The following is a 57,671-nucleotide window of genomic DNA, read 5'->3' as shown; positions in this document are numbered from 1 at the left end:
AAGGATTGGGATTTCTTTGGGGGTAGCTTCGTTTATGGTCATATTTAAAGATAACCGAATGGAGTTGATGATGTTATCTTTGCAATGATAAAAGGAGAAAAAACCGGAAAAATGTACGATGTGGTCATCATAGGCGCAGGTCCGATCGGACTGGCGTGTGGTATTGAAGCGAGTAAATCAGGTTTGAATTATACGATCATAGACAAGGGATGTCTTGTAAATTCCATATACCGGTATCCGTTGAACATGACGTTTTTCAGTACGTCTGACCGACTGGAGATTGGTGGTGTTCCGTTCATTTCCCATGGGAATAAACCGAATCGTTTTGAGGCACTGGAGTATTACCGGCGCGTAGCGAGTTCGTGGAACTTGAATTTGAAATTGTATGAAGAAGTTGAGGGTATTGCCAATTCCGGAGATGGTTTTGACATTAAAACAATAAAGGGGGAATATGCTGCGAAGGCCATCATTCTTGCGACAGGTTTCTATGATTATCCGTACCTGATGAATATTCCAGGGGAAGAGCTTCCGAAAGTACGGCACTATTATGATGAGCCCCACCCCTATTTCCGCCAGGATGTCATCGTTGTAGGGGCTGCGAACTCAGCCGTGGATGTAGCGCTGGAGACCTATCGAAAGGGAGCTAATGTAACTATGGTCGTACGTGAAGAAGGTCTGCTGGATAGCGTGAAATACTGGGTGAAGCCTGATATTGAAAACCGGATCAAAGAAGGTTCGATCCAGGCATACTTCAAAAGTGAGGTTCAGGAGATCCGGGAGTTTGAGGTTGACATCGTTACTCCCAACGGACCCCTTACCCTCAGGAATGATTTTGTACTTGCAATGACCGGGTACAAACCAAACTTCAAATTCCTGGAAATGGTTGGGGTAGAAATTGGCGAAGACGCGATGCGTACACCCCGCTATGATCCTGATACCAACCAGACTAATGTTGAAAATGTCTACCTGGCAGGAGTGGTCTGCGGCGGATTACAGACGAATAAATGGTTCATTGAAAATTCACGCATTCATGCAGAGAATATAATCGCAGACCTCCGCAAGAAAGTGGCTTTATAGAATTTCTCTCGGTGGCCGCTTTGGCTCCTCTTTTGGGGGTATTTCTTCCTCTTCTTCTTCCTGGGAAGGTTCATCCTCAATTAATTCCTCCGGAACTTTATGCTTTTCTTTTTCAGGGATCGATTCGATCTGCTTGTCCACCTCCATCCAGTAGTCATGCATTGAATCCACCGGCTCAAGATGTTTTCCTTTGGCGATGAGTGCCAGTGCCATGATTACGCTGGTAATCAGGATCGTGTAAAGCAGAATGCCCGAATTAAAACTATCGGTCTGAATTGCCGTGGGAATAGCAAAGAAGAGGAGAATAGTGATGAGGCCTCGTGGTGAGATCCAGATTTCCGGTGTGAGATTTCGTCTTTTGAAGATCCATATGAAAATTCCCCGCACCAAAAAGAGCACAATCACAATGGCCACACTAAGAATGAGTACCTCCATATCAAGTAGTGAGGAGAGGTCGATTGTAATACCGAAAATCACAAAGAAGAATGTCCTTACCACAAAGGCAGACTCGATGGTCACCAGGTGGAAATTATGCAAAATACTCTTGATAGACGGAAGATGGATCAGCTTGGCCAATTTGCCGCGGAAAAATACCGAGTGATTGTTAAGCACCAGTCCGAAGATTAGGATAATCAGGAGCGAACTGAGGTGGAATAGTTTACCAATGGAATACAGAAGTAAAAGCACCGCGATCAGAAGGAAGAGCTTCACCTGCGTACGTACTTTCTGAAAAATAAGCACCAGGGCGTAGCTCACTACCACCGACAGGATCACAGTGATAAAAATGTTTGAGAAAACATCCCAAACGACAGAATTCACGTCATTGTTGTTCAGGTTTCCTATCAGGAAATAGAAGTACATAATCCCCAGGATATCGGAGAAAGTACTTTCATAGACCATGAATTCTTTTTTATCGTCAGACAGTTCTCCCACACTTGGGATAACGATTGCGCTGCTCATCACCGATAAAGGCACAGCATATACCAGGGCGACCAGGAAATCGTCGATCATAGTTAGCTGTATGAACCAGGCAATTACAAGGGAACAGCCTATTAATGATAGCAGGGCCACGCTGAATGACTTCCAAATCAGCGGCCATTTTTCCCAGGTGAGCTCCAGGTCTAGGGAGGCTTCGAGGACGATCATGATCAGTCCGACAATACCCAAAATTTCGAGTACTCCGAATATCGTATCACCCGTAGGTATTTTGAAATAATCAAGGCCCAGTTTGATGAGAATGCCTGAAAGAATGAGCAGCAAAACGCTTGGAATATTCGTTTTTTCCGAGATTATATTGAAAAAATAGGACATGATAATGATCACGGAGATCGTTATCACGACAGTATATGAATTGACTACTTCCATTCAGTTTTATATTTCCCCCAGCGGATAAATCATCACATTGGAGCCCATTTATTTTAACTTGTAAAAAGCGAATATACTATTTATTCATCTTATTTAGGGGCTGCTGATTTTGTTTTTAGCCCGAAAGAAGTGGAAAACCCTGAAGATGAGTATACATACAATCAGCCAAATCAGCCCTGCTACAAGGCCTGCGGCGACATCAGACGGATAGTGAACGCCCAGATAAATCCGGCTTGCGCCAATGGCAAGGATCAGGAGTGCGGTGAGAGGGATGAGCAGAAACCGGATAACAGGATTCTCCACATATTTATAGGTGAGGTAGATAAGGAATCCATAGAATGCCATGGCACTCATCGCATGTCCGCTTGGGAAACTCAGGGAATTTACCTCCACCAGGTGAAGTTCGTTGAGGGGGCGTGGTCTGCCGATCCAGTTTTTGAGGCCGGTATTCAGCAGGGATGATGATATCAGGATCAGTGATGCATCGATCGCAATCATCCATCGTTTACCTCTCAGAAAAAGAATGAGTGCTGAGAACGGGATCAGAATAAAATAGGCCGGGGCTGATCCCAGGTGTGTAATGATGGTGACCAGCGGGGTAAGTTTTTCAGAACGGTATGAGAAAAACACGCGGGAAATGGCATCGTCGGCCTGAACGAGCTCCGGTGTACCCAGTTTTTCAGTGATCTCAAAAAATATATTTAACAGAAAGCTGGTAACAATGGCGGCTACGATCAGCGTGGCAACAAAGAGTATATACTCCCGCCTGTTTTCATAAAAGGTTCGAATTACCTCTGAAAGAGAAGACTCAGGTGAATCCGGTCTGGTCATGGTGCTAATGTACTAATATTTGCAGAATGAAATGGACCTGGACGAAGTGCAGATGTCCCTCATTTTAATTAACTTAGGTACAAACCTCTACTACTATGATTCAAATAAAAAATATAATGTTCTTTACTGCATTCGTGCTTTTTTCAGCCGGAATGCAGGCGCAGGATATGTCTGAAATTAACCTGGATGACTACCGGATTCCGCATCAGACATTTACACTGGATAACGGACTCACCCTGATCGTACATGAGGACCATAAAGCGCCAATCGCCGCGGTGAATGTGTGGTATCATGTTGGTTCCAAGAATGAAAAGGAAGGAAAGACGGGATTTGCTCATTTGTTTGAACACCTGATGTTCAATGGGAGTGAGAATTTTAATGATGATTACTTCAAGACGATGGAACGAATCGGGGCTACAGACCTGAATGGTACCACCAATTTCGACCGTACCAATTATTTTCAGAATGTTCCAACATCAGCATTGGATATTGCTTTGTGGATGGAGTCTGACCGTATGGGACATTTTGCCGGGGCTATCAGCCAGGAAAGGCTGGATGAGCAACGTGGAGTTGTGCAGAATGAAAAACGTCAGGGAGAGAACCAGCCGTATGGTAAGTTTTTTAGCAGGATGCTTGAAAACGCCTTTCCGGAGGGGCATCCCTATCATCATTCGGTGATTGGTTCAATGGAAGATCTGAATGCTGCATCGCTGGAAGATGTAAAGGAATGGTTCGCCAATTACTACGGACCTTCCAATGCGGTATTGGTTATTGCGGGTGACGTTAACGCAGAAGACATCCTGGAAAGGGTTAAAAAATACTTCGGGGACATACCTCCGGGCCCTCCGGTTACCAGTATGAAAAGTAATATTGCCAGGCGGACCGGAACGATTCGCGATGTACAGCAGGATCGTGTTCCCCAGTCACGCCTCTATATGGTTTGGAATGTGCCACAATATGGCACTGCCGAATCTGCGTATCTTGATATGGCAGCAGGAGTTCTTGCTTCCGGGAAGTCGTCAAGGTTATACAAGCGGCTGGTATATGAAGATCAGATTGCCACTTCGGTCAATGCCTCGAATTTCTCATCAGAAATTGCCGGACTGTTTTTTTTACAGGCCGATGTGAAGCCGGGTGTGAGCAATGATGTGGTGGAAAAGGCAATGAATGAAGAATTGGAGAAATTCCTGCGTGAAGGTCCTACTGCCGATGAGATGAAACGCATCAAAACCCGTCGATTCGCGAATTTCACGAGGGGAATCGAGCGCATAGGAGGATTTGGTGGAAAGTCGGATATTCTGGCCCAGAACGCCGTTTATGCCGGTGATCCTGAACACTACCTTACAGAATTAAAGTGGATTCGGGATGTTCAGGCATCGACTGTTACGGAAACAGCCCGGGAGTGGCTTTCTGACGGGAAGTACTTTCTGGAGATTAACCCGTTCCCGTCCTATCAGGCTAACCAGGAGGGTGTGGATCGTTCCAAGGGGCTGCCATCAATGGGTGAAGCCGTCGCGGTTTCATTTCCGGAAATTCAACGGGCAACTTTAAGTAATGGCATGAAGGTAGTCCTTGCAGAACGTCATTCAGCACCACTTGTTAATATGAGTCTCCGGCTGGATGCCGGTTACGCGGCAGATCAGTTTGCATCACCGGGTACGGCAAAGTTGGCGATGAATATGCTGGATGAAGGCACCAAGACGCGAAACTCACTGGAGATAAGCGATGAGCTGGCTATGCTGGGCGCGTCACTTGGGAGCGGTTCCAATCTGGATGAATCGTTCGTTTCGCTGTCTGCACTAAAGGTAAATATTGATCAGAGTTTAGACCTGATGGCGGATGTGATTTTGAATCCTGCATTTCCCGAAGAGGATTTTGAGCGGCTAAAGAAACAACAGCTGGTTGAAATTCAGCAGGAGAAGGTACAGCCCATCGCCATGGCACTCCGGGTGTTTCCAAAGTATATGTATGGGGAGGATCATGCATACGGAATGCCTATGACAGGATCGGGATACGAATCAGATGTAAGTGCACTCAAACGCGATGATCTGATTAAATTTTATACTACATGGTTTAAACCGAATAATGCCACTTTAACGGTTGTGGGTGATATCACCATGAATGAGCTGAAGCCATTGCTTGAAAAATATTTCAAAGGCTGGAAGCAGGGGGATGTGCCTGAGAAAAACCTGGCGGAGGTTGATTTCCGAAATGCAAAGAAAATCTTTGTGATGGATCGGCCCGATGCGATACAAAGTGTAATTCTTGCGGGTCATGTCGCTCCTCCTTCAGGGTCACGTGATGATATCAATATTGATATGATGAATACGATCATCGGTGGCGAGTTCACCTCACGTGTAAACATGAATTTGCGGGAGGAAAAGGGCTGGGCCTATGGTGCCGGTACCATTCTGATGGAAGCAGAAGGACAGCGTCCATTTATTACTTATGCGCCGGTTCAAAGTGATAAGACATCCAATTCGATGGCAGAGATTAATAAGGAACTCACCGAATATATCAATGATAACCCTGCTACGGAGGAGGAACTTGAAAAGTCGCGTACAAATAAGGTTCTGGCACTGCCAGGTCAGTGGGAAACTTCCAATTCTGTATTAAGTGCGTTGGGCGAAGTAGTACGTTTCAATTTGCCGGATGACTACTGGGCTACGTATGCCGATCGTGTGAGTGGAATAACGTTAAAAGATGTACAAAAAGCGGCGAAGGAAGTTATTCATCCTGAATCATTAAGCTGGATCGTAGTAGGCGACCGCGCTAAGATCGTGGAAGAGATCAAGGCATTGAACCTGGGTGAGGTGATCTTCATTGACGCCGACGGTAATCCGATAAACCCGGATGGTCAGCCTGTAAAAATGGAAGACGGAGGTAATTAAAAGAATGAGATCTGGTCACAGGTATGCCGAAAGCATACCTGCGACCGATCAAAGTGTCAGGTCACGTAATTTTGCAATCACATACTTTGTTGGCTGGGAAGCCCGGAACTATTCAACCTCCGTAAGAGCTGCCACCACTTCTACGGGATCCTTAGACCCGGGAAAGAAGGATTTTATCCGGTTGATAACATCATCAAGAATAGTATCAGGACATGATGCCCCACTGGTAAGAATGATTCTCACCGGTCCGTTCTTTGGAAGCCAGTTCCGGGTTTGTAACTTTTCTTTTTTCTTGTAATTGAAGTGTTGTATTTCATCGGCTGATTTTATTTCCGATGCGGCATTAATGAAATACGTGGGGAATTTCGATTCGCAAAGCTCCACGATGTGAGATGTATTGGAGCTGTTGTAACCACCTACTACCACTGCCAGATCCGCCTCACTTTCGAGCAATGCGTAGGTGGCATCCTGGTTGTCATTAGTTGCATAACAGAGTGTGTCCCTGGTATCTGCAAAATGATCTTTATAATCATCATTGTAGAGACCGATCATGATATTTTTGAAGTAATCGGCTATCGCCTGGGTTTCGGTAGCCAGCATAGTGGTTTGGTTGACAACGCCGATCCTGTCAAAATCTTTTGCGGTATCAAAACCGGGAGTAAAACGGCCTGCAAACTTCTCGTAAAAAACTGATGGATCTGTTTCACCGGTGATGACCTTACCAAGGATTATGGCCTCAGACATATCACGTATGATCACTGATGGTGCCGATTTTGAGCTATGAGAAAAAGTTGCCCGGGTTTCCTCATGTCTGAATTTACCATGAATGATCACGGTATGTCCTTCTTCTCCCAATTTCAGGGAACGCTTCCATACTTTTTCGACGAACGGACATGTTGTGTTGTATTGCTGAATTTCTATTCCGATGTCGCGTAATATCTTTTCGGTTTCAAGTGTTGTGCCGAAAGCAGGTACAATAACAATATCGTCTTTTGTGAGGCTTTCCCATGGAATGAACTGTGTTCCGTCTGTGTCCATGATAAATCGTATGCCCCTGTCTTCCAGATCCCTGTTAACCTCCTGGTTGTGTATCATCTGGCTGAGCAGATAGACATTTTTGTCGGGATTTTCTTCCAGCGCGTTATAGCTGATCTCAATCGCATTTTCAACGCCGTAGCAAAATCCGAAATGACGGGCGATCAGGAAAGTTACAGGCCCAAGATTTATTTCAGAGGGTTGAAGGTCCTTCTTCCGGGGATCCAGGGATTTTCTGAAATCCTTGATCTTGCCGGTTATGGAAGATTTATAATAGGCGGGTATGTTGAACTGCTTGATAGTGCTCTTATTTAGTTGTATGAACACAAAAATACAGGTAAAGTTTGCATTAATCCACACGGAAGGCGGAAATAGGGAATATGCACAAAATGGAATGGCTATAAAAAGCGAATGGGAACCCTCCTTATCGGACGATTCCCATTCCATGGCCGTTATTCACAACCATGACAAGCCTGAATTTTAGCGTCAACCAGCGAATTCCCGAAGGAACATTCCGATATCAACGTTCATTTCCATTCTCAGACTACATCATGCCTGGACACGATGCCTGCACTGTATGTTTTTGTGGGTAACCATTTCAAACGTCCTAAGACGATCTTTCACATGACAGCAACAAAATTTACTTTGTTTCAGAAGCCGAAACCTCTTCTACATTTCAATCAGTCCTATCAGTAAATACATCGTTGTAATCCGAAGATTATTTCAGCCGGAAGGCCTTTAATGCATTTATCTGCCGAACTTTCACTACTTGCCGACACTCTTTTGTGTCTGCCAGTCATCCCTGACTTGATGATTCTAAGTACCTACTTTTCTTTCCGATTTGCAATGATTTATATCATATTTTATCAACAACTTTTGCACATTTTTTAAGACCTATAAGCAGGTACTTATGCACACAATTTTGAGTTAAATCACAGAGTTATCAACCAAGATAGGAGCATTGATATTTTTTCGTGGCAATTCTCTCAGGCAACCTTTATGTGCGCTACTTAATTTTTTTATACTTTGCAGTAAACAAACGCCAATGAAGAATTTATTGATTCTGATTTCAGCGGGTATTCTTCTTTTTTCCTGTGAACCCAAGAAGCAGCAAGTCATTACTCTTACCGTTCCTGTATACGAGGTGAAGAGTTCTGATATTTCTGTATACAGGGAATTTATTGGTCAGACATATGGCCAAAATGATATTGATATACGCGCTCGTGTTCAGGGGTTTCTCGAAGGGATACATTTTCAGGAGGGATCCCGGGTTAAGAAGGGTCAGTTATTATATAGTATCGATCCACAACCCTTTCTGGAAAAGGTGGCTCAGCAAATGAGTTATCTGGCTCAGGCGGAGACGGCACTTTCAAAGGCAGAAAGTGACCTGAATCGAATCCGCCCGCTGGCCGACAGAAATGCCGTAAGTAAAAGTGATCTGGATGCAGCCGTGGCGTCCTTTAAAGCTGCACAGTCGGAAGTGGAAGCGGCCGAAGCGGCTGTCCGCCTGTCAAAAATAGAACTGGGATATACAAAAATATATGCGCCCATCGATGGCGTCATTGGTATTTCACAGGCGGAAGTTTCTGACCTTGTCGGACAGCTTCCAAATTCTGTGATTTTAAATACTGTATCTGAAATCGATACGATTCGTGTGCGGTTTTCAATTTCAGAGGCCGAGTATCTCACGCTGATTCGTGAGAGGGATTCGGTAAAGTACAAGGATAAGGTTGGCCTGCAGCTGATCCTGGCAGATGGATCGGTACATCCCTATGAGGGCCAGGTTGATTTTGCCAACCGCCAGATCGACAGAAGTACGGGCACTTTATTATTGCAGGCATCCTTTCCCAACCCTGAGGGTTATATACGTCCGGGCCAGTCGGCCATTATCCGGGCAAAAGCCTATACGCTGAAAAATGGCATCATGGTTCCACAGCGCACTGTTACAGAAATCCAGGGCATGTACCAGGTGGCTTTGTTTAACAGCGACAATACCATTGAAAACAGGCGGGTTGAGGTTGGTCCGAAAAAAGGCAACATGTGGGTAATTGAGAAAGGCCTTTCTGCCGGGGAAAAAATTGTACTTGAGAATGTGGCAACACGGGGAATGGCCGTAAACCTTGAACCCGAAATTCAGGATTTTGATGTCATCGAATAAAGAATCGGATAATTTCTTCGTCAGCCGCCCCATCGTGGCAATGGTTATTGCCATAGTCATCGTTATTGTTGGGGTCGTATCATTATTGGGACTGGCGATTGAGCAGTACCCAGACCTCTCACCTCCCATGGTGCGGGTTACTGCCTATTATACGGGTGCAGATGCTGTTTCGGTAGAGAATTCTGTTGCAACTCCATTGGAACAGCAGATCAACGGGGTGGATAACATGATCTATATGAAATCCACCAATTCCAACGATGGTTCCATGTCGCTTAATATTTCCTTTGAGGTTGGCACAGATCCAGATATGAACACGGTCTTCACCCAAAATAAGGTTTCTTCGGCAACGGCGAAATTACCGGAAGAGGTGAAGCGACTTGGGGTTACCACTCAGAAAAGTTTTTCGCTGCCCATTATGCTGGTGAGTTTTACCTCACCAACAGGTGAGTTCGGCCAGGATTTTCTGGGTAATTTTTTATCAATAAGCATTAAGGATGTCCTGGCGCGAATTCCCGGGGTTGGAAGAGTCGATCTTTTTTCAAGTGATTATTCGATGCGCATATGGGTAAAGCCAGACCGTCTTGCACAACTTGGCATTACTGTTCCTGAAGTGGTCAATGCGGTAAAAGGACAGAATATAATTGCCCCGGGAGGAAAATTTGGTGGCGAACCGGCACCCCCGGGTACAGAGTTTACCTATGCGGCTAAATTTCCCGAACGTCTCCAGCAGGCTGAAGAATTTCAGAATATTGTGGTTCGTACTAATGAAGACGGTTCGCAGGTAAAGATTAAAGACATCGCTTCCGTTAACCTCGGAACGGAGAATTACAATTCCATTACACGGCTTAACGGGCAATCTTCAGGCATCCTTGCTATTTACCAGGCACCCGGAACGAATGCGGTGGAGATCGCTCAAAATATTCGCACAACACTTGAAGGTCTCAAGCCTACCTTTCCTGATGGAATAGACTACACCGTTTCGCTGGATACCACCGAAGTGATCACCGAAGGTATCAGTGAGATTGTCGTCACCCTTATCGTGGCACTGGTGCTGGTGATACTGGTTGTTTTTATATTCATCCAGGACTGGCGGGCCACACTTATTCCTACTATTGCCATACCGGTATCGCTCATTGGCGCATTCATCCTCTTTCCATTGCTTGGATTTACCATCAATGTGCTGTCGCTACTCGGACTTGTGCTTGCGATCGGTATTGTAGTGGACGATGCGATTGTAGTAGTAGAAGCCGTACAGTCCTATATTGCTAAAGGCTTTTCCGCCAAAGAGGCGACAGCCAAGGCAATGAAAGAAGTGACCGCGCCGGTCATTGCCACCACGATTGTCCTGATTGCCGTATTTGCTCCGGTGGCCTACATGGGTGGTATTACGGGCAGGTTATATCAACAATTTGCTATCACCATTGCCGTTTCAGTCGCGTTTTCTTCAGTAAATGCCCTGACACTAAGCCCAGCCTTGTGTGGGTTGTTATTACGTGAGTCCAGGCCCGTGAAAGGCATCCTGGGTAAATTCTTTAGCTGGTTCAACAGAAAGTTTGACGTGGCCACAGATAAGTACACTTCATTTACCGGGATAGTAACCGGTAAGATCCGGCGGGGCGTAATTTTCATCGTTATTATTGTGGTTGCCACAGGAGTTTTTGGATTTCTGGTTCCTGGCGGGTTCCTTCCGGAAGAAGATCAGGGCTTCCTCTTTGCCAATATTCAGTTACCCGATGCGTCTTCATTACAGCGAACAGACGAGATCGCGAAACAGGCGGAGCAAATCCTCATGCAATTACCTGAAGTCGAATATGCAACAACTGTTTCGGGATACAGTCTGATCTCCGGGAGCAATTCCAGCAATACTGCCTTCCTTTTCATTTCACTGAAGCCATGGTCTGAGCGGGAGCTGACAGCCGCCCAGGTAGCACAGAAGATAAATGCAGCCTTTTTTAAAAATATCAAAGGCGCACAAGCCTTTAGCTTTGGTCCGCCTGCCATTCCAGGGCTGGGAAATGGTTCCGGGTTTACCATGATGCTACAGGACAAGGGTGGAAACACACCCCAATACCTTCAGGAACAAGCCATGAAATTCATAGCCGCGGCTAATGCCCGTCCGGAAATACAGGGTGTATTTACAACCTACCGGGCATCTGTACCTCAGCGGGAACTGGAGGTCGACCGCGACCGTGCATTGCGGATGGGTGTTAATTTAGCCGATCTGTATCAAACCGTTGGTTCCTTTCTGGGCGGTGCTTACGTAAATGATTTTAACCGTTTCGGACGTTTGTACAAGGCCTATGTTCAGGCAGACCCCGCGGCACGGCAAAGTCCGGATCAGTTGGGCCTGTTTTACGTGCGAAATAAAGACGGGGAGCAAGTGCCGTTATCGACGCTGGTAACGATCAGGGAGGTATATGGCCCGGAATACACCAACCGGTATAACCTGTATCGGGCCGCAGAGATTTCGGGTTCACCGGCTCCCGGATATACTTCAACCCAGGCCCTGGATGCGCTGGAAGAAGTTGCGGCCGAAGTGCTGCCTGCAGGGATGGGATATGAATGGAGTAACATGTCTTACCAGGAGCGCGTGGCCGGAGGAGCCGGTGCTATTATTTTTGTTTTTTCACTTGTTTTCGTGTTCCTGATCCTCGCCGCACAGTATGAGAGCTGGTCGCTGCCATTCAGCATCCTGCTTGGAACACCTTTTGCAATTTGCGGAGCACTTCTTACTATATACCTGGCCCGATTCTTTAGTTTGTCCTATGAGAATAACATTTTTACCCAGATATCGCTGGTAATGCTCATTGCCATGGCAGCAAAAAATGCAATTCTGATTATTGAGTTTGCCAAACTAAAATTTGACGAAGGAATGTCTCTCACCGAATCGGCGATTGAAGCGGCCAGATTACGATTCAGACCGATTCTGATGACAGTTTTTTCATTCATACTTGGAATTTTACCCCTGATGATTGCATCAGGAGCAGGAGCGGAAGCCAGAAAGGTGATGGGTATGGCGCTCTTCGGAGGGATGATGCTTGCCACCTTATTAGGAGTATTCATGTATCCGATGCTGTTTGTATTCATTGGTAAAATAGCCGGCTATGAAAAGAAAAGAGCTTTAAAATCAGCAAAAGATGGTTAAAAGATTTATCTGCCATATTCTCCTTCTTGCCGGAGTTGTACTTCTGCTGCTACCTGGATGTAAAGTGGGGCCGAACTACAAACGGCCTGATCCCGTTTTTGATACTACGGCATATTACCGGTTTGATCCGCTTAAAGGCGATACCATTACAAATGTGAAATGGTGGGAACTCTTCCAGGATGAACAATTACACGACCTCATACGAATAGCCCTGGAAGAAAATCAGAATTTATTGATCGCTACCTCCCGGATTGAGGAGGCGCGGGCATTTCTGGGTTTTACAAAGGCGGATCTCTATCCGAATATAACGGTAAGCGGACAGGCTACCAGGAACAATTTTGTACAATCTATAAACCAGCAGGTTGACGTTCGCAATACTTTCTTTATTGCGCCGGCATTGTCGTGGGAAATTGATTTTTGGGGCAAATTGCGGCGTGCCAATGAAGCTGCCGTAGCAGAAATGCTGGCCACCGAATATACCAGGAGAGCCATTCAGGTCTCGCTTATCTCAGACGTGGCAGCGCTGTATTTTCAATTGCTGGACTACGACAAGCGGCTGGAAATTGCCCGACGAACATTTGAGTCACGGCAGCAGGCAAGCGCCATCATTGAAGACCGCTTTAGTGAGGGCTATACAGCCCAGATCGACCTTGACCAGGCGCGTATCCAGGAATATATTGCCGAAGGAGCCATTCCTGTTTATGAACGACTCGTGGCACAAACCGAAAATGCCCTGAGTATTTTGCTGGGAAGGGCACCTGGAAGTGTGGCGCGCGGACTGGATTTATACAATCAACCAATACCGCCTCCGATTCCAGCGGGAATGCCGGCAGATCTTCTTGCGCGGAGGCCGGACGTATTGGAAGCGGAACAGCTCATGATTGCACAAAACGCCAGGGTTGGAATTGCTACCGGAGCGATGCTTCCTTCGATTAATTTGTCTGCCTTTATTGGAACAGCCAGTAACGATTTCAGTCAGCTCTTCTCCAGTGGTACAGCAGTGTGGTCATTTGGCGGAGGTATAATCAGTCCGTTATTTAACTTCGGCAAGAACCGAAAGAGAGTGGAAATTGAGAAACAACGAACCATTCAGGCACAGTATGCCTATCAGGCCACAGTGATTCAAAGCATACGGGAAGTGGAAGATGCGCTCATTAGTATTAATACATACGACCGTCAGCTGAATGCCCGGATCAAGCAGCGAAATTCAGCTCAAAGTGCGAAAGAACTATCAAGGGAACGTTATAATGGCGGTGTTACCAGTTACCTGGAAGTTCTGGAAAATGACCGTGCCTTTTTCCAGGCTGAACTGGAGGCAGCTGAGACTCAACAGCTGTACCTGCGATCCTACATCAGTTTATACAAAGCTCTTGGAGGAGGGTGGATCACCGAAGAAGAAGCCCTGCAGGAGACACCCGTTCAGGAGGATTGATACCAACAAAAGGGCAAAATGACTGTTTAGTTCATCATGGCATTCCTTGAATTTTTCGGTGCAACAAAGCAGGTAACCGGCAGCCAGCATATACTGGAATCCACAGATGGATGCCGGATCATGATTGACTGCGGCCTCGACCTGCAGAAACCCGAAGACCATTTTCCTTTTGGTGCGAAACCGGGATCGATCGATATTGTGATTCTCACACATGCACATATTGATCACTCAGGTCTGATTCCATTGCTGGTTAAAGAAGGATTTGACGGACCTATTTATGCTACGTACGCCACGTATCAACTTACCAGGATTTTACTGTTTGATGCGGCACGTATTATGCAAAAAAAGTATAGAAAAGGCCGTAAACCCTCCTTTTTCTATAAGCCGTCGGATGTGGAAGAAGCACTTGAGCAGTTCATTACAGTTGATTTCGATGTGAAGATCGACCCGGCCCCGGACGTTTCGTTTACTTTTCTTCGTGCAGGTCATTTATTAGGTGCCGCAATGGTTTCTGTGTATCTGGCAGATCCCGGGATTCGGATACTTTTCAGTGGTGATCTTGGCAGGGCTGGTTACCCACTGCTTAACGCCCCTGATAAACCCCCGCAGGCCGACTACCTTATTTGCGAAAGTACATACGGTGGACGCTGGCATAGCGATACGGGTGATATCGAAAAACAGTTTGTTGAAATCATCCACAATGCCTGCGTTAAAATTCCGGGCCGGCTCATAGTACCTTCCTTTTCCATTGGCAGGACCCAGCTATTTCTGTATGTTCTGAACAAACTGCGTGTTAGTGGAAACCTGCCTGACATACGTATTTTTACAGATAGTCCGCTTGCTCATCGCAGTACACGCGTTCATGAAGATTTTTATTTTGAGTTTAATCAGGAGGCAATCGATTTTGTTGATGAGCATGGCTCACTATTTGATTTTGACCGGATCACATATTTGCCCCGCCTTAACAGTGCCGAGGAAATCAGTAATTATAATGAGCCCTGCATAATCCTTACATCTTCCGGAATGGTGCGCGGAGGTAAGTCGATGGATCATGTTCGGATGAATCTTGCCAACCCGTACTGTACGATTTTATTTATTGGATATTGTGCTGAGGGAACGCTGGGCAGGGAGTTACTCGATGGCAAAAAGGAGATCATGTCTTCCGATGGAGTACTGCCTGTAATGGCAACTATTATTGGAACGGATGCGCTTAGCGGTCACGCTGATCAGGATGAGCTGATGAATTTTGTGCTTCATCAGAACGAGAAACTTCTTAAGCGGGTTTTTCTTGTCCATGGAGAACCAGATTCAATGTCTGCATTTTCGACATATCTCGAAAAGGAAGGATATCAGATAACTATTCCTGTTCAGGGACAGCGGTTTGATCTGTTGGCTAAAAATTAATATCCACAATTCCCTCACTCGTGACGGGGACACTTCCATGTTCTCTGGCCGGATTCCAGTCGGGTCCTTCCTTTAACCATTTAATGGCTAGCTCGTCATAATACGGGTTTGCCGAATCCAGTACCCGTATGTCGTAGATCTCACCTTTCGCGTTACAGCTGAAAAGCAGTCTAACGGTTTGCCGGTCTTCACCCGGATCCACATTTTTTTTTCGGTTATTGATATAGGATCTGAAAGCATCCATTCCGTTGACTGGTGTTGGATACAAACTCGAAGCATCATATGTAATAGTGTTGTTGCCCTCATATGATTCTCCCAGAATTAAACGGCCATTTTCGTAACGTTCCTGAAACTGAATTTTCCCATCCGGATATAAACCGTAGGCTCTGCCTTCCCGCAACCCTTCCTTGTAGGGTGTATAGGATTTGATATTGCCATTTTTATAATAGGTGATCTCGGTTCCGTTTCCATCAGAAACCTGCACTTGTCCGTTTTTATCCCTTGATTCCCGAAGATAACCGCGGTCACCGTAAATATAAATCTTCGCCGGTTCCCCGTTTTCATGGAAGAATTCCCATTTTCCTGTGCGGTATTCTCTTTCATACCGGCCCACGGCATCATATGTGCTGTCGCTGAAATAATATCGGAAAATACCATCCCTCAGTCCTTCAGTATAGGTTCCTTTCATCTGAATGGCGCCTTGTTTATAATAATCTTCTACCCGGCCATTCCAGCGGTCTAGCGAATCTCTGTAACCGATCCGGTAGTAAACGGCCTGTTCACGCCGGAATATTTCCCGCCAGGCACTATCATAAAAAACTCTGACGAGATCCTGTTTCACATTATCTTCCGTTGCAGAAGATTCAGGATTGTATTCCATTGAAAGGGGATAATTGAGTTCGGAGAGTCGGTAGCTTCTCACTAATTCAAGACTGTCGAGGTAGCGGTACGTTTCCCTGTAAATCAGGTTTGCCATATAATTTGCCTCAACGGATTTTATTTTCGTGTATTCCGACAGGTTTTTTCTATCCTCAGCAAGTTTTGGATTCATATTTGGCAATGAATCGGTTAAAACCTTTCCGAGGCTGTCATACGTCAGGCTTATTTTTGAGTATGCGTCGGCAGCTTCCTCATCCGTTTGGTAATCCCGTTCCTGAGATTCCAGTCCCATCAGTAATTGAAACTGATCAAAATGAATTTTTTGGGTGTCAGGGATCGTGAAAAAAAAGATCCATACTACCGGAATGAGTATGATTAGTCCGGATGCAAGTCTGAAATAAGGAAATGACAAGAAGAGCAGAGCAGTAAACAACCCAAAACAGAACCCACCTAAATGGGCGGCATTGTCGAATGGCAGTATGTTCCCCAGAAAGATCGTGAGGAGGAGATACCCCAGGAGCAGCAGCAATGATTTTAAGAAAACCGTAATATCGTGGCGATTTTCCCATAATTCGATCAATGAATGAAAACCGAATAATCCAAATATCGCACCGCTGGCTCCTACCGAAACGGTAAAGAAATTATAATGCATGGAAATGATATTGGCGAATAGTCCAGACAGAATGAAAAGCACCAGGAGATAAAAATGACCCGTACGGCTTTCGGTCGTCGATCCGAGTATATACAGGGCGGTCATATTCAGAATAAGATGCAGGATACCCCCGTGAAGAAATATTGAGGTGAGCATTCTCCACGGTTCTGCTCCGGAGCTAAGAGGGGTAAAGTTGGCACCCTTATTAATTAAAATTACAGCTTCGGGTGTTTCAACAGGAAATCCCTGAACCGCAAAGCCCAGGATACAGGTAAAAATTAAAAATAGAGTTACTGCCGATTCCCGAATATTGATTGTTTGCATTTCCACATGTTATGAGGAGCGAGGATTGTTATGATACCTTTCGCAAACGGCGGTACGCATAGTAGGAAAACACAGCTTCCAATGCTCTTCGTATCGCGTCATTTACCGGCATCATCTCTCGTCCCAGTTCAGGATCAATAGCTGAAAGTCGGAAATAATAGTCTCTCATAAAAACAATATTACCCTTTTCAGCGTGCAGGATGCCTTTCTGGTAGGATTCAGGTTGTTCAGTTTTAATGGTTTGACAGGTTACAAGGCGGGCTTCACCATTTTTATCCCGCATGGCAGTGAAGCCGAAAAGTCGGCAAATGAGACCTCGGTACGCATATTTCTGACAGAACCCATGATCAGAGGTCTTTTTTAGCGGGATGAAAACACCACAATGTAGTTGAGCACCGGTGGTTTTCAAACGCTCATACCAGGCCGAAGCCTCGCCCGTCTTAAATAAATGATAAGCCAGGGGAAGAAATTCAAGCGGCGTAGCGGAAATATCGGGTTTTATACAACATCTGCCACATGAGGCAATGCAATGCATCCCTGTAGTTTTTTGAAAGGCGCTTATCTCCTTTTCGAGCTGTTGAAACACCTTTTCAACCGCGCGAACTTTAGTATAGATCGTCACGTAAAAATAAAGGGCAAAGGTAGCCTTCCCTTTTGCTTATTTGCAACAGGTTTGTCGCTGCGATTGTAAATTTATCGTAATATTTTCAGCTCGCCTTTAACAGCGTATCCTGACTTAGCCTTTTGGTTCTGATTTCCTTTTTTTCCAAATCAAACCAGGCACACTCTACGAGGTAATTGCGCTTGTCCTTGATATAATTCAAGACTTCCATCACTCTACCGTCCCTTCTGGATCGTACCCTTTCTCCTTTCTTGAAGCGTCTTTTCATAGGCATTAAAAATTTCAAAGATCTATAACTAATAATACGTTATTTTTTGATCAAAAAGCGCACATTGTAATAATTCTTGTGCGTATACAACGCATATATGAAAGAAGGGGCATGTTTTTCAATCATGCCCCCTGATTTTTAACCCAACCCGAGCCCGTAGTAGTAAACTTTCTGACTACCTTCATAGACTCCCTCGATCAATACTCCGCCATTTCGGTTTTTAAGGATTGATACGACCTCATCAGGATCATTTACATCTTTTCCATCGATACGGGTTATAATGAACCCTTCGCGAATATCTGTTTCTGACCTCAGTTTTCCGGCGTTGAGGCGAGTGATCTTAACACCGTTTTTAAGATTCAGCTTATTCAATGTCTTTGCATCAACCGAAGCCAATTCGGCTCCCAAAGCAGTCAGGATCTCAGGTCGTTCAACTTTCATCAATTCTGTGGTGCCGTTTCTGTTCTTGAGGACAGCATTGTACGTGAGCAGCTTACCGCCACGGTTAACACCCACTTCGATTTTGTCACCCGGCCTCTTCGATCCAACATAACCAATGAGCTCCGCAGTGGTAGCGATGTCATACCCATCAATGGATACGATTACATCCCCCTGTCGGATACCTGCTTCCGCAGCAGCCGTGTTTTGCTGTACTGCGGCAACATACGCTCCCTGCAGAACATCCAGATTATTCTCCCGCGCGAATGCGGCATTCACGTTATTGATCTGAACACCCAGCAGTCCGCGCTGAACACTTCCGTAAGCCATCAGGTCTTCTATTACCCTCTTTACGATATTGGCCGGTACGGCGAAGCCATATCCACTGTACGATCCGGTAGGACTGGCAATTGCCGTATTGATTCCCACCAGGTCACCGTTTAGGTTTACAAGCGCACCTCCGCTATTGCCTGGGTTTATGGCAGCATCAGTCTGAATAAATGATTCTATTGAATTATTCACACTGTCACCAGGTGAAACATTCTGTAAGATGTTGATACTTCGTCCTTTTGCACTTACAATTCCAGCTGTGACAGTTGAAGTAAGGTTGAAGGGATTTCCTACGGCCATTACCCATTCTCCCACACGCAGATTGTCTGAATTGTAGAGAGACAAATACGGCAGATCGCGGGCATCAACCTTAAGCAATGCCAGGTCGGTAGTGGGGTCGGTACCAATTACTACTGCCTTGAATGACCGGTTGTCATTCATCACAACCTCAATGTCTTCAGCTTTATCGATCACATGATTATTGGTAACAATATACCCTTCATCATTGATGATCACGCCGGAACCGGATCCGACGCGCGGACTGTTATTGCCTCTTGGGTCCATGAACGGACCGAAGAAATCTCTGAATTGTTCAGGGATTTCCCGAAGTGCCTGATTCTGATCCTGTGTTGACATTTGGGTACTTCTGATGTGTACCACAGCCGGCATAGTTTTCTCAGCTGCGGCACTAAAGTCGAACGGGGCCAATGTACCGTCTGCATTGTATGTTGCCGGTATCACCGGTGCCTTATCAACATGCTCAATTTTTAATGTTTGATCGTCTTCACGATCTTCAAATAATTTCATTGTGCCTACAGTAATTGAACTTCCCAATACTGCGGCAAGAATTAATGCACTAAATTTTCTCATAATTTTCCTCTGTTTTAAAAATGTCGTTGGTTGACAACAGGTTGGGAATCGAGTTTATATTTTTTACGGATGAACGTTAAAAAAGTTAAACGGGATGAACGAGTGGTCCATCCCGTTTTTAAAAGGTTTATAGGTTAGTTGATTTCAATATGACGGGCCATCTTATGCTTTGCTTCTTCCTTTTTTGGAATCAACAGCTTAAGAACGCCATCCTTGTACTCTCCCTTGATTTTATCCTGTTCGATAGATTTGGGAAGCATGAAGGAACGGCTGAAAGAAGAATAATTAAACTCGCGTCTTGCGTATTTTCCTTCTTTATCCTTTTCTTCTTTTTCATCCCTCTTTTCATAGGAGATAGTTAACACCTGTTCTTCGAGTTCGACATTGAAGTCTTTCTTCCTCATTCCAGGTGCAGCGAGCTCAACCATGTATTCGTCATCTTTCTCAACAATATTCACTGCTGGTTGAGTGAACGATTTCAGGTCATTTCCAAACCATTCTTTTCCGAAAAAATCATCGAAGAAGGCCGGGAAAACATCCGAAGTTCTCTTCATTAATGTCATGATATCCTCCTTGTTTTTTTGGTTGAACATTTACTTATAAAGCGACAAAATATGTACCAAATGACAAATGGAGGCATTTTTTGAAAGTTTGTCACGTGAAGGTGACAACATGACAGAAACTTATGACCAGGAACGGTCTGCAACAAATTTCTCCTGAGGTTTTCAGAATTTAGGAACTAAAAATTAATTCAATATCTTGTGAATCCAACAAATCAAATACGGATGAAATTACGAAGATTTACCACTCTAATTATCCTCAGCATCATGGTTGTAAGCGTTTCGGCTCTTGCCCAGCGCGGTGAAGTTGAAGTTATGATTAATGCCGATCAGGGAAAACATCAGATCAGTAAACATATCTATGGTCATTTTGCAGAGCATCTGGGGCGATGCATATATGGTGGGTTTTATGTTGGCGAGGATAACACAGAGATTCCTAATATCGATGGGGTGCGAAAGGACGTTATTGACGCCTTGCGTGAACTAAAAATTCCGAACCTGCGCTGGCCCGGAGGCTGTTTTGCTGACACATATCACTGGCAGGACGGGATTGGCCCGAAGAGTGAACGGCCCACACTTGTGAACACCTGGTGGGGCGGTGTTACCGAGGATAACAGTTTCGGAACACATGATTTTCTTAATATGTGCGAACAACTGGGAGCGGAGCCCTACCTGGCAGCCAACATTGGCAGCGGAACTGTAAGGGAGTTGTCGGATTGGGTGCAATATGTAAATCACGATGGCCAAAGTCCGATGGCCAATTTACGTGTTCAGAATGGCAGGGATGAAGCATGGAAAGTTAAATACTGGGGTGTTGGCAATGAGACCTGGGGTTGCGGCGGTAACATGACGGTAGAATATTATGCGAATCTGTATAAGCAGTATGCGACGTTTATGTCGGACTGGGGAAATACGCGCGGCATATACCGCATTGCAGCAGGTGCCACAAATGATGATTATCACTGGACTGAGGTAATGATGCGGGATGTTCCCCATTCATTGCTTGAGGGTGTGGGTCTTCATTATTATTCGGTATTGGAATGGACGGATAAAGGCCCGGCGGTTGGTTTCAGTGATGAACAATATTTTACAACAATGAAGAGGGCACTCCGTATGGAAGAGCTTGTAACGCGTCATTCAACCGTTATGGATAAATACGATCCGGAGAAGAAAATCGGATTGATTGTGGATGAATGGGGCGGCTGGTACAATGTGGAGGAAGGAACAAATCCGGGATTTCTTTATCAGCAAAACACGATGCGTGATGCAATGATCGCAGGTGTTACCCTCAACATTTTTAATAATCATGCGGAGCGGGTGAAAATGGCAAACCTTGCGCAAACAATCAATGTGCTTCAGGCGGTAATTCTTACCGATGAGAATAAAATGATCCTCACACCGACCTACCATGTGATGAAGATGTACAATGTGCATCAGGATGCCACCCTGCTGCCCATCATGTTTGATAATGTGGATTACGTGCATGGGGATGAAAAACTTCCGGCCTTATCCGTTTCTGCTTCCAGAAGTGAGGACGGAAAGATTCACATTTCAATGGTAAACATTGACCTGGAAAAAAGCCAAACGATCAAGTTAAATATAAGAGGCATGGATCTCAAGGATATTACAGGCAGCATCCTTTCCTCAGGCAGCGTTCAGGATCATAATACTTTTGATAATCCTGATCGTGTGGCACCCAAAGAATTTAAAGATTTTAAGATGTCAAAAGGTATCATCACCGTGGAAATTCCGCCATATTCGGTGATTGTACTCAATTCGAAATAGAGTAGCGAGCTTTTTTCACACGTCATCAATGCCTGCCGGAGGGCGCCGGAAGGCATTGATGACGGTGGTGAGGATGATAGTTTTCGGTACGAGCTGCGCTCTTCCTTCACACGTCATCCCGGTATAACCTCCCGGCCTTGAGCCGCAACCCCTTTTTCACACGTCATCCCGGTATAACCTCCCGGCCTTGAGTCGGGAGTCGGACCGGGATCTATCGTGTAGCACTGCATAGTATGGTGACCACCTTACCCATCATCTAGCTTCCCTTACGAGGCATAAATAAAGGATTAGCGACTTAAACAGATCCCGGCCCGACTCCCTGATTATCCCCGGCTATCGCCGCGGATCTCATGGAGTACCGCCGGGATGACGGAGGGTAGTGCGGAAGGCAGGGACCTGTTGTATTTCAATTCAGCTTAAAGTGGATAGGAACGATCATCCGTACGCGAACCATCCGGCCATTATGTCTGCCCGGGATCCATTTGGGTGCATTTTCCATGACTCTGAGCGCCTCCTCGTCACATCCTGAGCCGATGCCTTTCGCAATGGCGATGTTGGTCATATTACCATATTCATCGACCAGAAACGAAACATATACTTTTCCTTCCACCTGTCGCTGCTGAGCAATCCGCGGATATTTCATGTTTTTCGCGATGTATTCGTAGAAGGCATCATACCCGCCTACCGGTTCGGGTTTCTGACTTGCATAATCCACCTCCTCTATAATCTCGACAGGCGGCAAATCACTGATAATGACTTCAATTTCAGGTGTTTCCGGTGATTCGAGTTGATCAAGACTGAGTTCTTCAAGTTTAATTTCATCCGGCTCTGTTGCGGGTATAATATTTACTTTCTTCGGCTTCGGAGGTCGTTTAACTTCGGGTATTTTTGTGGGCAATATAAGATCGATGTCATCTCCCTTCCAATTGGAGAAATCAATTTCGGGATCTTCCTGAACACTGCGCCATTCAAAGGCGCTTACGACCAGGAGCAATGTGACCAGCAGACCAATCTGGAAGAACAGGCCGGAGTGACGGTAAATGTCAAGTTGTGGATGTTTACGTGTTTCCATCGTCATTTTTGTTAAGTGAAAAATCAATATCCGGCCTGGATATAATCTGAGCCGTGGCAGGCCTGGTGTTTTCAGATTCTTTAGGTTCTGATACCCTTTGCATGGCAAAATAGATCACAAAGATCAGTGCCAGCAGGGCGATCATATATAATAATATTTTAACGATCCGCACACGGCGATTTTGCCGGTGCTGCCGCAGGATGTCCTGGTAGTTCTTATGACGTTCCATGCGCCTGGAAGTCATGCGGTTTCGACGAAGTCTTATTTCATGTCTACCCATTATTCCTCCCAATTCAGGTTAAAATTCTTTCTCAATTTATCAATAGCTCTGTATAGCCGCATTTTTGCACCACTCTCGCCGATATTCAGAATATACGAAATCTCGCGAAAGTTTTTCCCTTCGAAAAACCGCATTTCCAGCACCTCCATGGTCTCTGTGGGTAGGTCGTTAAGCGTTTTGATCAGCAGGTCGATCTGTGATTGCGTGAACTCATGATCGGTCTGTTCAAAAATCTCAATGATTCGCTCTTCCTCCAGTGAAAATACACGTGTCCGCTTCTTCTTGTAATAGTGCTTATTCACCTCATTTGCCGCAATTCTGTAGAGCCATGCACTGAAGGGCAGCCCTTTAAATTCATACTTTCGAATATTCTGGAGTGCCTTGAGAAAAGTTTGAGAGGTGATGTCCCCCGCCAGATCTTCATCATCGGTTCGCCTGAAAACAAAATGAAAGATGCCTTCAAAATATTTATCATACAGCCGGCCAAAGGCTTCGGGATTCCGTTTGGCTTTTTCAACCAGTGAATTTTCCTCACGGATCTCCTCATCGGTCATATGTCGCGGATTTTGCAAGGGCGATAAGGTAAAGTTTCCGGTCATATAATCAGCGAATCCAAAATGGTCACATTCAAGATAGGATTTTTAGCAAGATGCTTTCGATCTTTTAATTTATCTTTAATTTTTCATCCGATTGAAACATCATTCTATGCGATTTACAGTTTTCTTACTCATTATCCTCTCGGCATGTTCTGCCTCCAAAACATCCAATTCACAAACCAGCAAGTCTACCGCGCCTTCAGGAATTGCCGGGAAGGTGGCAGGAATGACGGCATTTGACGGGTATTTTGATTTCTATCATGACCCAAAAACGGATAAGATTTTCCTGGTGATTGACAAGCTGAATCAGGAATTCCTGTATGTGTACTCACTAGCGGCCGGCCTTGGATCCAATGATATCGGACTGGACAGGAACCAGCTTGGCGGTGAGAAAGTAGTGAAATTTGAACGGCATGGTCCCAAAATATTGCTTACTGAAGTGAATTACTGGTTCCGTGCCGAGAGTGACAACGCAGCGGAGCGCAAGGCCGTGGAAGATGCATTTGCCCGCTCGGTTATTTGGGGTTTCACCCTGGTCACCGAAGAAGATGGAAAAATTCTGGTAGATGCGACTGACTTTTTCATGCAGGATGCACATGGGGTGAGTAACCGTCTCAAAAGGGGTGGTGAGGGCAGCTATAGTGTGGATAAAAGCCGTTCAGCCTTTTACATGGATCAAACCCGCGCGTTCCCAAAAAACATTGAGATAGAGACCATTCTGAGTTTCAAGGGTACGCCTACGGGCCGCTATTTGCGTTCTGTGGCTCCGGATGCGGAAAACATTACGGTTCGGGAACATCATTCCTTCATTGAGCTACCTGATGACGACTATGAGCCCCGTGAGTTCGACCCGCGGGCCGGTTATTTTGGTTATGAATATTCTGACTATGCAACACCAATCAGTGAACCGCTGGCGAAACGATTCCTTGCCCGTCACCGATTGAAGAAAAAAGATCCGACCGCCGACAGAAGTGAACCCGTCGAGCCGATCATTTATTACCTGGATCCCGGTACACCTGAGCCAATCCGTTCTGCACTGCTGGACGGAGCACGCTGGTGGAACCAGGCATTTGAGGCTGCCGGATATATCGATGCCTTCCAGGTGGAGATGCTTCCGGAAGGTGCCGATCCACTGGATGTTCGCTATAACATGATCAACTGGGTGCACCGAAGTACACGTGGCTGGTCGTATGGCTCAACCGTCGCTGACCCCAGAACGGGCGAGATAATTAAAGGCCATGTTTTACTTGGATCATTGAGAGTGCGTCAGGATTTTCTGATCGCAGAAGGACTTCTCGCTCCCTATGAGAATGGAGATGTCGTTCCTGCAGAAATGCAGGAGATGGCACTTGCCAGGCTACGCCAGCTGTCGGCGCACGAGGTAGGTCATACACTTGGACTTTCACACAGCTATACTTCTAGTACTGAAGGGCGTGCATCTGTTATGGATTATCCCCACCCGCTTGTAAAGATCACTAATGGCGAAATCGACCTCAGTGATGCTTATGACGATAAGATTGGTGCGTGGGATAAGGTGGCTATCACTTATGGCTATCAGGATTTTCCTGATGGCGTTGATGAGCGGAAAGCGCTGGATGAGATAATTGCAAAATCATTGCAGGACGGACTAACCTTTCTTACTGACCAGGATGCGCGGCCCATGGATAGCTCGCATCCCAGTGCACATTTGTGGGATAATGGCGCAAATGTGGTAGATGGCCTGAATGATATACTTGAAGTACGTAAACTGGCTCTCTCGAGATTCGGTGAAAATAATATTCGTAATCATCAGCCCTATGCCCAGCTGGAGGAGGTGCTTGTGCCTGTCTATTTTCTTCATCGATATCAGACGGAGGCAGTGGTAAAAATTATTGGAGGACTCGAATATCGTTACGCGCTTCGTGGCGACGGACAGTTTCCTACCAAAATGATCGATCCCGCCATGCAGAAGGCGGCTCTTTCTTCTTTGCTGAAAACCGTAAGTCCGGAAACCCTTGTCCTTTCAAAAGACGTGCTTGCGTTGATTCCCCCCAGGCCCAATGGATATGATGGTGGCAGAGAACTTGTTGATTCACGAACCGGACTAACATTTGACCCGGTTGCAGCCGCAGAGTCTGCAGCTCATATGACATTCTCAATGCTTTTCTATCCTGCGAGGGCACAGCGTCTCATTACCCATAATGCTATCGACAGCAATCAGCCGTCTCTCGAATCTGTGATCGATGCCGTAGTTGGTGCGACTATCAAGACAGCCGAGAAGGATGGTCAGCTTGCCCAGATTGGGCGGACGGTGGACAATACAATGGTGGCTTCACTGATCATGCTGGCGCGAAATACGGATTCGTCGGATGATGTAAGATCTATTGTTATGCTGAAGCTGGAGGAGTTGTCGGAATGGCTGGTTAAAAATCCCGGGGTTTCATATCTTCAGAAGGCGCATTTTGCACGTCTGGCAAAGGATATTTCATCTTTTCTGGATGATCCGGAGGAATATGAAATGCCGGACGTTCCCAGAATTCCTGACGGCTCACCCATTGGAATGGATTAAAATTGTATAGAATGATCAATCAGGAAGAAGAGGACGACGAATTATATGAGCATCACCGGATTGTGGTTGATTCGGGACAGACGGCTTTGCGGATTGACAAATTTCTGTTTGACAAGCTTCCCAATGTAACCCGCAATAAAATTCAACAGGGTATTAACGATGGGTTTGTGACAGTAAATGATGCGGGCGTTAAACCGAATTATAAGGTACGGCCGGGTGACATCATTTCTGTCTTGTTTCCAGAGCCACCCAGGGAAGATGAAGTTATTCCTGAAGACATCCCGTTGAATGTGGTTTTTGAGGATGAAGATATTTTGGTGGTTAATAAACCAGCCGGCATGGTGGTTCATCCCGCATATCAGAACTGGACTGGGACACTGGTAAATGCGCTTGTTTTTCATTTCCAGAAATTGCCGGAGATGGAAGGAAACGCGGGACGTCCCGGACTGGTTCACCGGATAGATAAGGATACTTCCGGATTGCTGGTTATTGCCAAGAGTGAACGCGCCATGAACAGCCTTGCCAAACAGTTCTATGATCATTCCATAGAGCGCACATACCTCGCACTTGTATGGGACATTCCGGAGCCTGAGTCAGGAACGATCGACGTAAACCTGGGAAGGAGTCCGAAAGACCGAAGGATTACGATGGCATTTGATGATGAAACCATCGGTAGAAGGGCGGTCACCCACTATGAGGTAGTTGAAAAATTGCGATATGTATCCCTGGTTCGGTGCAAGCTCGAAACCGGGCGGACACACCAGATCCGGGCGCATATGAAGTATATTGGCCATCCGCTTTTTAACGATCCAACATACGGGGGAGATAAAATTTTAAAGGGTACTGTATTTTCCAAGTACAGGAGTTTTGTAGATAACTGCTTTAAATGTCTTAAGGGACAGGCGCTGCATGCAGCTACACTTGGGTTTATTCACCCGCGAACAGGGGAAAAGGTTTTCTTTGAAGCCCCCCTGCCGGAAGACTTCGTCGAGGTTTTAGAGCGCTGGAGGAACTATGTTCAGTACACTTAAAACTGAGGTTCGGTACGCAGCGCCTGCCTGATTTCTCTCATTCCATGTGCCCTTCTGCACAGATGGCTGTAATCGTTCGACGGATTGTAGAGTAATCCGCGAATGAATGATAGCAACTGTTCTGTTTCAGAAGCCGACATGCTCTCAAGAGACTGGAGAATGGCCTGCTTTTTCGTAGTAGTTGTCATGTATTGAGTGGTTTATGTATATAACGTGAAGAGAGTCAGGAGGTTTCCGGGCAAACAATAATTTTTTGTTAAATCATCTTAACATTATTCTTTAATTTGGCTTTATGACAATCATTCAGCTTGAATATATTATCGCTGTAGACATATATCGTCACTTCGGAAGAGCTGCCGAAAGTTGTCATATTACACAGCCCACGCTGAGTATGCAGATCCAAAAACTGGAAGATCAGCTCGGGGTTTTGATCTTTGATCGTGCAAAGACTCCGGTAGAACCCACAGATGCCGGAACACGGATCATTGAACAGGCAAAAGTGGTAATCCATGAGATGCGTAAAATTCAGGAAATGGTCTCCGCGGAACGCGGTGAGATTAGCGGGGAGCTCACAATCGGTGTCATCCCTACCATTTCGCCCTATCTTTTACCGCTTTTCATTAACCAATTCCTGGACAAATATCCTGATGTTATCCTTCATATCGAGGAAATGATCACCTCGGATGTTCTGCGCCATTTGAAGTCGGAACGAATTGACATCGGCCTGATTGTTACGCCGTTGGAGGATTCCGACTATTCCGTAAAACCCCTTTATTACGAGGATTTTGTGGGATATGTATCAAACAAAAATGAATATTACGGCAAAAACGAGCTGGATGCGAAAAACCTTCATACCGAAGAATTGTTGCTGCTCAATGAAGGTCACTGTTTTCGTGATCAGGTATTAAAAATTTGCGGAGATTACAAAAGCACAAACCGGCGTTTCACATATGAAAGCGGATCATTGGAAGCATTGAAGAAGCTGGTGGATAAGCATGGCGGCATGACATTATTGCCGTCCCTGGCCACGGTTGATATGGATCCTGAATCTTCTGCAAAATTGCGTTATTTCAAGGCTCCTGTCCCCGTTCGGGAGGTAAGTCTTGTCACTCATAAAAATTTTGTAAAAACGGGTCTGGCCAGGGCGATTTATAATGAGATCCTGGAGAGTATTCCACCTTATCTTAATATTAAAAAACATGGAGAAGTCATCAGATGGAAATAGAAATTGGGGTACTTCCACAATTTGTATTCATACAGGTGCAGTAAGTGACCAGCAGCACAAGGGTGTTGTGTCGCCTCTGTATCCTGCCACAGCATATAATTACCTGGATGTGGACATTCATGCCTATCCCAGGTATTTCAATACCCCGAATATGATTGCGGTTTCTGCCAAGATCGCCGCCCTCGAAAAAGGTGAAAGGGCACTGGTATACGGTTCAGGGATGGCAGCGATATACGCCACATTATTTTCTTTGCTTTCCCCCGGGGATCATGCAATTTTTCAGAATGATCTGTACGGAGGCACGCATCACGCCGTGACCAGTGAGATGAAAAGGATGGGCATTCTTTACACTTTTATTGATTCTGTGGACGAGGAAAGCCTGGTCGCGGCACTTACGCCGCAAACAAAACTTGTCTATGTGGAAACGCCGTCAAACCCTTTATTGAAAATCATTGATCTGTCGCTGGTGTCGAAATTTGCCCGGGCCCATGACCTTATTTCTGTGATTGATAATACGTTTGCCTCCCCCATCAATCAGAATCCCATTCCATTGGGCATTGATGTGGTAATTCACAGCGGAACAAAATACCTGGGTGGGCACAGTGACATTCTGAGTGGTGCTATTGTGACTTCAGAGGCGCTGATTGGTCGCATTCGTGAGCATTCTGTCAACTTCGGGGGAAACCTAAACGCCCAGATGTGTCATCTGCTGGAGCGAAGTTTACTCACGCTTGCTCTGCGCGTTAGGCAGATAAATCAGAATGCCATGGAGATCAGTGAATTTCTGTATCAGCATCCAAAAGTAGATGCCGTTTATTATCCCGGTCTTTCGTCCCACCCTGGACATGATATTGCTAAAAGACAGATGGCGGGCTTTGGAGGCATGTTATCCTTTGAGGTATCTTCAGATCCCGATGAATTTGTTCGTAAACTCTCTGTTATTCGACCGGCCATGAGTCTTGGTGGTGTGGAGTCCACAATTACCTCACCAAGGCTAACTTCACATGCCAAGATTGGCGCCGAAGGCCGACAAAAAGTGGGAATTTCTGATAACCTGTTGCGCTTCTCGGTGGGGATTGAGGATGCAGCGGATTTGATCAGGGACCTGGATTCTGCATTGTGATATGCGGCCTGATTTGCTGCCCGGTGAACTGAAGGAATTTTGCGAGTCCCACCTAGGAACTCTTAAATCTTTTTCTCCGGCTTCAGGCGGGTGTATCAATAACGGTGGCAGAATTGTCGGGCAGAACGGGCAGGCATTTCTGAAATGGAATAGCGCGGCTGAATTTCCCGGGATGTTTATTGCGGAGGCGAAGGGACTGGCCGAATTAAAACAAGCCAATAGCTGCCGTATTCCGGATGTCCTGGCAGTCTATGAAGGTGATCCGAACGATGCCCTGTTACTGGAGTATATCGAACCGGGAAGACCTTCCAGGGGTGATTGGTTCCGATTTGGAAGTCAACTGGCACATCTCCATCAGACATCCACTGAAACATTTGGTCTTGATCATTCGAATTATATGGGCTCGCTCAGGCAGTCCAATCAGCAGCATGAATCCTTCCCCGAGTTTTTCAGAAATGAACGTCTGGAGCCACAGATTAAACTGGCGTTGAAGAAGGGGTTTTTAAATGGGAGCGATCTGGAGTATTTTGATAAAATCTATTCCTGGCTGGAGCGTGAAATGAATGACGAATTACCGGCGCTCGTTCACGGAGACCTGTGGAGCGGAAATGCCATGTTCTGTACAGAAGGTGAGGGAGTGCTGATAGATCCTGCGGTAAGTTATTCAAGCCGGCATGCCGATCTGGCGATGACTACATTATTCGGAGGTTTTCCGGATGAATTTTACCAGGGGTACCAGGAACAGTTTACGATGGAGTCAAATGTGAAGATAATTTGGGATGTACTGAATCTCTATCCGTTGTTAATTCACGTGAATCTGTTTGGTTCCGGTTATCTCTCCCAGACCCGTCAGATCCTGAGAATGTTCTGACTTATTTTGTTGTTATTAACATGAAAAAATATATCTGACGCGTGCCCGGACAGCCTGATAAATCGAAGAACCTGTATTTCATTGCCCTGATCCCGCCAGAAGATCTTGAAAGGGATTTATGGGAGATCAAGAAGGAGATGTCTGCCAGGTTTGATTCGCATGCCGCGCTCCGTTCGCCGCCGCATATTACGCTTCACATGCCCTTCCGGTACCGGTCAGACCGGCAGGAAAGTCTTATACATTCATTGTTGGACTTTGCCCGGAAGCAGAAACCCTTCGAGGTAGAGTTAAATGGTTTTGGTGCGTTTCCTCCCCGCGTGATCTACGTTGACGTGATACCAAATGGGCCGATGCAGGAATTGCAAAAGGGATTGCTGGACTTCATGAAGAAGGAACATAATATTTTCAATGCCAATTATCGTGACCGTCCCTTCAGGCCGCACCTGACAGTGGCGTTCAGGGACCTGAAGAAGAGCAGGTTTGATGAAGCTTGGCTATTTGTGCAGGACAGAACGCTGGAGATGAGCTGGTCGGCGCTCGGCATGTATCTGCTGATCCACAATGGAAAGAATTGGGAATGCCTTCAGGAATGTTTATTTGAAGGTTTTTGACTGATTTTCTTCACCCCTCACAAATTTCATAGTTTGAATGTCATCGTCGATGGTGATGTGTACCAGGTTCACCTGGTCGTCATAGATGCTCAAAAGGATGTCATTTTTTACCTGTAATGATTCAAGCTTTTTTACTTTGTCAATGAGCAGGTAGCAAATAACCGAGCCTGCGTCTACCTCGTGCCCCAGGTATTGGTATGCAGCATCCTTTCCATTCACATTGAACCGGATGTGTTTATTCAGATAGTCTTTGAAAAGTCCGTCGGAGGTTAATCCTTCACCCGGAATAAGGATGTCGACCTTTGGCTTGTTAATTTCCTGGCGGATTTCCCGTTCCAGGTCATCGGTAAAAATGCGTACAATGATCTGAAGTTCCTGTTTGTCGGGGACGAATTCCACATCGGCAACGCTCACATGAATGGGATGTGCTGCCGTAAGCATCATACCTGCTGCCACTAGTGTAAAATACAGGAACTTTTTCATTGCTTGATTCTTCAGAACAAAAGTAATAATTAAACTTTGCAATGAACTAATTTTGCACGCATGTCTGATTTTAAGATATTTCTGGAGCTTGGATGGGATCATATTCTTCAACGTGATGGATTGGATCATAAGCTGTTCATTATTGCGCTGGCCTCGATATACCTGATCTCCGATTGGAAGAAGGTCCTGATACTGGTCACCGCCTTTACGATTGGTCATTCGATAACGCTCGCACTGGCAACGCTTGGGTTAATTCCTTTTAATGATGAACTGATTGAATTCCTGATTCCGGTAACGATTTTTCTCACGGCGCTTTCAAACCTGTTCAGAAAGGAGTCGCGAATAGCAACGAGCAAAGTTCAGACCAACTATATTCTGGCGATCGGGTTCGGACTTATACACGGACTGGGGTTTTCCAATTACCTGCGGGCCATCATGGGCAGGAACAACGAAATTGCATCACAGTTATTGGCCTTTAATCTTGGCTTAGAGGTTGGTCAAATAATAATCGTTGCCATTTTCCTTCTATTTAGTTTTATATTCGTGGATCTTATTGGAATAGCGCGCAGAGACTGGCGCCTGGTGATCTCCTCGGCGGTGGGAGGAGTGGCATTATACTTGATAACAGAAACACCGTATTGGCAACATTTATCAGAATAATTATGAAGAGGATTTTTTTATTGATTTTGTCTGTCAGCATTTTCACTGGCGGATTTGCGCAGGAGGAAAGTGACTGGCAGCAAAAGTTTGAGCAGCTCGGTCCGATCCTGCCCACTCCCAATGAATATCGCACCGGAAGCGGAGCTCCGGGTGAATCGTACTGGCAGCAGCGGGCTGATTATGATATTTCTGTAACCCTGGATGAATCAAACCACCGGATCACCGGAGCAGAAACCATTACTTACCACAATAATTCGCCGGATGTTCTCACGTATCTGTGGGTACAACTGGATCAGAACGTGCGTGAACCGGAGACCAATACCCTGAAAGTTAGTTCTTCGGGGATTCGCGATAGTATACCTGCGAAATTTTTTGCGCAGGGAATGGGCGTTAGTGATTATGAAGGAGGGTTCAAAATCACTGACGTATCCGATGCCTCAGGCAAGAAGCTTGAGCATGTGATCAACAAGACAATGATGCGGGTAAATCTGCCGGCTCCATTGAAGTCGGGAGAAAAGTTCTCGTTTAAAATCGGATGGTATTACACCGTAAATGACCGCATGGAAGACGGCGGAAGAAGCGGTTATGAATATTTTCCCAAGGATGGTAATTACCTGTATACAATTGCGCAGTTCTATCCGAGGATGGCAGTCTATGATGATTATAATGGCTGGCAGAATAAGCAGTTCCTGGGACGTGGAGAGTTTGCGTTGGAGTTTGGTGACTTTAAGGTAGAGATCACCGTTCCGGAGGATCATATCGTAGCATCGACGGGATCACTTCAAAACGCTTCAAAAGTACTGTCAAGTGAACACCTTGCCCGATTTGAACAGGCTAAGAAATCGTTTGATAAGCCGGTGATCATAGTGACGGAAGAAGAAGCGATCGCGAATGAAAAGGATAAGGCGAAGGGAACCAAAACCTGGATCTATCATGCAGAGAATGTCAGGGATTTTGCATTCGCTACATCACGAAAATTTATCTGGGACGCACAGGCTGTAAAAGTAGGTGATAAAACACCTCTTGCGATGTCATACTATCCTAAGGAGGGGAATCCACTTTGGGAACAGGAATCGACAAAGGCGGTGAAAAATACGCTCGTTACTTACAGTAAGTATACAATCGATTATCCCTACCCTGTTGCGATTTCCGTACATGCCGCATCCATCGGAATGGAATATCCGATGATATGTTTCAACTTCGGAAGGCCCAATGAGGACGGAAGTTATTCAGACCGGGTGAAATACGGAATGATCGGTGTGGTAATCCATGAGGTAGGCCATAACTTCTTCCCGATGATCATCAATTCCGATGAGCGGCAGTGGACATGGATGGATGAGGGACTGAACTCCTTTGTACAATACAGGACCGAAGTAGAAAATTATGATAACTTTCCTTCACGTCGCGGACCGGCTCCGAACATCGTGAGTTACATGAAGGGAGACAAGAATTCCATGCGGCCGATTATGACCAATTCGGAGCAGATCCTCCAGTTTGGCAACAATGCCTATGGAAAACCGGCGACTGCACTGAGCATTCTTCGGGAAGCGGTGATGGGTCCTGAGTTATTTGATGCGGCTTTCAAGGAATATGCGCAACGCTGGGCATTCAAAAGACCTATGCCGGCAGATTTCTTCCGCTCCATGGAAGATGCATCCGCCTTTGACCTGGACTGGTTCTGGAGAGGATGGTTCTATACAGTTGATAATGTTGACATCAACCTGTCGGATGTGAAGTGGTTCAGAATGCGCCAGGAAAATGAAGATATTGAGAACAAAGGGAAAAATGTGAAAAAGGGAGATCTTACAGCTACGGCCGGGAACGGTGAAAATATGGATTTCTCGGCAGGACCACAGGAGTTTTCATTAACTGAAACAGATCCTCGTTTTTATGGTGAGTTTCAGAACCGGATCGATGACAAAGCCGTTATTGCGAAGCTTCGGGATAAGAACTATTATCAGCTTACTTTCAAAAATGAAGGAGGTTTGGTGATGCCGATCATCATTGAGTTTACCTTCAAGGACGGTACAAAGCAGACCGAAAAAATACCCGCTGAGATCTGGCGCTACAACGAATCGCAGGTTGTAAAGACCTTCATGCTGGATAAGGAAGTAGCATCCATTGCCATTGATCCTGATAAGCAAACAGCGGATGTAGACACATCCAACAACGTATTCCCGCGAACTTCCGAAATGAGTAAGTTCGATGAGATGAAAAAGAACAACGGAAAATAATTTAATAAATAAGCAGACTAATTGATCATTAGCCTGCTTATTTTTGGAAAAAACAATCAACAATATGAAGATTTCGAGAGTATTCCTGTTGCTGGCAATGCTTATTGCCGCAGGAAATAGCTGGGCCCAGGAAGACTGGGAAAAAAAGTTTGAGCAACTCGGACAGGAATTACCAACTCCTAATAGTTACAGAACAGGATCTGGTGCACCCGGAGAAGCATACTGGCAACAGCGGGCTGATTATAAAATCAATGTTTCCATTGATGACAAGACCCAGGTTCTAACCGGATCTGAGACAATCACCTACCATAATAATTCGCCCCATCCACTGCGATACCTGTGGGTTCAGCTGGATCAGAATGTCAGGGCCAAGGATAACCTGTCTGATCAGACAAAAAACTCCTCTATCCGTGACAGTACTGCTGCGAAATTCTTTGCATCCAATGTGAATGCGATCGACTATGACGGCGGATTTAAGATTAAAAGCGTGAAGGATGCTTCGGGTAAGGATTTACCGCATATGATCAACAGAACCATGATGCGCGTGGATCTTGCTACTCCACTTAAGACAGGTGAAAATTTCACTTTCTCAATTGACTGGTCGTATAATATTTATGACCGAATGCTCATCGGCGGACGGGGAGGATATGAATATTTTCCGTCGGATGATAACTACGCCTATACCTGCGCACAGTGGTACCCGAGGATGGCAGTGTATGACGATTACGAGGGATGGCAGAACAAGCAGTTTATCGGAAGAGGTGAATTTGCTTTGACATTCGGAAACTTTGAGGTGAATATCACAGTGCCTTCGGATCATATTGTTGCAGCGACGGGAACACTCGAAAACGCAAAGGAGGTTCTAACCAAGGATCAGTATGATCGCCTTCAAAAGGCTAAAAGCACCTATGATGCTCCGGTGTTCATTGTAACGGAAAAGGAAGCGCGTGAAAAGGAAAAATCAAAATCCAGCAAGACGGCAACATGGCAGTTTAAAGCTGATATGGTTCGGGATTTTGCTTTTGCGTCTTCACGAAAATATATCTGGGATGCCCAGGCGGTAAAACTCCCAACGGCTACGCCCCTGGCAATGTCCTTCTATCCAAAGGAAGGTAATCCACTTTGGGAGCGTGAATCTACCAAGGCGATAAAGAATACGCTTGAAGTCTATTCTGAAAGAACATTTGATTACCCCTATCCCGTTGCGATTTCCGTGAATGCGGCAAATCAGGGAATGGAATATCCGATGATCTGTTTCAACTATGGTCGTCCGGATGCAAAAGGAAATTATTCCGACCGGGTACGGGATGGAAATATTAGTGTGATCGTGCATGAGGTAGGACACAATTACTTCCCGATGATCGTGAACTCTGATGAGCGCCAGTGGACCTGGATGGATGAAGGACTCAATACCTTCCTGGAAAAGGAAACGAAACGTGAGCGTTATCCGGAACTTGACCTGGTATGGGGAACCCCGAAGGGAGTAGTGAGTTATATGAAGGGCGATAAGAAATACATCCGTCCCATCATGACCAATTCTGAGCAAATCATGCAATTCGGTCCGAATGCATACGGTAAGCCGGCTGCTGCGCTAACCGTTTTGCGTGAAGTAGTAATGGGTCCCGAGTTATTTGATGCATCTTTTAAGGAATATGCCAACCGCTGGAAATTCAAGCATCCAAAGCCTGCAGATTTCTTCCGTACGATGGAAGATGCATCTGCCGTGGATCTCGACTGGTTCTGGAGAGGCTGGTTCTATGGAATTGATAATGTTGACGTGTCGGTAGACGAAGTGAAATGGTATCGGATGCGCAATGAAGAAGGCGATATCGAGAACAAAGGCCGTACCGTAGCGGGAGGAAACATGACTGCAGGTGGATCTGATGCAACGGGTCTGGATAACCCTGAGCCGTTTTCACTTACTGAAACCAGCGATCGTTTTTACGGAGAGTTCATGAACCGCGTTGATGACAAGGCGATTATGGCAAAATTGGCCGACAAGAATTTCTACCAGATCAAATTCACAAATCAGGGAGGACTGGTTACTCCGCTGATCATTGAATTTACCTTTAAGGACGGCACGAAGCAGACAGAAAAAATACCTGCTGAGATATGGCGTATGAATGAGAAAGAAGTGACAAAGGTGTTCTATTTTGATAAAGAGGTGGCGAGTGTTGCGCTTGATCCTGAGGAGCTCACCGGTGATACAAACCTGAAGGACAATGTGTTCCCAAGGGATGATATGATGTCGAAATTTGATTCTTTCCGTGCAACCGCTGATGCCAATGCTAATGTAGAAATTGCCGGGACGTGGTCATTTGTAGCTGATACACCCCAGGGAGAAACAAAGGGCGAGCTTATTTTTGATGGCAAAAAAGGTAAGTACAAGGGTACACTTACCACCGATATGGGAAGCTATGATTTACGTGATATAACTCTGTCAGGAAATGTTTTGAAATTTACATTTGATGTTGACGGAGGCGGACAGACTATCGCTATCAATTCAGAAGCGATTGTTGATGGAGACCGGTATAAGGGTAAAATGAATATTCAATCCATGGGATCCTTTGAAATCGTTGGAATGAAGCAATAGAGAAATCCAAAGAATTATAAAAGAGGAGACTGCCCCAAAAAGGCAGTCTCTTTTTTTGATTAAAACGCCAACCTTTCTCACTTATTCGACCACCCGCTACGCAGGGGTCGTATTGTATTGCGAACACGGTCTGATGTATTCGACCACCCGCTATGCAGGGGTCGTATTGTATTGCGAACACATTCTGATGTATTCGACCACCCGCTATGCAGGGGTCGTATTGTATTGCGAACACGGTCTGATGTATTCGACCACCCGCTATGCAGGGGTCGTATTGTATTGCGAACACGGTCTGATGTATTCGACCACCCGCTACGCAGGGGTCGTATTGTATTGCGAACACGGTCTGATGTATTCGACCACCCGCTATGCAGGGGTCGTATTGTATTGCGAACACGGTCTGATGTATTCGACCACCCGCTACGCAGGGGTCGTATTGTATTGCGAACACGGTCTGATGTATTCGACCACCTGCTCCGCAGGGGTCATATTAATTTGCTATGAAGGTAAATATTCCCAATCCGCACAATTTTGTAGTGATTTATATCGTATTGATGACCCATGCGGTAGCGTGGGTCACATATGCGAGATATGGAACGATTAATTGAAACGACCCCTGCGGAGCGGGCGGTCGAATAAAGACATCACTCTTTCAATTGTCCGGGACATTTTTATGATTTGGAGATGAATTTAGGAAGTACATATTCAGCCCATTTTGTTCAGATCGTTTTTTCCGTACATAGAAGAGAGCCCCTTCTTTCACCGATTTGGGAAGCTGAATTATACAAATACATTGCAGGTATCATTAATAATCGCGGCAACAAATCAATAGCCATCAATGGTATGCCCGATCATATTCATATTTTAATTAAGCTTTCTCCTGGTGAACGGGTTTCCGACCTCGTGCGGGAAGTTAAAAAATCGTCATTGGTATTTATCAGAAAAAAATTATTCGGTAGAAAGCAATTCAATTGGCAGCGGGGATATGCTGTAATTTCGTACAATGAGAGAGATTTGGATAGGATTAAAAACTATATCGCAGGTCAAAAAGAGCATCATCGTTTTAAATCACCAAATCATAAAGTGGACCCTTTGCAGTGACTTCAACTTGTTATGGGTTCTTATTTTAACTGGAAAATGTGAGCCGCGTGCCGTCCAGTCCGAATTTGATGTCTACATTTCCCCCGCTTAGGATTATGCCGATTTTTTTACCGGCAAACAGATGTGGGTTGCGAAGCACTGCAGCCAGTGGCGTGGCGCAGGAAGGCTCGATAATGATTTTCATACGTTGCCATATCAATTCCATGGCGGCGACGATCTCCTGATCATCAGCCAGCAGGATGTCTGAAACCAGGTCTGAAATAACGGCAAAGGTTTTTTCTCCAAGGGACGTACGCAAGCCGTCGGCAACGGTTTGCGGATTTCGCTGAGGGATCAATACTCCAGCCCTGAAAGATTGAAAGGCGTCGTCGGCACCTTCGGGTTCACAACCATAAATTTCACGGATTTGGGAAAAGAATGACGCGGCAAGTGCTGTTCCACTGAGTAATCCGCCCCCTCCAACCGGTGCCAGAATTGAATCGAGCTGGAGGTGACTTAGATCTTCGATCAATTCCTTGGCTGCAGTGGCCTGACCGCAAATGATTCGTTCATCATTGTAAGGGTGAATGAACGTAGCATTCTTTTCCCTGATTACCTCCTGCACGGTGGTTTCCCTTGCTTCCAGCGTAGGTTTGCAAAAGATGACCTCGCCATCGTAGCCGCGCACGGCATCAACTTTCACCCGCGGAGCATTTTCGGGCATTACGATGTAGGCGTGGGTTCCCGCAATTTTTGCCGCCAGGGCAATTGCCTGGGCATGGTTGCCCGAACTATGGGTAGTTACTCCTTTTTCCAGCTCTTGAGGTGAGAGGCTCAGCACGGCATTTAATCCCCCTCTGGCCTTGAAAGCCCCCACTTTCTGGAAGTTTTCACATTTAAAGTATATTTCGCAGCCTGCTATATCGTCTATTTGCTGACAGGTAAGTATGGGAGTACGGTGAATATAATTTCGTATGCGGTCGTGTGCTTCAACTATGTGAGCGGGCGCGATGGAACTTTGCATAGTCTTAGTGTGCTTTTAGCCAATTTTCACCGGTGCCGGCTTCCACTTTCATTGGAACCGAAAGTTCGACGACATTTTCCATCATTTCGATCACGGTCTTTTGCACTTTTTCCAGTTCATCCTTATGGACATCGAATACAAGTTCATCATGAACCTGCATAATCATTTTGGTCTGAAGTTTCTCCTTCTTCAGCCAGTTATGTATTTCGATCATTGCCAGTTTTATGATATCCGCGGCACTTCCCTGGATAGGAGCATTGATAGCATTTCGCTCGGCAAATCCCCGCATCGTGGCGTTCCTGGAGTTAATATCCCTGAGATAGCGCCTTCTGCCCATAATCGTTTCCACATATTCTTTTTCCCGCGCCTTTTCGATACAGGCGTCCATATATTTCTTGATCCCGGGAAATTCCTTGAAATAGGCTTTAATGATATCACCTGCTTCCGTTCTTGAAATATTCAGGTTTTGTGAAAGTCCGAATGCAGAAATTCCGTAGATAATTCCGAAGTTGACCTCCTTCGCCTTTCGCCGCATATTGGGATCGACTTCTTCAAGCGGCACATCGAAAACACGGCTTGCAGTGGTGGTATGAATATCCCTTCCTTCACGAAACGCCCGAATCATTTCCTTATCTTCAGCAAATGCAGCAACGATTCTCAACTCAATTTGTGAGTAATCCGCAGAGAGTAGAATATGCTGGTCATCACGTGCAACAAATGCCTTTCTGATCTCCCTGCCCTTTTCGGTACGGATGGGAATATTTTGAAGATTCGGGTTATTTGAACTCAGCCGGCCGGTAGCAGCAACAGCCTGGTTGTAATCAGTATGGATGCGGCCGTCGGTCTTACTGATCATTTTTGGGAGGGCATCGACGTACGTGGATTTTAGTTTCTGATATTCCCTGAATTCAAGGATTTTTGCTGCGATGTCATGCTGATTGGCCAGTTTACTCAGAATTTCCTCACCTGTTGCGTATTGCCCCGATTTGGTCTTTTTTGGTTTGTCGACGAGTTTCATCCGGTCGAACAGGACTTCTCCCAGTTGTTTTGGCGAGGCGATATTAAATTCACAGCCTGCCAGTTCAAAGACCTCCTCCTGGGCTTTCAGGCTGGCTTCCTGGAGCTCCCCGGACATTGAAGCCAGGACATTCTCATCCACACGCACCCCTTCGAATTCCATATCTGCCAGTACGTTCACCAGGGGTAGTTCAACGGTACGAAGAAGTTTTCCCAAACCTGTGGACTCAATTTCTTTGTCAAGTACATCTTTTAACTGCAAGGTAACGTCGGCATCTTCAGCCGCATATTCAACGATCTCTTCAGGTTGTAAGTCGGCCATATTTTTTTGATTCTTACCCTTCGGGCCAAGCAGCTCGGTGATAGGCACAGGCTTATAATTCAGGTATTGTTCCGCCAGTGCATCCATACCGTGCCGGGTTTCCGGCTCGATCAGGTAATGCGCCAGCATTGTGTCATACACGGGTCCGTCAACCTGTATTCCATATTTTTTCAAGGCGAGGATATCGTATTTAATGTTATGCCCGATCTTTTCAATTTCAGGATTTTCCAACACCGCTTTGAAGTATTTCAGCGTATTGGCAGCTTTAGCAATGTCTGTGGAGACAGGAACGTAAAAGGCTTCACCCGGCACATAGGAGAAGGCAATTCCAACGAGAAGGGCTTCTACCGCATCGATACTATTGGTTTCAACATCGAAGCAGAAGGCACTTTGGCCGGCAAGAAATCCCGCCAGTTCCTTCATGGTTTTTTCATCACTAACCAGGTGATAATCGTGCTCAGCAGACTCGATGGTATCCTTTTCCGTATTCAGACTTTCCTCATCCATGTCAAGAATATCCTGGGTGGCGCTGCTGAACATATCAAGTTGTCCTGATCCATTGGTAGTCTGACTGATCTGCGCCGCAGTTTCGCCAAATACACGTTTGGCAATGGTGCGGAATTCCAGTTCCTCAAACAGTGGCTTCAGAATTTCTTCTTTCGGACCATCATAGACAAGCGCTTCTTCATTAAACTCAATTGGCACATCTGTTTTGATGGTAGCGAGGTGTTTCGAAAGGATTCCCTGTTCACCGAACTTCTCCACATTTTCCTTCTGTTTACCCTTGAGCTTGTCGGCATTGGCAACCAGCTCTTCCACGCTTCCGAATTCATGAAGAAGTTTTGATGCAGTTTTAGGCCCGATTCCCGGAATTCCGGGGATATTATCAACACTATCGCCCATGAGCCCGAGCATATCAGTCACCTGGTCAACCCGTGCGACATCCCATTTCTCCTTCACTTCTTTCACGCCAAGGATATCCACCGCATTGCCCATGAATGCAGGCTTGAAGAGATAGACGTGTTCATCTACGCACTGTCCGAAATCCTTATCGGGAGTCATCATGAATACTTCAAATCCTTCACTTGCGGCCTTTTTTGCAAGTGTTCCGATGACGTCATCTGCCTCGAAACCGTCCTTCTCAAGAATCGGAATATTGAATCCGCGAATAATATCTTTCACGATGGGAACAGCCACCCGAATATCCTCCGGGGTTTCTTCGCGATTGGCTTTATATGCTTCAAATTCAACATGCCGGAAAGTAGGTGCAGAAGTATCGAAAGCCACGGCAATATGCGTTGGCTTTTGTTTTTGAAGCACTTCCAGTAGGGTATTGGTAAATCCGAGCATCACTCCTGTGTTCAATCCCTTGGAATTGATTCTTGGATTCTTGCTGAAAGCGAAATGTGCGCGGTAGATCAGTGCGTATGCGTCGAGAAGAAATAGTTTTTTGGCGGGTTTACTCATACTACTAAAGTACTAAAATTAGCTGTAATGATTTTCCGAACCGGGGGACAAACATCAATAAAAAAGGAGGCAACGCGCCTCCTTTTTCTGTTAGGTTGAGCAGGGAATTATTTTAAATTGGCTTTCAGGAATGCAAGGGTTTTCGCATATGCATCTGCTGTTGCTTCCTGGTCAAACTGCGGGTTGCTCGGATTGGCGAATGCATGATTCGCATCGTACATTTCTACGGTAAGCGATTCGCCCGCTTCTTTCATATTTTTCTCAAATGTCTTTACTACATCCGGATTGATCCACTGGTCCTGACTACCAAAAATTCCCAGCACCGGGGCCTTGAGAGTCTTAAGTCTCGCGACATCCTGTACCGGCATTCCGTAATACATAACACATGCTTGTGCCGCACTTCCGGCGATGAGGGTAGACTCAAGCGACCATCCGCCGCCGAAGCACCATCCGATCGTTCCGAATATTGCGCCGTCACCCGCAAACGCCATGGCACCTTCCACAATGCTTTTACCCCTATCGGTCTTCATGCTGCCCATATATTTCTGGGCTTCAGCCTGGGTTGTAGCCACATTACCATCATACATGTCGAGTGCGATTACGTTCACATCTCCCAGATCGTTGAAGAGATTTTCGGCCTCACGTTTGATGTGTTCATTCAATCCCCACCACTCATGGATCACCAGCAGATACTTATTGCTTTTTACCGGGGCTTCCAGGTAAAAGGCATTGGCATCTTTTCCGTCTGGCGTGCTGAAAGTAATCATCTTTCCTGCCACAGTTTCATGGATGTAGACCAACGGTGCAGGATGATCTGCATTAAAGTCTGAATTTGATGCGAAAAGGGCGAACTTTTCTGTAGCTGGTGTGTGGCATACCGTAATTCCCTCCTGTGCAATTGCCGGCAGGAGCAGAAATGAAAATAAAATTGTAATAAGTGTTTTCATAGTCAAGTATTTACATGTTTAAACAAGCAAATAGCTGGTAAGTTTACCTGATTCTTCGGTATGCGATGTAGTCGGTTGAGGGAGGCTGAATACCGATTTCCTTCAACCGCATGGCCATCTGGGCCCTGTGATAGGTACTGTGATTGATTACCTGCGTGATAATTTCCCGAATGGTATTTTCATATTTTTTGCCTTCGGAATTCTTATAAAAGATCATTTCCTCGAATGTCTCCATCTTGTGATGGTTTAGGTAATAGATCCAGTTGGCCGTACTTTCTTCTGTCATACTCCACAGTTCCCGTACCTTATATTCTTCCCACAGGGGAAAGGGGCTTGTGGGAAGGTCTTTGATCCGGTTAAGCCAGACTATCTGCGCAGATACGATATGACCATAGAGAAGGATAAGTTTCTGGTCGGTAATCTCGTTCTTCTCCAGTGTAATAAGCATGCGTTGATTCGCCCAATCGTTATATTCAAAGAGATCAACAAAGTGTTTTTTCATGATTCGTGTGTTTCTTGCTTTTGCTCCGGAAAGTAACGAAAATTCAGGCAAAATTGTAACTTAAGCCACGAAGACAATTTAACCGATGAAACATTTACGAGCTACACTATTTACTCTTTCTCTTCTATTCCCGCTACTGGCCGTGGCGCAGAAATTTGATTCCGTTAAGTATATGGAGCCATTCCTTGATCTTTCCCTCACCGACGCGCAGCGGGATTCACTGCGGGATGGTTTGTATGCAAATCAGGAACGGATCAGGGCGATACACCAGTACGGACTTCCAAATGAGGTTCCTCCCGCCCAGGTTTTTATGCCCATGTTTTATTCGGAGATTCAGGGAACACAGGAAGTGATTGACTGGAAGTTGCCGCAGAATATTTCATTGCCAAAGAACAGGGACGAGCTGGCATTTTACAATGTTGCCGAGTTGGCTTCACTGATCAGGTCACAAAAGATAACGTCGGTTGAACTCACGCGTTTGTTCATTGACCGTCTGAAGAAATTTGGTGATACACTTGAGTGCGTGGTTACGCTAACTGAAGAACGGGCAATGCAGCAGGCAGCAGCCGCCGATGCAGAGATTGCAGCCGGGAAATACCGCGGACCGCTGCATGGAATTCCGTACGGATTGAAAGATTTATTTTCAGTAGAAGGCTATGAGACAACGTGGGGGGCCATGCCGTACAAAGATCAGCGGCTTGAGATGACGGCTACAGTTGTTGAAAAACTTGATGCCGCAGGAGCTGTTCTTGTGGCAAAGCTCACACTCGGCGCCCTGGCAATGGGTGATGTCTGGTTTGGTGGTGTTACAAGAAATCCATGGAATCTGAATCAGGGAAGCAGCGGCTCATCGGCCGGCTCTGCATCGGCCGTCGCAGCCGGTCTGGTACCTTTCGCCATCGGCACAGAGACGCTGGGATCTATCGTTTCTCCTTCAACGCGCTGCGGCACAACAGGGCTGCGGCCGACCTTCGGTCGGGTGAGCCGCCACGGCGGGATGGCTCTTAGCTGGTCGATGGATAAAGTCGGCCCCATCGCGCGTTCTGCCCGTGATTGCGCGCTGGTTTTCGATGTAATCCGTGGGGCAGACGGAAAGGATCCAAGCATCGTGGAAGCCCCTTTTAATTACAAGGCTAATGTGGACATAAAATCCCTCAGAATAGGCTACCTGGCTGAAGATTTTTCCCAGGTGCGGGGCAACCGGACCAATGACAGCCTTGCACTTGCAGCGATCCGAAGTCTTGGAATTGAATTGCATGAGGTAAAACTGCCTTCAGATATTCCGGTTTATCCGTTAACTGTAATCCTTGCAAGCGAGGCTTCTGCCGCATTTGACGCACTTACCCGCAGCGGTCTTGATACGCTGATGGTTCGACAGGACAAGGGCGCCTGGCCAAACTATTTCCGAACGTCAAGATTTATTCCGGCGGCCGACTATATCAATGCCAACCGGATACGAACAAATCTCATCCGGGAAATGAATGCGATCATGGAGGACTATGACGTGGTGATCGCCCCCAGTTTTGGCGGACAGCTGGTACTGACGAATCTTACCGGCCATCCTTGTCTGGTAATGCCGAACGGTTTTAACAACAATGGTTCACCTACGAGTATATCTTTCATTGGGAAGATGATGGGAGAGGCTTCCCTGATAGCACTTGGAGAGGCATTTCAGGCGGCCACCGATCACGATGACCGCCATCCTGCCATGTTTGTTCCTTAATTTGAGCCGGTTACAACCGGAATACTTTCCCTGGGCATTTTCTCAGGGCGCTGGGCGGTATGATAGGTTATGATAGCTATCACGGTTGCCATTTGCTTCAGGTCATCAATTTCAAGACGGTCATATACATCCATATTGGTATGGTGCGTACGTGTGTTGTATTCCACTTCGTCCTGGATAAACTGGAATCCGGGAAGACCCACAGCATCGAAACCGAGGTGATCTGTTCCTCCGGTATTACGTATTGTGATGGTAGGCGTTTCGATGATGTCTGACATCGCGCTGAACCAGCTGGCAAAAACCGGTCTGGCACCTTCATTACCCTGAAGATAGACACCACGGATGCGGCCTGTACCGTTGTCAATATTATAGTACGCCGATAGTTTCTCATGTTCCGGCTTCAGGGCCATGGTTTCGCTGTCGCCGAAATGATTTTTCACATAGTTACGGGACCCGTGAATACCCTGCTCCTCACCTGTCCAGAGAGCAACGCGAATGGTTCTTTTAGGCTGCAATCCCAGCGTCTTGATGATACGAAGAGCTTCAAGCATAACTGCACATCCTGAGGCATTATCTGTAGCTCCTGTACCTGCATGCCATGAATCCAGGTGCCCGCCAATCATTACCACCTCATCTTTCAGGTTTTTGTCGGTTCCGGGTATCTCACCGATCACATTATAGCCCTTTATATCATCTTCATAGAAAGAAGTCCTGATCTCGGCCTCAAGTTTAACGGGGATGCCTTTGGCCAGCAGACGTTTCATCATGTTTGTATATTCCGGAGCCATTTCAAATTCCGCTGTCGCCACTTCCGAACCTGGAGCGTAGGATGCTCCGTTTGATGTAAAGAATGTGCCATGCCGTCCGCGACGGGCAGAAATAATCAGTGCCGCATTTTCACTGGCCATGAAATCATTCACCTTATTTCTGAATTCACGCATTGCCCGATATCGTGCATAACGTGCTGAATAGTCACCGCTTCCACCGTTTTGCGAAGGGTATTTTTCCATCTCCTTCAATTCTTCATCTGTGTAACGATTGCCGTCCGCCTCAAAGGTGGCTGTTACATCATAATCATCAGCAACCAGGACGATCTTGCCATTAAGTTTACCCCTGTATTTCTCGAGATCTTCTTCTGTCTGAATATCAACCAGCATTACCTCGCCTGATACCAAACCGCTTGTGCTGCCGGTCCATGCCTTAGGCACAGCAATGAAAGGCATGTAATAAGGTTCAGTCATGGCGACATAGCTTTTATCTACCTGCCATCCCTTACCAAATTCTCCCCACGGCTCAAGGGCAACATTTTTCAGACCCCATTTCTTCATTTCTTCCACCGCCCATTCCGAAGCACGCATCAGGCCTGGCGAATTTGTAAGGCGCGGACCGGAGACATCGGTAAGGTAGGATGCGATCATTTCGATCTGCGAATTTTCCATGCCTTCGGATTTCATTTTGGCAATGGCATCGTAGTCAATTTTCTCCTGTCCGGCAAGGAAAAAGGTCAGGCCGAAGAACAAGACACAAAAGGTAATTACTGGCTTCATATTTTTAATGTTAATTTGATAGTTTACAGAGGAATAAAGATAAATACATGACTTCTCTTAATGAAGTAATTTTACATCAAAGGGAGACATAAATTTCATGAACAGGGAAGCCTTAATATTATTGCACGGGGCGCTTGGCTCATCCGCCCAGGTGGAACCGCTCATTCCATACCTTAAACAGGATTTTGATGTATACACACTCAATTTCTCCGGACATGGAGGCCTCCCGGTGCCCTCACGGTTTTCCATAAATGATTTCACATCCGATGTTGTCCGGTTCATGGACCTGAACAAGTTGCCCTATGCCCATATCTTTGGGTTTAGCATGGGAGGATATGTGGCGCTTAAATTAGCCGAAAGGACCAGCAAACGAACAGGGAAAATAATGACCCTCGGAACAAAATTCGACTGGACCCCGGAAACAGCTGATAAGGAAAAGGCCATGCTGAATCCTTCGAAAATAGAAGAGAAAGTCCCGGCTTTTGCCAGGTTTCTGCTGGAAAGGCATGCTCCGTCCGACTGGAAGCAGGTCCTCCACACAACGGCTGGCATGATGACTGCTCTTGGGAATCAGCCTGATTGGATTGCGGGCAGGAATACTGTAATGAATGAAGTATGCCTGATGGTGGGTTCACTGGATTCAATGGTGACCATCGACGAGACCCGCAAAATTGCCGATGCGCTGGAAAATGGGTCATTCAGGGTTCTGGAAGGTGTTCTCCATCCCATGGAAAAAGCGGATCCTTCTTCAATCGCGGGTGAAATTCTTTCGTTCATCAAATAGTTTATATGATCACAAACCTTACATCACCCGTTTAAAGGCAATTAACGTGGTCGGGTTACTGTTTGCCAGAGGCAGTATTTATAAGTGAACTAAAGGAGCAGAACAGTGAAACGATTTTTTATTCTTGCCTCAATTTTTTGCATTTTTTCCTATTCGGGTGTGGCGCAAGGGCTTCGTTTAGGCCTGACAACCGCCATAACATCGGATATAATTCTGGATAACGGGATTAAGAGTGATCCCCGGTATCAGGCTACTTTTTCGCATTCTTTTTCTCCAATTGGGTTAAATGTGAGCTATGATCTTACACCCTCTTTCGGCCTTTCCCTGGAGACAATTATGGCGAATCAGCAGGCCGTATATGAAATAATCGACATTGCTGAACAGGTAAAAGGGGAGCACAAGCTCGACATGAGCATGATCAATGTTCCGGTTTTGCTTCGTTTCATGAGCAGTGGAACCAGTGCAACCCGCTTCAATTTTAATGTCGGGCCGCAGTTTTCATTCATTACAAAGGCCATCGAATCTGTGGCTGTCCAGTCCGGAGAATTTCAAATACCGGACGGAGCATCTTTTGAAGAGATACTTCAGGATTACCCCACCGCTTCACAAAATAGTCAGCAAGCTACGGATGGAACATACGAGATTTCCGCCGCCTATTATCAGGATGTGTTGAAGAAAGAGGCGAACGAGTTCAGGAATATGAATTTCCAGATCGCTTTAGCAATGGGGCTCGATATAGACGTTGCCAAACATTTCATTGTCACAACCCAGATCAGGGCCAATTACAGCATCGACGGCTACCGCAATGAAGATGCGTTCAATGATATTATTAGTGGTAATGCAAACCAGGTTTTTGCTGAAAAAGCGAATTTGAATGTGGGCATTCAACTTGGGGTTCAGTATTCCCTGAATGTGACCCGTTCGCGACGCTAGTCTTTCAGCCCGTTAAGAAACGTATCAGCCCTTTCCAGATGGTCCCTGAGTTTTTCAGGGTCCATACGGTTGAGCAGGCTTAGTATCATATTCATTCTTGGGTTTCCGGAAAAATCTTCCTGATGGACGTGAATGAATCTCCAGTAAAGGGCGTCCCAGATCCTGCTCCATTCACCGGTTTTGTAGTGGCTCATTTTTCGGATATAGTTTGAACCGGAGATATATGGCTTGGTGGTAATGACGCCATTGTCGGAATACTGGGTCATTCCATAGACATTCGGAACCATAACCCAGTCATATGCATCTATAAAAAGTGCCATAAACCACCGGTATACTTCATCGGGGTCGAATTCGCACAGGAGCATAAAATTTCCAAGGATCATGAGTCTCTCGATATGATGTCCATAGGCATGCTCCAATACTTTTTTTATTGTATCATCAACCGGTACTATGCCGGTTTCACCCGTCCAGAAAGACCGGGGGATTTTTCGCTGGTGACCGAAGACATTGGACTTTCGCTGAAAGGTACCCTTGTAAAAGTATATAGCACGCATAAATTCACGCCATCCGATGATCTGTCGAATAAATCCTTCCAGTGAATTCAGCGGGATACTTTTTCGCTCATGCCGATCCATCAACCCGGTAAGGATCTGTTGAGGGGTTAGGAGGCCGATATTTAGTGAAGGTGTTAGAACAGAGTGAAAAAGGAATGGGTCTTTATCTGAAATAGCATCTTCATAGGCACCAAAGGAATCAATCCGGTGTTCCAGAAAATTTGCCAGCCATTCTTTTGCCTGAAGATGAGTAACCGGGTAAACAAAGTTTTCGACAATGCCCGGATTATCGGGGAAATTCCTTTCTACATATGTTATAGCTTCCGTGAGATAATCATTCGTACGGGGGATATATTTACCAGGAATTTCTACGGATGAGGGAAGTTTTTTCCGGTTTTCGTCATCAAAGCTCCATTTTCCGCCTTCGGGCTGACCGTTCTCCATCAACAGGCCGAACCTCCGGCGCTGTTTTTTATAGAAACTTGCCATGAAGTAGGATTCCTGTTCACCAAGCTGGTCATTCATTCCCTCACGATCAAGGAGAAAAAGCGGACTTTCATAGGATTGAAGTCCGATGCCGCTTTGCCTGGCCAAGCGTGCCAGACGTCTTTCCAGCAGGTAATCGTCTGTGTATACGTAATGAATACTCGATACATTCTCGGCTGTGAAATATTCGAATAGTTTCTTGAGCGTACCGTATTCACCAATTTCACAATAACGGCTGTCCACACCCCGCTGCGCGAGCATTTCAGCAAAATACTTCATGGATGCCCTGTGAAGGATCAGTTTCTTTTTATGAAATGGATATTGTTGAAAGAATAATGGATCCTCGTATATATACACGGGCCTTCCGTTACCAACGGCGGGCGAATCTGTAAACAGCTGATGGGGAAAAACGATTGTGATTTCCATACCATCCAAACAGTCGGACGAACACGAAAGTTATTTCAAAATTCGATATACCGGGTATTGCATATGGGCCTTTTCATAATATTCAGAGTGCTCATAGATGTAATTTAACTGGGCGTACCAGTTTTGAGAAAACTCAGGCTCTTCGCTCTTTTTTTTCTGAAATTCCCTGTTCAGGGATGGGCTTTCCTTCAGAATCTGCAATGCCAGGTCTTCAAAGACATAGGGTGAGAATCCTTCTTTTTGCTGAAGTATCGTATCGAAGAAATTCCACCGAAAGAATGAGTCGGTTGCCTCAGGCTCCAGGGTTTCTATTATATAACGACCGGCCTTTTGAGATAGCGGGAAAACATAGTCGCCTGCACGGAATGAAACAGTGCCCTCATGGCGCGTGACCGACATGGAACGATGCGGAAAATGTCCTTCGTACGGATTACTGGCTGAGGACACTTCATTGATCCTGTAGCTTTCGACCGCAATGGTGGTATCTGCCTGCAACCGCGTAAATACGGCGCCATTCGCAATCAGCCTGTCAATTACCGTATGCCAGCCCTGCGGGATAACGTAGGCTGAAGGAACGATTATTTCCTTTGACGGGATAAAGGTATCGAAGTAAGGAATTTCTTTTTCGAAAGGAGCATTACGGTCATATTTCAGGCGGTCGAGTCCGGTAACCTCACTCTTTTGCATCGTACCTTCATATCCTGCGAACATTATCTTTCGGGATTGGGCTTCATCCAGTTTCCAGTCGATAGGGTGAAGTGTACCCGGGACCAGACCTGAAGTAGTCTCCCTGCGCAGGGTCTGAATTTTTGCCCCGTCACGGCCAACGATCTTAAGTACATTAATAAGAAAATCATAGCTTGATTTTACGCGAACATCGAAGGGCTTCAGCATATGTGTTTCAATCATAAATCCGAGGGTTCCGAAAAGGGCTGCGTAGCCGGTTGAATAACGGGGAGCATCCATGAACTGGCTGAATCCTCTTTCATCCGGAGTGCGATTGAAGACATTTACATAGGGGGTGATCCTGTTCCCGGAGGCCTCCATGAGCTGCTCCAGTTCAGGCGTAAATTGGTCATGGATGTAGTTGCCCATCGGTGATCCGATACGATTATGCTGGGTTGCGAGATGAGTTATGGGGTATTGGTAGTCGGCACCATTACTCACGTGCGTGTCGATGAATACGTCAGGATTTACAAGGTGGAAGATTTCGTAAAAAGAAAATGCATTTCTGGTGTCAGCTTTAATGAAATCCCGGTTGAGATCATAATTTCTGGCATTTCCCCTGAAACCGTAGGACACTGGTCCGTTCTGGTTTACCCGGCTTGTGCTATTACGGTTGAGGGCACCGCCGATGTTGTACAGGGGCAGAATAGACAGGACAGTATTTTCGGGCAGCGCATTTTTGCCGGACAGTAAGTCGCGGGCCAGCATCATGGAAGCCTCGATGCCGTCCGGTTCACCGGGATGAATTCCGTTGTTGATTAAAACCATGGTTTTACCAGCTGCCTGAAGTTCCTTTAAATTAAAGGACCCTGACAGGTCGATAATGAAGAGATGAAGTTTCTTACCGCTATCCGTTGATCCCATTTCCAGGAGTTTTGCGGATTGTGGAAATTGGCGGGCAAGATCCTGGTAGAATGAAATGACCTCGGGGTAAGTTCCTGTTTCGGTTCCACCGGTGGATTCAAAAGGGGTCATTTGCGCTTTTGAAGTGAAAGAAATCAGGATAATCAAAAACAGTATTCGTTGCATATCATGTACCTTAGAAGCGCTAATATAAAAACTCAACCGCGTTATATTATGGAAATGCCCGATTACGCAAGAAAACTTATTCGAGAGCGACGCTCGATATACACCAATTTATTTTCCGAAGAAACAATTCCAGATTCGGTGATAGAGGACATGATTGAAAATGCCAGGTGGGCTCCCACACATAGGCTTACCCAGCCCTGGCGATTTACGGTATTTACAGGAACAGGGCTTCAGAAACTGGCGCAGTACCAGGCAGAAGTATACCGCGAGCGCAATCCTGAATATGATGAGGTTAAATATGAGAAACTGCTGAAAAAGCCTCTCGAATGCTCCCACATTATTGCGATTGGTATGCACCGGGATCCGGAAGGAAGGGTTCCCGAAGTGGAGGAGGTGTGTGCTGTAGCTTGTGCGGTTCAGAACATGTGGCTCACTGCTTCTTCCTATCGGGTAGGTTGTTACTGGAGTACCGGAGGCATCACTTTTTACGATGGGGTAGGAGAATTTTTTGGCTGGAAGGCAGAAGATCAGCTCCTTGGATTTTTATATCTCGGGATGCCTAAAATCGAAAAATGGCCTGCCGGTAGAAGGGATGAAATGTCGGAAAAAACGGTTTGGATTAATCAATGATCCCAGGTGGCCACCACTTTCCACCTGAATGCCCAGTGCCAGGAAAGGTCGAAACCATGGATGCCTGATTTATACAGGATCGTGGCCAGCTCATTTTTGTGAAATGCCCTTTTCACAGACACGGCAGCGTCATTGCGAACCATTTTGGATTTTGAAAAGACCCGGGTAAGCAACTTAATGGAATGATATGCAAACCAGTGCCGGTGCAGATCATTAATCACCATACCCTTTCTTGCCTGACCTTTCAGTTGGGAGAAAAGCCGGATCAATTCATTATCGGAGAAGTGATGAGTAAAGAGTGTAGCCGTAACCACGTCACACGTAAGTGCTTTAAATTCTTCAGAGAAAATATCACATGCCAGGTAATCGATCTGCGGGTAGTTCTCTGTGTTTCTCCGGGCATATTCGATGATATTCGGATTGGCATCCACACCTGTGATTCGAATGTCAATGCCCTGTTTGGTTGCCCAGTCACAAATCTGCATCATCATATCTCCACCGCCGCAGCCTATATCGATGATATGAAGGGGTTCATCCTGATTTGTAAATGAATCCAGACCGAGCAGAGTGACATAATTTCCACCCAGCAGCTGGTTTATTACGGCAAGTTCTTTCAAAGTCTGATCGATAACGGGGCCTGAACTTTGCAGGTCGTCCATCAATTCAATTTCATTGGACCGTTTACGTAGAAAATTACTCATGACTGTGAATGGTAAGAATCATACTTTCCAGCGTTAGACCCGGTCCGAATGCAAGCCCAAGCACATTATACTGGTCATTTTTCATGGCTCCTGAATTCCACAGTGCTTCAAGAACAAAAAGTATTGTAGCACTGGACATATTCCCAAATTTCTTGAGTACCTGACGTGAAAAATGATTTTCGGAAGCGCCGATACCTAATTTTTCCTCAAGGACCTGGAGTATTCGTTTTCCTCCCGGATGCAGGATGTAGTAATCAAATTCCCTTTGATTACTTTCTTCCCAAAGGCGGTTCAGCATGGGATCAATACCCTTCTTCAGAAAATCCGGAACATACGCGCTGAGTTTCATTTCAAAGCCGGTATTTCCGATATCCCAGGCCATTTCTTCATGTCCTTCCGTCTGCAGGGTGGAATAAAAGTGTGAAACTTCAAGCGATGGTGTAGCAGGTTTTTGATTGGTCAGCAGCAAGGCAGATGAACCATCACCAAAGAGGGCGTTTGCAAGAAAATTGTTCTCGGTATTGTCTTTCTGGAAATGGAGGGTGCATAATTCTGTACAGACGACCAGTGCGTTTACCGGTTTATCGGAGTGGCAGAACGCATCTGCCACCTTGATTGCGTTAAATGCCGCATAGCAACCCATAAAATTAATGGCGGTTCGTTTCACTTCTGGTGAGAGACGGAGGTGGTTTACCAGGTCTATATCCAGTCCGGGTGCATACATCCCGGTACATGAAACGGTAATCAGGTGCGTGATTTTAGACGGGTCAATCGTTTCCAGGCATTTTTTTGCGGCCGTAAGGCTAAGCTCAAGGGCTTCGTCGCGGTATTTCTGCTGTCGTTGCCGGGTGTCCGGGAATGGGGTTAGCTCTTCATTATTGGGAAAGAATTCATTCTGATCCGGCTGCAGGTAGTCTTTTATCACCGAATAACGTGTTTGTATTCCTGTAGCGCGATATAAAACTTCCAGATTTTTTCTGTCCTCACCTTTAAGTTGGTGGGCTTTCAGCATAAATTGCAGTACTTCATTCTGTGAAATGACATATTGCGGTACAGCGGTACCAATTGCTTGAATGAATGTACTCATATATCAATAATACTTATTTTTAGATTTTATCTTCACTCAAAAACAAATGTTTCACAAGTCGACCTGGTTACACCTTCGGATTCCCTTTTCCTTTTTTTTGCTCCCGGTATTCCTGTTTGCCGTATCCATATCTCCTAATCTTAATCCGGATCGTCTTCTGATTGTTTTTGTGGTATTGCATTTATTCATTTATCCGGCCAGCAACGGGTATAACAGTTACTTCGACAGGGATGAAAATAGTATTGGCGGATTGAAGAATCCACCTAAGGTACGGAAGGAATTATATTTTACGGCACTAATATTTGATGTAATCGGAATTCTTCTGGCCTTACAGGTCAATTTGACGTTTGCTGTGATGGTATTTATATACGGGTTGGTATCCAAAGCTTATAGCCACCCATCAATTCGCTTAAAAAAATATGCATGGATCAGCTGGTTCATTGCAGGTTTGTTTCAGGGCTTTTTTACTTTCCTGATGGCATATGCAGGAATCAATGATTTTGACAGCAGCGTTATACTTCAGTCGAAAACGCTGATGCCGGCCATGTTGTCTTCACTGATTCTGTGGGGATCTTACCCGATGACGCAAATATATCAGCATGAGGAAGATATAAAAAGGGGAGACAGGACGCTCAGCTATGTTTTAGGCATTCGCGGCACTTTTCATTTTACCGCTATTTTCTTCACCATGGCCGTGGGCGCTTATTTTCTGTATTTCAGCCAGTTCTTTGCAGTCAGGTATGGCTGGCAGTTTATCCTGGCACTTTTGCCTGTGCTGATTTATTTTATTTATTGGTATGTGCAGGTGAGGAGATCGGCGACAGCAGCAGATTACACCCACACGATGCGGTTAAACTTCATTTCTGCCCTATGCCTCAATGCATTTTTTATTTATTTCTTTCTGGATCATACCCATGTGTTGCAAGCCATACGGGCCGGATACTAGAATGGCTTTCCGTGTGTCTGGCGCATCAGCCAGTGACCAATGGCGGGGATCGATTTTCCAACCCTAACGGTGAGCCCCGAAAAGGAGCCATTTCCAAAGAGACGCTGGATTTTTCGGCCTGTGCTGAGTCTTGTCGAGAAATGCCGACTCCAGACATTTCTGTACGCCTGCTCGAGGGCTTCCCTGTCATTGATTTCTTCAGGGTGAAAAGAATTGAGGACATCGAAAAGAAGCTTGGCTGAGTGCATAGCCATAGCCATCCCGTTTCCGCACAGTGGTGTGATCATTCCCGCTGCGTCTCCGCACATCAGTATGTGTTCATCAACCGGCGACTTCGTTTCAAATGAAATTTCGTTAATGACCTCTGGCTTGTCCCACAGAAATTCGCTTTCGGAGAATATTGCCTGAATTCTGGGATTCTTAAATAGCACGTTGGATTCCATCTCCCGAATGCTTCTGGCATTTTCCATGGAGCTCCTGTGAGCGAGGTAGCAAATATTGATAGTATTGTTTTCCACGGCATTTACGCCACAGTAACCTCCGGGGAAATTATGCAGCGCGACAGTGTTGGAACGGAGGGAAGGGTTTTTAACATGATATTTCACCCCCATATAAGGAGAACGCTTTTGCATGAACGGTCGGTTGAGGATCCTGTCGATCGCCGAACGCTTACCGAATGCACCGATAAGCCAGTTACAAGTATAGGAGTCTTTGTTAGTCTCGATGTGGAAAATATTCTTATCGAACCGGACATTCGTGACTTTTTCATTCTGATGGATTCTCGCGCCTCTTTGCTTGCCCTGATCAAAGAGATGTTGATCCAGCGCGTATCTGCTGATTCCGAAACCACCCAGGTCCAGGTCCATTTCCAGCCCCCTTCCTTCAATGTCGGATAATTCAAATCGATTGATCTCCGGGAAGGCAGACTTTTCGGGGTAAAGATCTTCTTGCATCAGAAAGGGGATAACCTCGTTGCTCAGATATTCTCCACACACCCGATGTTTAGGGTAAGACGATTTTTCAATCAGCAAAACATCCCGGTTTTTACCGGCTAAAAGCGCCGCCAGAGTCAATCCGGCCACTCCTCCTCCCAGGATAATATAATCTGCTGATACAGTCATAAATATTAAACACTAAATATCGGGAAATGATCAAACACAATCATCCCTTTTTACGTTCAATGGTTACCAGCAATTAAACAATCCGCATATATATTACCATGACAACACAAACTTCAACTACACCTATTAAGGTTTACATGATCGGAAATAATCCGATCGATGTGAGTGATATATATCAAAAACTGAAGGATTATGCATCTGATTCATTTCATACCGAATACGGTTTTGATTTGAAGAAAGCCTTTAAGCATATTTTGAAAAGCAGGCCTTCCTGCGTATTGATTGATGACAATATCGGTCATCCGATCATGCAGAAATTTATGGCCAAGTTATCCACACATAAGGACACGCAGGACATTCCTGTGGCCGTTTTGAAAAATTCCAACTATCGTGAATCCGGTGCGGTACTGGCAACAGATTACATTTTGAAGGAGGGGCTGTCTGCCGACAGTCTCAGGAAACTGATATTCAGAACCATTCGCTTCAAGAAGATGCACCTGATGTTCATAAAAAGCTACCGTAAAGGGAAGAGACGCATCCACACCATTATAGGGAGGTAACTATCACAGTCTGTTTTCCAGGATAATGGAATGGCGCAGGCGCTGACCATTTCTGCTTATTTCAATCAGCAACTTCTTCTTTGGCTTTGAGTTCAGGATGCTAATTACCTTACCGAGTTCCATCTGGTTTGTGTCTACGTGATTGATGGAGATAAGTCGGTCGCCTTCCTTAAGACCGGACTCAGATGCAACTGAATTCTCCCGCACTTCCACTATTTCGTATTGATTGAGATTGCTTCCGATCGCTTTCACGGTTATTCCGCTGAGGTTATAGGTGAAGTCTTTTTTGAATTGACGCCCTGGTTTAACGTAAATCTCTTCGAGCGGGAAATTAAAGACAATCTTGAAACGACTCAGTATGTCACCTCCAACGGAGCCATTTCTAAAAACAGTGTTTCCCGTAAGACTGTCCAGCAAATAGCCTTCATTTGGAAAGGTTGCAATAACATCCTCCCAACAGGCGCCTCCGATGGAGAACGACTGAAGCTTGGCCAGTTTACCGTCAAGGCGGCCTCCGAGGCCACGTCCCAGTGAAGTCTTGATATTCTTTTCGGGAATATGAATGGCGGGATCGGTTTCCTGATTTAGTATTAGCCCGTGACTGGCCCCTGTATCAATCAGGAGTTTCAATCCGATTGTATCGGTAGGGGCATCGACATACGAAAT

General features: G+C 45.8%; 49 protein-coding genes (2 of these 49 only partly in view). 24 read left to right on the top strand and 25 right to left on the bottom strand.

Features of this window, described 5'->3' with window-relative positions; translation table 11 throughout:
* A protein-coding gene (locus LDX50_RS26465) for a GNAT family N-acetyltransferase (protein WP_225699301.1) crosses the window boundary here: on the bottom strand, positions 1-42 show its beginning. Its footprint begins 405 nt before the window's first position; only the first 42 of its 447 coding nucleotides appear in the window; its start codon is at positions 40-42; its stop codon lies off the left edge, out of view.
* Positions 43-84: 42 nt separating this feature from the next.
* On the opposite strand from LDX50_RS26465, the gene LDX50_RS26460 reads away from it, so the two are divergent.
* A complete protein-coding gene (locus LDX50_RS26460; protein WP_225699300.1) occupies positions 85-1,077 on the top strand; it encodes a YpdA family putative bacillithiol disulfide reductase in 993 nt (330 codons plus the stop codon).
* On the opposite strand, the gene LDX50_RS26455 is transcribed toward LDX50_RS26460, so the two are convergent.
* Complete coding sequence (locus tag LDX50_RS26455) at positions 1,072-2,442, bottom strand: cation:proton antiporter domain-containing protein (protein ID WP_225699299.1); 1,371 nt, start codon at positions 2,440-2,442, stop codon at positions 1,072-1,074. The two genes, LDX50_RS26460 and LDX50_RS26455, sit on opposite strands and share 6 nt — an antisense overlap.
* 93 nt (positions 2,443-2,535) lie before the next feature.
* A complete protein-coding gene (locus tag LDX50_RS26450; protein ID WP_225699298.1) occupies positions 2,536-3,273 on the bottom strand; it encodes a phosphatase PAP2 family protein in 738 nt (245 codons plus the stop codon).
* Between the two features lie 95 nt (positions 3,274-3,368).
* Here LDX50_RS26450 and LDX50_RS26445 point away from each other — a divergent pair, with 95 nt between their 5' ends.
* Positions 3,369-6,164 (top strand): M16 family metallopeptidase, encoded by a 2,796-nt coding sequence (locus tag LDX50_RS26445; RefSeq protein ID WP_225699297.1) that lies wholly within the window; start codon positions 3,369-3,371, stop codon positions 6,162-6,164.
* Between the two features lie 108 nt (positions 6,165-6,272).
* On the opposite strand, the gene LDX50_RS26440 is transcribed toward LDX50_RS26445, so the two are convergent.
* A complete protein-coding gene (locus LDX50_RS26440; RefSeq protein WP_338030009.1) occupies positions 6,273-7,526 on the bottom strand; it encodes a 4-hydroxy-3-methylbut-2-enyl diphosphate reductase in 1,254 nt (417 codons plus the stop codon).
* Positions 7,527-8,244: 718 nt separating this feature from the next.
* On the opposite strand from LDX50_RS26440, the gene LDX50_RS26435 reads away from it, so the two are divergent.
* Genes LDX50_RS26435 through LDX50_RS26420 form a run of 4 tightly spaced genes read left to right on the top strand, consistent with a single transcriptional unit; the run spans position 8,245 to position 15,338 of the window.
* Positions 8,245-9,357, top strand: a complete 1,113-nt coding sequence (locus tag LDX50_RS26435; protein ID WP_225699296.1) for an efflux RND transporter periplasmic adaptor subunit — start codon at positions 8,245-8,247, stop codon at positions 9,355-9,357.
* Positions 9,344-12,502, top strand: coding sequence for an efflux RND transporter permease subunit (locus tag LDX50_RS26430; RefSeq protein ID WP_225699295.1), 3,159 nt, complete (start codon positions 9,344-9,346; stop codon positions 12,500-12,502). The genes LDX50_RS26435 and LDX50_RS26430 overlap by 14 nt, the downstream gene beginning before the upstream one ends.
* Entirely contained in the window at positions 12,495-13,934 is a 1,440-nt protein-coding gene (locus LDX50_RS26425) for an efflux transporter outer membrane subunit (RefSeq protein ID WP_225699294.1), read from the top strand. Before LDX50_RS26430 ends, LDX50_RS26425 begins: the two co-directional genes overlap by 8 nt.
* A gap of 36 nt (positions 13,935-13,970) precedes the next feature.
* Positions 13,971-15,338 carry an MBL fold metallo-hydrolase RNA specificity domain-containing protein gene (locus tag LDX50_RS26420; RefSeq protein WP_225699293.1) on the top strand — a complete coding sequence of 456 codons (1,368 nt, stop codon included), beginning with the start codon at positions 13,971-13,973 and terminating at the stop codon, positions 15,336-15,338.
* Here the strand turns inward: LDX50_RS26420 and LDX50_RS26415 are convergent.
* The 5 genes from LDX50_RS26415 to LDX50_RS26395 all read right to left on the bottom strand — a co-directional run bounded on the left by LDX50_RS26415 (position 15,328) and on the right by LDX50_RS26395 (position 20,275).
* The gene (locus LDX50_RS26415; protein ID WP_225699292.1) at positions 15,328-17,193 is read right to left on the bottom strand and encodes a rhomboid family intramembrane serine protease; all 1,866 of its coding nucleotides are present in this window, start codon (positions 17,191-17,193) and stop codon (positions 15,328-15,330) included. The genes LDX50_RS26420 and LDX50_RS26415 overlap by 11 nt on opposite strands.
* Before the next feature lie 28 nt (positions 17,194-17,221).
* Positions 17,222-17,815: a YkgJ family cysteine cluster protein gene (locus LDX50_RS26410; protein WP_225699291.1), complete on the bottom strand. Its 594-nt coding sequence runs from the start codon at positions 17,813-17,815 to the stop codon at positions 17,222-17,224.
* A gap of 85 nt (positions 17,816-17,900) precedes the next feature.
* Positions 17,901-18,083, bottom strand: a complete 183-nt coding sequence (locus tag LDX50_RS26405) for a hypothetical protein (RefSeq protein WP_225699290.1) — start codon at positions 18,081-18,083, stop codon at positions 17,901-17,903.
* Between the two features lie 138 nt (positions 18,084-18,221).
* Positions 18,222-19,721, bottom strand: a complete 1,500-nt coding sequence (locus LDX50_RS26400) for a Do family serine endopeptidase (RefSeq protein ID WP_225699289.1) — start codon at positions 19,719-19,721, stop codon at positions 18,222-18,224.
* Between the two features lie 134 nt (positions 19,722-19,855).
* Positions 19,856-20,275, bottom strand: a complete 420-nt coding sequence (locus tag LDX50_RS26395; RefSeq protein ID WP_225699288.1) for an Hsp20/alpha crystallin family protein — start codon at positions 20,273-20,275, stop codon at positions 19,856-19,858.
* A gap of 231 nt (positions 20,276-20,506) precedes the next feature.
* Between LDX50_RS26395 and LDX50_RS26390 the strand changes: the two genes are divergently transcribed.
* Positions 20,507-22,066, top strand: coding sequence for an alpha-N-arabinofuranosidase (locus LDX50_RS26390; RefSeq protein WP_275951759.1), 1,560 nt, complete (start codon positions 20,507-20,509; stop codon positions 22,064-22,066).
* Positions 22,067-22,472: 406 nt separating this feature from the next.
* Here the strand turns inward: LDX50_RS26390 and LDX50_RS26385 are convergent, their stop codons facing one another.
* The 3 genes from LDX50_RS26385 to LDX50_RS26375 are packed head-to-tail and all read right to left on the bottom strand — an operon-like array spanning position 22,473 to position 24,017.
* Complete coding sequence (locus LDX50_RS26385; RefSeq protein WP_225699287.1) at positions 22,473-23,138, bottom strand: energy transducer TonB; 666 nt, start codon at positions 23,136-23,138, stop codon at positions 22,473-22,475.
* On the bottom strand, positions 23,125-23,418 hold the full coding sequence (locus LDX50_RS26380; RefSeq protein WP_225699286.1) for a hypothetical protein: 294 nt from the start codon (positions 23,416-23,418) through the stop codon (positions 23,125-23,127). The genes LDX50_RS26385 and LDX50_RS26380 overlap by 14 nt, the downstream gene beginning before the upstream one ends.
* Complete coding sequence (locus LDX50_RS26375; protein ID WP_225699285.1) at positions 23,418-24,017, bottom strand: RNA polymerase sigma factor; 600 nt, start codon at positions 24,015-24,017, stop codon at positions 23,418-23,420. The genes LDX50_RS26380 and LDX50_RS26375 overlap by 1 nt, the downstream gene beginning before the upstream one ends.
* 106 nt (positions 24,018-24,123) lie before the next feature.
* Here LDX50_RS26375 and LDX50_RS26370 point away from each other — a divergent pair, with 106 nt between their 5' ends.
* Together LDX50_RS26370 and LDX50_RS26365 are read left to right on the top strand one after the other, a co-directional pair.
* The gene (locus LDX50_RS26370) at positions 24,124-26,562 is read left to right on the top strand and encodes a zinc-dependent metalloprotease (protein ID WP_225699284.1); all 2,439 of its coding nucleotides are present in this window, start codon (positions 24,124-24,126) and stop codon (positions 26,560-26,562) included.
* An 11-nt stretch (positions 26,563-26,573) separates the two neighbouring features.
* On the top strand, positions 26,574-27,593 hold the full coding sequence (locus LDX50_RS26365) for an RluA family pseudouridine synthase (RefSeq protein ID WP_225699283.1): 1,020 nt from the start codon (positions 26,574-26,576) through the stop codon (positions 27,591-27,593).
* On the opposite strand, the gene LDX50_RS26360 is transcribed toward LDX50_RS26365, so the two are convergent.
* Positions 27,590-27,781: a hypothetical protein gene (locus tag LDX50_RS26360; RefSeq protein ID WP_225699282.1), complete on the bottom strand. Its 192-nt coding sequence runs from the start codon at positions 27,779-27,781 to the stop codon at positions 27,590-27,592. The two genes, LDX50_RS26365 and LDX50_RS26360, sit on opposite strands and share 4 nt — an antisense overlap.
* A gap of 104 nt (positions 27,782-27,885) precedes the next feature.
* On the opposite strand from LDX50_RS26360, the gene LDX50_RS26355 reads away from it, so the two are divergent.
* Genes LDX50_RS26355 through LDX50_RS26340 form a run of 4 tightly spaced genes read left to right on the top strand, consistent with a single transcriptional unit; the run spans position 27,886 to position 31,423 of the window.
* Positions 27,886-28,818 (top strand): LysR substrate-binding domain-containing protein, encoded by a 933-nt coding sequence (locus LDX50_RS26355; protein ID WP_225699281.1) that lies wholly within the window; start codon positions 27,886-27,888, stop codon positions 28,816-28,818.
* Positions 28,793-29,941 carry a trans-sulfuration enzyme family protein gene (locus tag LDX50_RS26350; protein WP_225699280.1) on the top strand — a complete coding sequence of 383 codons (1,149 nt, stop codon included), beginning with the start codon at positions 28,793-28,795 and terminating at the stop codon, positions 29,939-29,941. Before LDX50_RS26355 ends, LDX50_RS26350 begins: the two co-directional genes overlap by 26 nt.
* 1 nt (position 29,942) lies before the next feature.
* A complete protein-coding gene (locus tag LDX50_RS26345; protein ID WP_225699279.1) occupies positions 29,943-30,812 on the top strand; it encodes a fructosamine kinase family protein in 870 nt (289 codons plus the stop codon).
* Positions 30,813-30,853: 41 nt separating this feature from the next.
* On the top strand, positions 30,854-31,423 hold the full coding sequence (locus tag LDX50_RS26340; RefSeq protein WP_225699278.1) for a 2'-5' RNA ligase family protein: 570 nt from the start codon (positions 30,854-30,856) through the stop codon (positions 31,421-31,423).
* Here LDX50_RS26340 and LDX50_RS26335 read toward each other — a convergent pair.
* Entirely contained in the window at positions 31,406-31,906 is a 501-nt protein-coding gene (locus tag LDX50_RS26335; RefSeq protein ID WP_225699277.1) for a DUF6702 family protein, read from the bottom strand. The genes LDX50_RS26340 and LDX50_RS26335 overlap by 18 nt on opposite strands.
* A gap of 60 nt (positions 31,907-31,966) precedes the next feature.
* Here LDX50_RS26335 and LDX50_RS26330 point away from each other — a divergent pair, with 60 nt between their 5' ends.
* From LDX50_RS26330 to tnpA, 5 genes are all read left to right on the top strand, one after another.
* Positions 31,967-32,566, top strand: coding sequence for a HupE/UreJ family protein (locus tag LDX50_RS26330; protein WP_225699276.1), 600 nt, complete (start codon positions 31,967-31,969; stop codon positions 32,564-32,566).
* Between the two features lie 2 nt (positions 32,567-32,568).
* On the top strand, positions 32,569-34,800 hold the full coding sequence (locus tag LDX50_RS26325; protein ID WP_225699275.1) for a M1 family metallopeptidase: 2,232 nt from the start codon (positions 32,569-32,571) through the stop codon (positions 34,798-34,800).
* Between the two features lie 64 nt (positions 34,801-34,864).
* Complete coding sequence (locus tag LDX50_RS26320; protein WP_225699274.1) at positions 34,865-37,393, top strand: M1 family metallopeptidase; 2,529 nt, start codon at positions 34,865-34,867, stop codon at positions 37,391-37,393.
* A gap of 117 nt (positions 37,394-37,510) precedes the next feature.
* Positions 37,511-37,897, top strand: a complete 387-nt coding sequence (locus LDX50_RS26315) for a hypothetical protein (RefSeq protein WP_225699273.1) — start codon at positions 37,511-37,513, stop codon at positions 37,895-37,897.
* Positions 37,898-38,077: 180 nt separating this feature from the next.
* On the top strand, positions 38,078-38,494 hold the full coding sequence (gene tnpA / locus LDX50_RS26310) for an IS200/IS605 family transposase (RefSeq protein WP_225699272.1): 417 nt from the start codon (positions 38,078-38,080) through the stop codon (positions 38,492-38,494).
* A 25-nt stretch (positions 38,495-38,519) separates the two neighbouring features.
* On the opposite strand, the gene LDX50_RS26305 is transcribed toward tnpA, so the two are convergent.
* The 4 genes from LDX50_RS26305 to LDX50_RS26290 form a co-directional block, all read right to left on the bottom strand.
* Positions 38,520-39,497, bottom strand: a complete 978-nt coding sequence (locus LDX50_RS26305) for a pyridoxal-phosphate dependent enzyme (protein ID WP_225699271.1) — start codon at positions 39,495-39,497, stop codon at positions 38,520-38,522.
* Positions 39,498-39,501: 4 nt separating this feature from the next.
* On the bottom strand, positions 39,502-42,303 hold the full coding sequence (polA, locus tag LDX50_RS26300; protein ID WP_225699270.1) for a DNA polymerase I: 2,802 nt from the start codon (positions 42,301-42,303) through the stop codon (positions 39,502-39,504).
* Between the two features lie 107 nt (positions 42,304-42,410).
* Complete coding sequence (locus LDX50_RS26295; RefSeq protein WP_225699269.1) at positions 42,411-43,250, bottom strand: dienelactone hydrolase family protein; 840 nt, start codon at positions 43,248-43,250, stop codon at positions 42,411-42,413.
* A gap of 43 nt (positions 43,251-43,293) precedes the next feature.
* A complete protein-coding gene (locus LDX50_RS26290; RefSeq protein ID WP_225699268.1) occupies positions 43,294-43,752 on the bottom strand; it encodes a DinB family protein in 459 nt (152 codons plus the stop codon).
* Between the two features lie 85 nt (positions 43,753-43,837).
* Between LDX50_RS26290 and LDX50_RS26285 the strand changes: the two genes are divergently transcribed.
* Positions 43,838-45,475, top strand: coding sequence for an amidase (locus tag LDX50_RS26285; protein WP_225699267.1), 1,638 nt, complete (start codon positions 43,838-43,840; stop codon positions 45,473-45,475).
* Here LDX50_RS26285 and LDX50_RS26280 read toward each other — a convergent pair.
* Entirely contained in the window at positions 45,472-47,022 is a 1,551-nt protein-coding gene (locus LDX50_RS26280) for a M20/M25/M40 family metallo-hydrolase (RefSeq protein WP_225699266.1), read from the bottom strand. The genes LDX50_RS26285 and LDX50_RS26280 overlap by 4 nt on opposite strands.
* A gap of 97 nt (positions 47,023-47,119) precedes the next feature.
* On the opposite strand from LDX50_RS26280, the gene LDX50_RS26275 reads away from it, so the two are divergent.
* Positions 47,120-47,806 (top strand): alpha/beta fold hydrolase, encoded by a 687-nt coding sequence (locus LDX50_RS26275; RefSeq protein ID WP_225699265.1) that lies wholly within the window; start codon positions 47,120-47,122, stop codon positions 47,804-47,806.
* A 105-nt stretch (positions 47,807-47,911) separates the two neighbouring features.
* Positions 47,912-48,739: an outer membrane beta-barrel protein gene (locus LDX50_RS26270; RefSeq protein ID WP_225699264.1), complete on the top strand. Its 828-nt coding sequence runs from the start codon at positions 47,912-47,914 to the stop codon at positions 48,737-48,739.
* On the opposite strand, the gene LDX50_RS26265 is transcribed toward LDX50_RS26270, so the two are convergent.
* Both LDX50_RS26265 and LDX50_RS26260 read right to left on the bottom strand, forming a co-directional pair.
* Positions 48,736-50,205 (bottom strand): cryptochrome/photolyase family protein, encoded by a 1,470-nt coding sequence (locus LDX50_RS26265; protein ID WP_225699263.1) that lies wholly within the window; start codon positions 50,203-50,205, stop codon positions 48,736-48,738. The two genes, LDX50_RS26270 and LDX50_RS26265, sit on opposite strands and share 4 nt — an antisense overlap.
* 30 nt (positions 50,206-50,235) lie before the next feature.
* Entirely contained in the window at positions 50,236-51,960 is a 1,725-nt protein-coding gene (locus LDX50_RS26260; RefSeq protein WP_225699262.1) for a M14 family metallopeptidase, read from the bottom strand.
* Positions 51,961-52,008: 48 nt separating this feature from the next.
* Here LDX50_RS26260 and LDX50_RS26255 point away from each other — a divergent pair, with 48 nt between their 5' ends.
* Positions 52,009-52,590, top strand: a complete 582-nt coding sequence (locus LDX50_RS26255) for a nitroreductase family protein (RefSeq protein ID WP_225699261.1) — start codon at positions 52,009-52,011, stop codon at positions 52,588-52,590.
* Here LDX50_RS26255 and LDX50_RS26250 read toward each other — a convergent pair.
* Together LDX50_RS26250 and LDX50_RS26245 are read right to left on the bottom strand one after the other, a co-directional pair.
* A complete protein-coding gene (locus tag LDX50_RS26250; RefSeq protein ID WP_225699260.1) occupies positions 52,584-53,291 on the bottom strand; it encodes a methyltransferase domain-containing protein in 708 nt (235 codons plus the stop codon). The two genes, LDX50_RS26255 and LDX50_RS26250, sit on opposite strands and share 7 nt — an antisense overlap.
* A complete protein-coding gene (locus tag LDX50_RS26245) occupies positions 53,284-54,378 on the bottom strand; it encodes a type III polyketide synthase (protein WP_225699259.1) in 1,095 nt (364 codons plus the stop codon). Before LDX50_RS26245 ends, LDX50_RS26250 begins: the two co-directional genes overlap by 8 nt.
* 46 nt (positions 54,379-54,424) lie before the next feature.
* Between LDX50_RS26245 and LDX50_RS26240 the strand changes: the two genes are divergently transcribed.
* Positions 54,425-55,324: a UbiA family prenyltransferase gene (locus tag LDX50_RS26240; RefSeq protein ID WP_225699258.1), complete on the top strand. Its 900-nt coding sequence runs from the start codon at positions 54,425-54,427 to the stop codon at positions 55,322-55,324.
* Here LDX50_RS26240 and LDX50_RS26235 read toward each other — a convergent pair.
* Complete coding sequence (locus tag LDX50_RS26235; protein ID WP_225699257.1) at positions 55,321-56,445, bottom strand: NAD(P)/FAD-dependent oxidoreductase; 1,125 nt, start codon at positions 56,443-56,445, stop codon at positions 55,321-55,323. The two genes, LDX50_RS26240 and LDX50_RS26235, sit on opposite strands and share 4 nt — an antisense overlap.
* Positions 56,446-56,543: 98 nt before the next feature.
* On the opposite strand from LDX50_RS26235, the gene LDX50_RS26230 reads away from it, so the two are divergent.
* Positions 56,544-57,005, top strand: coding sequence for a hypothetical protein (locus LDX50_RS26230; protein ID WP_225699256.1), 462 nt, complete (start codon positions 56,544-56,546; stop codon positions 57,003-57,005).
* A gap of 3 nt (positions 57,006-57,008) precedes the next feature.
* Here LDX50_RS26230 and LDX50_RS26225 read toward each other — a convergent pair whose 3' ends face one another.
* A protein-coding gene (locus tag LDX50_RS26225) for an aspartyl protease family protein (protein WP_225699255.1) crosses the window boundary here: on the bottom strand, positions 57,009-57,671 show its 3' portion. 558 nt of this gene lie beyond the right edge of the window; the window shows 663 of its 1,221 coding nt (coding positions 559-1,221); its start codon lies off the right edge, out of view — the gene reads right to left on this strand; the stop codon is at positions 57,009-57,011.

Source organism: Fulvivirga sedimenti, from assembly GCF_020328055.1.
This window is presented reverse-complemented; position numbering and strand designations above follow the sequence as displayed.

Bases quoted from the DNA above. Each gene is read 5' to 3' on its own strand.
- LDX50_RS26435 (WP_225699296.1), top strand. From the start codon at position 8,245: ATGAAGAATTTATTGATTCTGATTTCAGCGGGTATTCTTCTTTTTTCC.
- LDX50_RS26365 (WP_225699283.1), top strand. From the start codon at position 26,574: ATGATCAATCAGGAAGAAGAGGACGACGAATTATATGAGCATCACCGG.
- tnpA (WP_225699272.1), top strand. From the start codon at position 38,078: ATGAATTTAGGAAGTACATATTCAGCCCATTTTGTTCAGATCGTTTTT.
- LDX50_RS26445 (WP_225699297.1), top strand. From the start codon at position 3,369: ATGATTCAAATAAAAAATATAATGTTCTTTACTGCATTCGTGCTTTTT.
- LDX50_RS26280 (WP_225699266.1), bottom strand. From the start codon at position 47,022: ATGAAGCCAGTAATTACCTTTTGTGTCTTGTTCTTCGGCCTGACCTTT.
- LDX50_RS26395 (WP_225699288.1), bottom strand. From the start codon at position 20,275: ATGAAGAGAACTTCGGATGTTTTCCCGGCCTTCTTCGATGATTTTTTC.
- LDX50_RS26235 (WP_225699257.1), bottom strand. From the start codon at position 56,445: ATGACTGTATCAGCAGATTATATTATCCTGGGAGGAGGAGTGGCCGGA.
- LDX50_RS26430 (WP_225699295.1), top strand. From the start codon at position 9,344: ATGTCATCGAATAAAGAATCGGATAATTTCTTCGTCAGCCGCCCCATC.
- LDX50_RS26460 (WP_225699300.1), top strand. From the start codon at position 85: ATGATAAAAGGAGAAAAAACCGGAAAAATGTACGATGTGGTCATCATA.
- LDX50_RS26260 (WP_225699262.1), bottom strand. From the start codon at position 51,960: ATGCAACGAATACTGTTTTTGATTATCCTGATTTCTTTCACTTCAAAA.
- LDX50_RS26425 (WP_225699294.1), top strand. From the start codon at position 12,495: ATGGTTAAAAGATTTATCTGCCATATTCTCCTTCTTGCCGGAGTTGTA.
- LDX50_RS26355 (WP_225699281.1), top strand. From the start codon at position 27,886: ATGACAATCATTCAGCTTGAATATATTATCGCTGTAGACATATATCGT.
- LDX50_RS26390 (WP_275951759.1), top strand. From the start codon at position 20,507: ATGAAATTACGAAGATTTACCACTCTAATTATCCTCAGCATCATGGTT.
- LDX50_RS26265 (WP_225699263.1), bottom strand. From the start codon at position 50,205: ATGGAAATCACAATCGTTTTTCCCCATCAGCTGTTTACAGATTCGCCC.
- LDX50_RS26385 (WP_225699287.1), bottom strand. From the start codon at position 23,138: ATGGAAACACGTAAACATCCACAACTTGACATTTACCGTCACTCCGGC.
- LDX50_RS26245 (WP_225699259.1), bottom strand. From the start codon at position 54,378: ATGAGTACATTCATTCAAGCAATTGGTACCGCTGTACCGCAATATGTC.
- LDX50_RS26290 (WP_225699268.1), bottom strand. From the start codon at position 43,752: ATGAAAAAACACTTTGTTGATCTCTTTGAATATAACGATTGGGCGAAT.
- LDX50_RS26420 (WP_225699293.1), top strand. From the start codon at position 13,971: ATGGCATTCCTTGAATTTTTCGGTGCAACAAAGCAGGTAACCGGCAGC.
- LDX50_RS26275 (WP_225699265.1), top strand. From the start codon at position 47,120: ATGAACAGGGAAGCCTTAATATTATTGCACGGGGCGCTTGGCTCATCC.
- LDX50_RS26320 (WP_225699274.1), top strand. From the start codon at position 34,865: ATGAAGATTTCGAGAGTATTCCTGTTGCTGGCAATGCTTATTGCCGCA.
- LDX50_RS26330 (WP_225699276.1), top strand. From the start codon at position 31,967: ATGTCTGATTTTAAGATATTTCTGGAGCTTGGATGGGATCATATTCTT.
- LDX50_RS26450 (WP_225699298.1), bottom strand. From the start codon at position 3,273: ATGACCAGACCGGATTCACCTGAGTCTTCTCTTTCAGAGGTAATTCGA.
- LDX50_RS26415 (WP_225699292.1), bottom strand. From the start codon at position 17,193: ATGCAAACAATCAATATTCGGGAATCGGCAGTAACTCTATTTTTAATT.
- LDX50_RS26335 (WP_225699277.1), bottom strand. From the start codon at position 31,906: ATGAAAAAGTTCCTGTATTTTACACTAGTGGCAGCAGGTATGATGCTT.
- LDX50_RS26255 (WP_225699261.1), top strand. From the start codon at position 52,009: ATGGAAATGCCCGATTACGCAAGAAAACTTATTCGAGAGCGACGCTCG.
- LDX50_RS26375 (WP_225699285.1), bottom strand. From the start codon at position 24,017: ATGACCGGAAACTTTACCTTATCGCCCTTGCAAAATCCGCGACATATG.
- LDX50_RS26325 (WP_225699275.1), top strand. From the start codon at position 32,569: ATGAAGAGGATTTTTTTATTGATTTTGTCTGTCAGCATTTTCACTGGC.
- LDX50_RS26295 (WP_225699269.1), bottom strand. From the start codon at position 43,250: ATGAAAACACTTATTACAATTTTATTTTCATTTCTGCTCCTGCCGGCA.
- LDX50_RS26230 (WP_225699256.1), top strand. From the start codon at position 56,544: ATGACAACACAAACTTCAACTACACCTATTAAGGTTTACATGATCGGA.
- LDX50_RS26240 (WP_225699258.1), top strand. From the start codon at position 54,425: ATGTTTCACAAGTCGACCTGGTTACACCTTCGGATTCCCTTTTCCTTT.
- LDX50_RS26360 (WP_225699282.1), bottom strand. From the start codon at position 27,781: ATGACAACTACTACGAAAAAGCAGGCCATTCTCCAGTCTCTTGAGAGC.
- LDX50_RS26350 (WP_225699280.1), top strand. From the start codon at position 28,793: ATGGAGAAGTCATCAGATGGAAATAGAAATTGGGGTACTTCCACAATT.
- LDX50_RS26285 (WP_225699267.1), top strand. From the start codon at position 43,838: ATGAAACATTTACGAGCTACACTATTTACTCTTTCTCTTCTATTCCCG.
- LDX50_RS26455 (WP_225699299.1), bottom strand. From the start codon at position 2,442: ATGGAAGTAGTCAATTCATATACTGTCGTGATAACGATCTCCGTGATC.
- LDX50_RS26345 (WP_225699279.1), top strand. From the start codon at position 29,943: ATGCGGCCTGATTTGCTGCCCGGTGAACTGAAGGAATTTTGCGAGTCC.
- polA (WP_225699270.1), bottom strand. From the start codon at position 42,303: ATGAGTAAACCCGCCAAAAAACTATTTCTTCTCGACGCATACGCACTG.
- LDX50_RS26380 (WP_225699286.1), bottom strand. From the start codon at position 23,418: ATGGGTAGACATGAAATAAGACTTCGTCGAAACCGCATGACTTCCAGG.
- LDX50_RS26250 (WP_225699260.1), bottom strand. From the start codon at position 53,291: ATGAGTAATTTTCTACGTAAACGGTCCAATGAAATTGAATTGATGGAC.
- LDX50_RS26370 (WP_225699284.1), top strand. From the start codon at position 24,124: ATGCGATTTACAGTTTTCTTACTCATTATCCTCTCGGCATGTTCTGCC.
- LDX50_RS26305 (WP_225699271.1), bottom strand. From the start codon at position 39,497: ATGCAAAGTTCCATCGCGCCCGCTCACATAGTTGAAGCACACGACCGC.
- LDX50_RS26405 (WP_225699290.1), bottom strand. From the start codon at position 18,083: ATGAAAAGACGCTTCAAGAAAGGAGAAAGGGTACGATCCAGAAGGGAC.
- LDX50_RS26400 (WP_225699289.1), bottom strand. From the start codon at position 19,721: ATGAGAAAATTTAGTGCATTAATTCTTGCCGCAGTATTGGGAAGTTCA.